At 60.8% G+C, this 56,643-nt stretch carries 58 protein-coding genes, 1 tRNA gene and 1 pseudogene (1 of these 60 only partly in view); 27 read left to right on the forward strand and 33 right to left on the reverse strand.

The annotated features are described in order from the left end of the window. Positions 1–2,099, forward strand: a 2,099-nt coding sequence (locus VOI22_RS16360; protein WP_323797525.1) for a calcium-binding protein, incomplete at its 5' end; no start/stop codon positions are given. A 17-nt stretch (positions 2,100–2,116) separates the two neighbouring features. Here the strand turns inward: VOI22_RS16360 and VOI22_RS16365 are convergent. The 8 genes from VOI22_RS16365 to VOI22_RS16400 all read right to left on the reverse strand — a co-directional run bounded on the left by VOI22_RS16365 (position 2,117) and on the right by VOI22_RS16400 (position 7,754). Further along, positions 2,117–3,040 carry a glycosyltransferase family 2 protein gene (locus tag VOI22_RS16365; protein WP_323797526.1) on the reverse strand — a complete coding sequence of 308 codons (924 nt, stop codon included), beginning with the start codon at positions 3,038–3,040 and terminating at the stop codon, positions 2,117–2,119. Next, positions 3,027–4,076 (reverse strand): glycosyltransferase family 2 protein, encoded by a 1,050-nt coding sequence (locus VOI22_RS16370; RefSeq protein ID WP_323797527.1) that lies wholly within the window; start codon positions 4,074–4,076, stop codon positions 3,027–3,029. The genes VOI22_RS16365 and VOI22_RS16370 overlap by 14 nt, the downstream gene beginning before the upstream one ends. Before the next feature lie 276 nt (positions 4,077–4,352). After that, positions 4,353–5,201 carry a polyamine aminopropyltransferase gene (gene speE, locus VOI22_RS16375; RefSeq protein ID WP_323797528.1) on the reverse strand — a complete coding sequence of 283 codons (849 nt, stop codon included), beginning with the start codon at positions 5,199–5,201 and terminating at the stop codon, positions 4,353–4,355. Further along, complete coding sequence (gene speD, locus VOI22_RS16380) at positions 5,198–5,707, reverse strand: adenosylmethionine decarboxylase (RefSeq protein ID WP_051284782.1); 510 nt, start codon at positions 5,705–5,707, stop codon at positions 5,198–5,200. Before speD ends, speE begins: the two co-directional genes overlap by 4 nt. 285 nt (positions 5,708–5,992) lie before the next feature. Then, a complete protein-coding gene (locus VOI22_RS16385; RefSeq protein WP_323797529.1) occupies positions 5,993–6,391 on the reverse strand; it encodes a RidA family protein in 399 nt (132 codons plus the stop codon). 15 nt (positions 6,392–6,406) lie between these two features. Next, positions 6,407–6,634 (reverse strand): DUF1289 domain-containing protein, encoded by a 228-nt coding sequence (locus VOI22_RS16390; protein WP_323797530.1) that lies wholly within the window; start codon positions 6,632–6,634, stop codon positions 6,407–6,409. 110 nt (positions 6,635–6,744) lie between these two features. After that, entirely contained in the window at positions 6,745–7,314 is a 570-nt protein-coding gene (locus VOI22_RS16395) for a DJ-1/PfpI family protein (RefSeq protein ID WP_323797531.1), read from the reverse strand. A 366-nt stretch (positions 7,315–7,680) separates the two neighbouring features. Beyond that, positions 7,681–7,754, reverse strand: a tRNA-Gly gene (locus tag VOI22_RS16400). Between the two features lie 353 nt (positions 7,755–8,107). Here VOI22_RS16400 and apaG point away from each other — a divergent pair. The 6 genes from apaG to VOI22_RS16430 all read left to right on the forward strand — a co-directional run bounded on the left by apaG (position 8,108) and on the right by VOI22_RS16430 (position 14,815). Next, positions 8,108–8,500, forward strand: a complete 393-nt coding sequence (apaG, locus tag VOI22_RS16405; RefSeq protein WP_323797532.1) for a Co2+/Mg2+ efflux protein ApaG — start codon at positions 8,108–8,110, stop codon at positions 8,498–8,500. Positions 8,501–8,589: 89 nt separating this feature from the next. Continuing rightward, complete coding sequence (gene folE / locus VOI22_RS16410) at positions 8,590–9,234, forward strand: GTP cyclohydrolase I FolE (RefSeq protein WP_323797533.1); 645 nt, start codon at positions 8,590–8,592, stop codon at positions 9,232–9,234. A gap of 134 nt (positions 9,235–9,368) precedes the next feature. Then, on the forward strand, positions 9,369–10,820 hold the full coding sequence (locus VOI22_RS16415) for a TrkH family potassium uptake protein (RefSeq protein WP_028465930.1): 1,452 nt from the start codon (positions 9,369–9,371) through the stop codon (positions 10,818–10,820). Between the two features lie 25 nt (positions 10,821–10,845). Continuing rightward, entirely contained in the window at positions 10,846–12,015 is a 1,170-nt protein-coding gene (gene argE / locus VOI22_RS16420; protein WP_323797534.1) for an acetylornithine deacetylase, read from the forward strand. A gap of 123 nt (positions 12,016–12,138) precedes the next feature. Then, positions 12,139–13,887 (forward strand): IlvD/Edd family dehydratase, encoded by a 1,749-nt coding sequence (locus tag VOI22_RS16425; RefSeq protein ID WP_323797535.1) that lies wholly within the window; start codon positions 12,139–12,141, stop codon positions 13,885–13,887. A 178-nt stretch (positions 13,888–14,065) separates the two neighbouring features. After that, positions 14,066–14,815 (forward strand): HAMP domain-containing sensor histidine kinase, encoded by a 750-nt coding sequence (locus VOI22_RS16430; RefSeq protein ID WP_323797536.1) that lies wholly within the window; start codon positions 14,066–14,068, stop codon positions 14,813–14,815. Between the two features lie 9 nt (positions 14,816–14,824). On the opposite strand, the gene otnK is transcribed toward VOI22_RS16430, so the two are convergent. Further along, complete coding sequence (otnK, locus tag VOI22_RS16435) at positions 14,825–16,093, reverse strand: 3-oxo-tetronate kinase (protein WP_323797537.1); 1,269 nt, start codon at positions 16,091–16,093, stop codon at positions 14,825–14,827. Positions 16,094–16,224: 131 nt separating this feature from the next. Here otnK and otnI point away from each other — a divergent pair, with 131 nt between their 5' ends. Both otnI and denD read left to right on the forward strand, forming a co-directional pair. Further along, positions 16,225–17,004, forward strand: a complete 780-nt coding sequence (gene otnI, locus VOI22_RS16440) for a 2-oxo-tetronate isomerase (RefSeq protein WP_323797538.1) — start codon at positions 16,225–16,227, stop codon at positions 17,002–17,004. Further along, a complete protein-coding gene (denD, locus tag VOI22_RS16445) occupies positions 17,001–17,993 on the forward strand; it encodes a D-erythronate dehydrogenase (protein ID WP_323797539.1) in 993 nt (330 codons plus the stop codon). The genes otnI and denD overlap by 4 nt, the downstream gene beginning before the upstream one ends. Before the next feature lie 5 nt (positions 17,994–17,998). On the opposite strand, the gene VOI22_RS16450 is transcribed toward denD, so the two are convergent. The 3 genes from VOI22_RS16450 to VOI22_RS16460 are packed head-to-tail and all read right to left on the reverse strand — an operon-like array spanning position 17,999 to position 20,009. Then, a complete protein-coding gene (locus VOI22_RS16450) occupies positions 17,999–18,688 on the reverse strand; it encodes a fused DSP-PTPase phosphatase/NAD kinase-like protein (protein WP_323797540.1) in 690 nt (229 codons plus the stop codon). Positions 18,689–18,726: 38 nt separating this feature from the next. Further along, complete coding sequence (locus VOI22_RS16455) at positions 18,727–19,020, reverse strand: hypothetical protein (protein WP_323797541.1); 294 nt, start codon at positions 19,018–19,020, stop codon at positions 18,727–18,729. A 59-nt stretch (positions 19,021–19,079) separates the two neighbouring features. After that, the gene (locus VOI22_RS16460; protein WP_323797542.1) at positions 19,080–20,009 is read right to left on the reverse strand and encodes a VOC family protein; all 930 of its coding nucleotides are present in this window, start codon (positions 20,007–20,009) and stop codon (positions 19,080–19,082) included. Positions 20,010–20,089: 80 nt separating this feature from the next. Between VOI22_RS16460 and VOI22_RS16465 the strand changes: the two genes are divergently transcribed. Both VOI22_RS16465 and VOI22_RS16470 read left to right on the forward strand, forming a co-directional pair. Then, complete coding sequence (locus tag VOI22_RS16465; protein ID WP_323797543.1) at positions 20,090–21,322, forward strand: glycosyltransferase; 1,233 nt, start codon at positions 20,090–20,092, stop codon at positions 21,320–21,322. Between the two features lie 84 nt (positions 21,323–21,406). Beyond that, positions 21,407–21,883: a hypothetical protein gene (locus VOI22_RS16470; RefSeq protein ID WP_323797544.1), complete on the forward strand. Its 477-nt coding sequence runs from the start codon at positions 21,407–21,409 to the stop codon at positions 21,881–21,883. A 96-nt stretch (positions 21,884–21,979) separates the two neighbouring features. Here VOI22_RS16470 and bfr read toward each other — a convergent pair whose 3' ends face one another. Next, positions 21,980–22,462 (reverse strand): bacterioferritin, encoded by a 483-nt coding sequence (gene bfr, locus VOI22_RS16475; RefSeq protein WP_323797545.1) that lies wholly within the window; start codon positions 22,460–22,462, stop codon positions 21,980–21,982. Between the two features lie 128 nt (positions 22,463–22,590). Next, positions 22,591–22,818, reverse strand: coding sequence for a bacterioferritin-associated ferredoxin (locus tag VOI22_RS21125; protein ID WP_416366259.1), 228 nt, complete (start codon positions 22,816–22,818; stop codon positions 22,591–22,593). Between the two features lie 322 nt (positions 22,819–23,140). Here VOI22_RS21125 and VOI22_RS16480 point away from each other — a divergent pair, with 322 nt between their 5' ends. From VOI22_RS16480 to VOI22_RS16490, 3 genes are all read left to right on the forward strand, one after another. Further along, positions 23,141–24,610 (forward strand): cobyric acid synthase, encoded by a 1,470-nt coding sequence (locus VOI22_RS16480; RefSeq protein WP_323797546.1) that lies wholly within the window; start codon positions 23,141–23,143, stop codon positions 24,608–24,610. A gap of 49 nt (positions 24,611–24,659) precedes the next feature. Continuing rightward, on the forward strand, positions 24,660–25,190 hold the full coding sequence (locus VOI22_RS16485; protein ID WP_323797547.1) for a peptidylprolyl isomerase: 531 nt from the start codon (positions 24,660–24,662) through the stop codon (positions 25,188–25,190). Positions 25,191–25,252: 62 nt separating this feature from the next. Continuing rightward, positions 25,253–25,717, forward strand: a complete 465-nt coding sequence (locus VOI22_RS16490) for a peptidylprolyl isomerase (protein ID WP_245577482.1) — start codon at positions 25,253–25,255, stop codon at positions 25,715–25,717. Positions 25,718–25,804: 87 nt separating this feature from the next. On the opposite strand, the gene VOI22_RS16495 is transcribed toward VOI22_RS16490, so the two are convergent. Next, complete coding sequence (locus VOI22_RS16495; protein ID WP_323797548.1) at positions 25,805–26,146, reverse strand: DUF1491 family protein; 342 nt, start codon at positions 26,144–26,146, stop codon at positions 25,805–25,807. 159 nt (positions 26,147–26,305) lie between these two features. On the opposite strand from VOI22_RS16495, the gene VOI22_RS16500 reads away from it, so the two are divergent. The 10 genes from VOI22_RS16500 to VOI22_RS16545 are packed head-to-tail and all read left to right on the forward strand — an operon-like array spanning position 26,306 to position 36,231. Beyond that, positions 26,306–27,298: a BMP family ABC transporter substrate-binding protein gene (locus VOI22_RS16500; protein WP_323797549.1), complete on the forward strand. Its 993-nt coding sequence runs from the start codon at positions 26,306–26,308 to the stop codon at positions 27,296–27,298. Positions 27,299–27,317: 19 nt separating this feature from the next. After that, complete coding sequence (locus tag VOI22_RS16505) at positions 27,318–28,934, forward strand: ABC transporter ATP-binding protein (protein ID WP_323797550.1); 1,617 nt, start codon at positions 27,318–27,320, stop codon at positions 28,932–28,934. Beyond that, positions 28,931–30,037 (forward strand): ABC transporter permease, encoded by a 1,107-nt coding sequence (locus tag VOI22_RS16510; RefSeq protein ID WP_323797551.1) that lies wholly within the window; start codon positions 28,931–28,933, stop codon positions 30,035–30,037. Before VOI22_RS16505 ends, VOI22_RS16510 begins: the two co-directional genes overlap by 4 nt. A 9-nt stretch (positions 30,038–30,046) precedes the next feature. After that, positions 30,047–31,024, forward strand: a complete 978-nt coding sequence (locus VOI22_RS16515) for an ABC transporter permease (protein ID WP_323797552.1) — start codon at positions 30,047–30,049, stop codon at positions 31,022–31,024. Then, on the forward strand, positions 31,021–31,845 hold the full coding sequence (locus VOI22_RS16520) for a purine-nucleoside phosphorylase (protein ID WP_323797553.1): 825 nt from the start codon (positions 31,021–31,023) through the stop codon (positions 31,843–31,845). The genes VOI22_RS16515 and VOI22_RS16520 overlap by 4 nt, the downstream gene beginning before the upstream one ends. After that, on the forward strand, positions 31,838–32,566 hold the full coding sequence (gene deoC, locus VOI22_RS16525) for a deoxyribose-phosphate aldolase (RefSeq protein ID WP_323797554.1): 729 nt from the start codon (positions 31,838–31,840) through the stop codon (positions 32,564–32,566). Before VOI22_RS16520 ends, deoC begins: the two co-directional genes overlap by 8 nt. Positions 32,567–32,578: 12 nt before the next feature. After that, positions 32,579–33,892 (forward strand): thymidine phosphorylase, encoded by a 1,314-nt coding sequence (deoA, locus tag VOI22_RS16530; protein WP_323797555.1) that lies wholly within the window; start codon positions 32,579–32,581, stop codon positions 33,890–33,892. After that, a complete protein-coding gene (locus tag VOI22_RS16535; RefSeq protein ID WP_323797556.1) occupies positions 33,892–35,130 on the forward strand; it encodes a phosphopentomutase in 1,239 nt (412 codons plus the stop codon). The genes deoA and VOI22_RS16535 overlap by 1 nt, the downstream gene beginning before the upstream one ends. Next, positions 35,127–35,651, forward strand: a complete 525-nt coding sequence (locus VOI22_RS16540; RefSeq protein WP_323797557.1) for a DUF2937 family protein — start codon at positions 35,127–35,129, stop codon at positions 35,649–35,651. The genes VOI22_RS16535 and VOI22_RS16540 overlap by 4 nt, the downstream gene beginning before the upstream one ends. Beyond that, on the forward strand, positions 35,644–36,231 hold the full coding sequence (locus tag VOI22_RS16545; protein WP_323797558.1) for a uracil-DNA glycosylase family protein: 588 nt from the start codon (positions 35,644–35,646) through the stop codon (positions 36,229–36,231). The genes VOI22_RS16540 and VOI22_RS16545 overlap by 8 nt, the downstream gene beginning before the upstream one ends. Positions 36,232–36,240: 9 nt before the next feature. On the opposite strand, the gene VOI22_RS16550 is transcribed toward VOI22_RS16545, so the two are convergent. From VOI22_RS16550 to VOI22_RS16575, 6 genes are all read right to left on the reverse strand, one after another. After that, a complete protein-coding gene (locus VOI22_RS16550; protein WP_323797559.1) occupies positions 36,241–37,158 on the reverse strand; it encodes a DMT family transporter in 918 nt (305 codons plus the stop codon). Positions 37,159–37,323: 165 nt separating this feature from the next. Continuing rightward, positions 37,324–38,499, reverse strand: coding sequence for a YeeE/YedE family protein (locus VOI22_RS16555; protein ID WP_323797560.1), 1,176 nt, complete (start codon positions 38,497–38,499; stop codon positions 37,324–37,326). Positions 38,500–38,511: 12 nt separating this feature from the next. Next, on the reverse strand, positions 38,512–39,006 hold the full coding sequence (locus VOI22_RS16560) for a DUF302 domain-containing protein (RefSeq protein WP_323797561.1): 495 nt from the start codon (positions 39,004–39,006) through the stop codon (positions 38,512–38,514). 94 nt (positions 39,007–39,100) lie between these two features. Next, a complete protein-coding gene (locus VOI22_RS16565) occupies positions 39,101–39,517 on the reverse strand; it encodes a nuclear transport factor 2 family protein (RefSeq protein ID WP_323797562.1) in 417 nt (138 codons plus the stop codon). Between the two features lie 39 nt (positions 39,518–39,556). Continuing rightward, positions 39,557–40,303: an SDR family NAD(P)-dependent oxidoreductase gene (locus VOI22_RS16570; protein WP_323797563.1), complete on the reverse strand. Its 747-nt coding sequence runs from the start codon at positions 40,301–40,303 to the stop codon at positions 39,557–39,559. 24 nt (positions 40,304–40,327) lie between these two features. Continuing rightward, complete coding sequence (locus VOI22_RS16575) at positions 40,328–41,176, reverse strand: fumarylacetoacetate hydrolase family protein (RefSeq protein WP_323797564.1); 849 nt, start codon at positions 41,174–41,176, stop codon at positions 40,328–40,330. Positions 41,177–41,292: 116 nt separating this feature from the next. Here VOI22_RS16575 and VOI22_RS16580 point away from each other — a divergent pair, with 116 nt between their 5' ends. Both VOI22_RS16580 and VOI22_RS16585 read left to right on the forward strand, forming a co-directional pair. Next, positions 41,293–42,210, forward strand: coding sequence for a 2-dehydro-3-deoxygalactonokinase (locus VOI22_RS16580; protein WP_323797565.1), 918 nt, complete (start codon positions 41,293–41,295; stop codon positions 42,208–42,210). Between the two features lie 25 nt (positions 42,211–42,235). After that, entirely contained in the window at positions 42,236–43,147 is a 912-nt protein-coding gene (locus VOI22_RS16585) for an NAD(P)-dependent oxidoreductase (protein WP_323797566.1), read from the forward strand. Between the two features lie 150 nt (positions 43,148–43,297). Here VOI22_RS16585 and VOI22_RS16590 read toward each other — a convergent pair whose 3' ends face one another. The 11 genes and pseudogenes from VOI22_RS16590 to VOI22_RS16640 all read right to left on the reverse strand — a co-directional run bounded on the left by VOI22_RS16590 (position 43,298) and on the right by VOI22_RS16640 (position 54,610). Beyond that, positions 43,298–44,350 (reverse strand): SDR family oxidoreductase, encoded by a 1,053-nt coding sequence (locus VOI22_RS16590; RefSeq protein ID WP_323797567.1) that lies wholly within the window; start codon positions 44,348–44,350, stop codon positions 43,298–43,300. A gap of 119 nt (positions 44,351–44,469) precedes the next feature. After that, positions 44,470–47,142, reverse strand: a complete 2,673-nt coding sequence (gene ppdK / locus VOI22_RS16595) for a pyruvate, phosphate dikinase (RefSeq protein ID WP_323797568.1) — start codon at positions 47,140–47,142, stop codon at positions 44,470–44,472. Between the two features lie 10 nt (positions 47,143–47,152). Further along, entirely contained in the window at positions 47,153–49,219 is a 2,067-nt protein-coding gene (glyS, locus tag VOI22_RS16600) for a glycine--tRNA ligase subunit beta (RefSeq protein ID WP_323797569.1), read from the reverse strand. Then, positions 49,212–50,138: a glycine--tRNA ligase subunit alpha gene (locus VOI22_RS16605; protein WP_323797571.1), complete on the reverse strand. Its 927-nt coding sequence runs from the start codon at positions 50,136–50,138 to the stop codon at positions 49,212–49,214. Before VOI22_RS16605 ends, glyS begins: the two co-directional genes overlap by 8 nt. A 114-nt stretch (positions 50,139–50,252) precedes the next feature. After that, positions 50,253–50,657 (reverse strand): hypothetical protein, encoded by a 405-nt coding sequence (locus VOI22_RS16610; RefSeq protein WP_323797572.1) that lies wholly within the window; start codon positions 50,655–50,657, stop codon positions 50,253–50,255. 134 nt (positions 50,658–50,791) lie between these two features. Continuing rightward, positions 50,792–50,950, reverse strand: a pseudogene (locus VOI22_RS16615) (glycine--tRNA ligase subunit alpha); the annotation flags it as partial. A gap of 229 nt (positions 50,951–51,179) precedes the next feature. Beyond that, entirely contained in the window at positions 51,180–51,935 is a 756-nt protein-coding gene (locus VOI22_RS16620; protein ID WP_323797573.1) for a class I SAM-dependent methyltransferase, read from the reverse strand. Positions 51,936–51,986: 51 nt separating this feature from the next. Beyond that, complete coding sequence (locus VOI22_RS16625) at positions 51,987–53,057, reverse strand: hypothetical protein (RefSeq protein WP_323797574.1); 1,071 nt, start codon at positions 53,055–53,057, stop codon at positions 51,987–51,989. A gap of 232 nt (positions 53,058–53,289) precedes the next feature. After that, positions 53,290–53,727, reverse strand: a complete 438-nt coding sequence (locus VOI22_RS16630) for a hypothetical protein (RefSeq protein ID WP_323797575.1) — start codon at positions 53,725–53,727, stop codon at positions 53,290–53,292. A 77-nt stretch (positions 53,728–53,804) separates the two neighbouring features. Next, positions 53,805–54,230, reverse strand: coding sequence for a hypothetical protein (locus VOI22_RS16635; RefSeq protein WP_323797576.1), 426 nt, complete (start codon positions 54,228–54,230; stop codon positions 53,805–53,807). A gap of 5 nt (positions 54,231–54,235) precedes the next feature. Continuing rightward, positions 54,236–54,610, reverse strand: a complete 375-nt coding sequence (locus VOI22_RS16640) for a DUF4170 domain-containing protein (protein ID WP_036553867.1) — start codon at positions 54,608–54,610, stop codon at positions 54,236–54,238. Between the two features lie 188 nt (positions 54,611–54,798). Between VOI22_RS16640 and VOI22_RS16645 the strand changes: the two genes are divergently transcribed. Next, complete coding sequence (locus tag VOI22_RS16645) at positions 54,799–56,310, forward strand: UbiD family decarboxylase (protein ID WP_323797577.1); 1,512 nt, start codon at positions 54,799–54,801, stop codon at positions 56,308–56,310. Between the two features lie 77 nt (positions 56,311–56,387). Here the strand turns inward: VOI22_RS16645 and VOI22_RS16650 are convergent, their stop codons facing one another. Beyond that, positions 56,388–56,643, reverse strand: partial view of a GSCFA domain-containing protein gene (locus tag VOI22_RS16650; protein ID WP_323797578.1) — the final stretch only. The gene runs 1,103 nt beyond the window's last position; 256 of the gene's 1,359 nt are visible here — the last part of the coding sequence; its start codon lies beyond the right edge, outside the window; its stop codon occupies positions 56,388–56,390.

The raw sequence follows: 56,643 nt of genomic DNA on the forward strand, positions 1-56,643 counted from the left end.
GCTCTGCCTCTGTGGATTCTATCACCGGCACAAGTGGCGCCGATACCATTGCCGGTGGCGGCGGTGCGGACGTTATCAATGCGGGCGACGGCGCCAACCTGATCTCCGGCGGTGCAGGCGCCGACAACCTGATCGGCGGCACAGGCGCAGACACTTTTGCCGCGACTTCCGCGGACATCACAGGCCTGGCAGAGACCGTCAGTGGCGGCGGCGGCACGGACGTCCTCGCCCTCAATGGCGGCGGTGCCTTTGACCTCTCCAGCGCCACACTAAACAGCGTTGAGCTGATCTCCGGCTCCACCTCCGCAGATTCCATTACAGGCACAAGCGCTGCCGACACGATTAACGCGGGCGATGGTGCAAACCTGGTCTCTGGCGGTGCTGGTGCGGACGTGATCTCGGGCGGGGCGGGCGCGGACAGCCTGTTCGGACAGAACGATAACGACACCCTGTTCGGGCTTTCCGGTAATGACTTTCTCGATGGCGGCGCCGGCGCGGATGTCATTTACGGCAACGCCGGAGCAGACACACTCTCCGGCGGGGCCGACGCGGATACGCTCTATGGCGGGGCCGACGCGGATATCATCTCGGGCGGGGCCGGGGCCGATCTGCTGATTGGCGGCACTGGCAATGATACCTTCACGGGCAGCGTCAGCGATCTCAACGCCGACACAATCTCCGGCCTTGAAGCCGGCGACACGATCGTCATCACCGGCACCGACCTTTCGAGTCTGAACGGCACCACCGCCGGCAGCACAATCGATCTCGGCGGCGGCAGTACGCTGAACCTCGCCGGCACGTCAGGCAGCGTGACATTCACGGCCTCCTTCTCCGGCGGCAATACGACCCTCACCACCGCAACGGCGACTCCCTCGGCTTCTTCCGACAGCGGAAGCAGTTCAGGCGGCGGCCTGACCGTGACCAACCAGACTGCGGCCGACACAGAGGGCACCGCCACCGGGCGTACACTGGCAAACACCAGCGGCAGTACCGCGACCGGCGCGCTCGTGCAGAATACCGGCAACGGCAACGTAGTGACGGCGACGCTGCCGTCCGGCGTATCACTGACAACCTCCGGCACCTCCAACGCACAGCCGACCAGCACGGCCAGCACCACCCTGACCGGCGAGATCCAGGCAACAGAGCCGGACACGGGTGCGCAGAGCTTCCTCGACGGACACGGCCAGACCTTCATCACCGGCTCCGGCGGCGTCAGTCTCGATATCCGCTCGATCACCTTCTCCGGCGGGGGCTCGGGGGCCCAGACCGTTCAGATCACCGGCGATACCGGGACATCTACCGGTTCGGAGGCTTTCGTCATCGATACCTCCGGCTTGCCAACGGGCTCTATCTTGCAACTCGACAATATCGAGTTCGCCGCCATCGTCGGCAACGCGACCGTCAATGGTGGCGCGGGCCAGAACTATGTGGTCGGCGACGATGCAACCCAGTTCATCTCCCTCGGTGCCGAGGACGATACCCTTGCCGGCGGCGGCGGAAACGACACAGTCGGCTCCGGCTTCGGCGAGGATATCGTCTACGGCAACCAAGGTACCGACTCCGTCTTCGGCGGCGGCGGCATGGACACCGTCTATGGCGGTCAAGGCGATGACACTGTTCTCGGTGGCAACGATAATGACGTCGTCTACGGTAACAAAGGCAACGACACCCTCTACGGTGGAGAGAACGAAGATCTCCTCTATGGCGGCCAGAACGAGGACATTGTCTATGGCAATGCCGGGAACGACACACTTGCCGGCAATCTAGGCAACGACACGCTCTATGGCGGACAGGGCTCGGATTACGTGGCGGGTGACGGCGGCGCAGACCTGCTCTTTGGCAATGCCGGAAACGACACACTTGTCGGCGGTGGCGGAGCGGACACTTTTGTCTTTGCGTCAGGTGGCGGAAACGATCAGGTCAACGACTTCCAGGCGGGGATTGACAGCCTGCAATTCCAGGATGGGTTGACCTACACAGCAACGGAAAGTGACGGGAATACGCTGCTCACACTCTCCGATGGTGGAACAGTCACCCTCATAGGCGTCAACCAAAGCGCCCTCGGATCTGCGGCGACGGCAGGCTGGGACCTGATTTAACGCACGTGGTTCGCGGTTTATCCGGAACGATGTGATGCACGTCCCGACATAGCGTGCATCACACCTCGGCCTATTCCGGCAAGTTTCTCCAGCTTGTTGTCCTCAAGCAGGATGAGCTTGGCGAGGTCGATTGCGATCGACGCGGCCTCGAAGGCGAAGAAGGCGGGCAGGCGCAAGCCGTGTGCCCGCCAGACGCGCATGCGGTTGCGGTAGATATAGTACCGGCGGAACCCTGAATGGCTGTTGAAGCGGAAGTCACGACCAAGTAGCCGCTTGTGTTCGAACTCGCCAAGCCGGTGTTCCAGCCCGGCATCGCCGACTGCGACCAGCCCCCAGCCGAACCGCCGCATGCGAAAGGCGAATTCAAAGTCGATGTAATCGACGAAGAAATCCTCGCGCATCAGGCCGATCTCTCGGAACACTTCCGCTTTCACCAGGCTTCCCGAGGCCATGACAAAGGCAACATTGTCGAGCACATCGCCTGGCCCGAACCGGACCCGCCGGAAATCGAAAGCATGTTTCGAGACATAGGCGCGAGCTTTCAGGGTGCATTCCGCATCGTGCAGACGCGGCGCGACAAGGCCGATCCGCTCCGGTGCCGGATGACTGGCATAAGCGGCCAGCAGGGCCTCAACCATGCCCGCGTCAGGAACGCTGTCATCGTCGAGCAGCAAAACCCAGTCCGCGCCTTCTTCCAGTGCCTGCCGGATACCCTGGTTCTGCGCGGCCGCGAGCCCCACATTCTCGTCATTCAGCACCAGCCGGACTTTGTCCCCGTCGGCTTCAGCCACTTCCTTCAGCTTTTCCGTCACCTGATCGCCAGAATCATTGTCGACGACAATGATGCGCCCAACCTGCGGGGCCAGCGCTTCCAGCCCCCGGAACAGCCGTTCATCGGATTGATAGGAGACGATAATGGCGGCAACGCTAGTCTGCTGCATGTTCCACCCCGGTTGGCGGGATCAGTCCCGCTCTGTTTTCACGCCGGATCGGCCGACGGTCGCCTTCCTTGGCGAAGAGTTTTGCAGGATTCCAGCTCAACGCGGAAAGAAACGTGCAAATCCCCACCTTTCGGCTGGATTGAATTGCGGCCCGCTGTTTCATGATTTCGGGGAAAGCTGCAAGCGCATCCCTGATCGCCCTTACCCGCACGGCACTGTCGCCGCGCACCGGGCCAAGCAGGACAATGAGCGCGAGCTGTGCCAGCAGCAACGGCAGAATCAGATGGAACACCGGCGCGGGCATCGTGCGCAGGAACGTCCAGATCCGGTTCCGTGTGATGTGGTAGCGGGAGAATTCCGAGTTCTCACCGGCAATGGCCGAGGCGACATGCCGGACCCGGGCACCAGCAAGCTGAATACAGCGCTCGCCGGCAAGCCGCAAACGCAGCCCGAGTTCGACATCCTCGTAGTAACAGAAATAGGTCTCGGCAAAACCGCCGACCTGCTCGAAGACATCTTTGCGATAAAACGCAGCAGCGGCACAGGGCCCCATCACCTCGGCATCTTCCGATATCAGAGATGCGGGCTTCAGCCGGTCACCCCGCCAGGCAAGACCGAGCGGGCTGTAATGATCCCCCGCACCGTCCAGCAAGTCCGGGTCGCTGTCGAGAAGCTGGGTCGAGCCGAAGACGGAGATGCCGTCATAGCGAGCGACAGCATCCGCGAAGGCCTGGAGCCAATCCGGCTCGGCAAAGGCATCCGGGTTCAGCAAGGCGAGCCAGGTCCCTCGCGCCTGCCGGGCAAGCAGATTGTTACCGGCGGCAAAGCCTATATTTTCCGGGCTGCGCACCAACTCAGCCGGGACGCCGAGATCTCCCAGGTCAATATCATCTCCGTCCGGAGACCCGTTATCGAGCACCAGGATTTCGAAATCGCGGCATGTCTGCGCTTCCAGCGCCGCCAGACAGCGGGGCAGGTACGCGCCCGAATTATAGGCGACGACAAGGACGGAGATTTGTGGCGCTCTGGCTACCATGCGGGTCTGCAATTGGCTGATTTTTCATGACCATAGCATGGCCTTATCTCCGCTTTCGAGCACGGAGACACAATCCGCGCAAACAAAAGGGGCTCGTCAGCGACGAGCCCCGTAGGGAGAGTCTCGGAAGGATCACTTCGCCAGGTTAGGGGGATGCGCGAAAACGCTCCTGGACGTGATTGCTGCCGCTGGGGGAAACGGCGCTTCCTTGCAACTCAATCTAGTGCGCAGCGGTAAAGAAAGCCTTAAGCGAGCAGCAGAAAAATAGCGGTCGGGCTAAACCAGCAGCTTGCGGATGAATTGCGGCAAGCCGAACGCGCCTGCATGGGCTTCCGGTGTGTAATAGCGGCAGGAGATGTCAGCGGCTTCGAACCGCTCCGCAATCTTCGGAACGGGAAGCTGGCGCAAAGACTTATCGTCACTGGCCCAGCCAAAAGCCATCAGCCCGCCCTGATAGGTCGGCACCGCTGCCGTGTAGAACCAGACATCGGTGAAATGCGGGCTGAGACGGTTGAAGCTGTTCGTCACCTCGCCGCCTTGCACAAACGGCACGCCGTTCTGTGTAAGCAGAATACCGCCGTCGGTGAGGCACCGCTTGCAGGCCTGGTAGAAGCTCTCCCGGAACAGCACCTCGCCCGGCCCGATGGGATCGGTCGAATCGACGATGATCACATCCCAGCGCCCGTCCGTCTCCTCGACGAACTTCGCCCCGTCGGCGAATTGCAGATCGAGTCGGGGATTATCGAACGCACCGTTGCTGAGAGACGGCAGATGCTCGATGCACATGTCGACGACGCTGCGATCAAGCTCGACCATTGTCACCTGTTCGACCGATGTGTGACGCAGCGCTTCACGCGCCATGCCGCCATCGCCGCCGCCGATGATCAGCACGCGCTTCGCCCGGCCATGGGCCAGGATCGGCACATGCGTGAGCATCTCGTGATAGACGAACTCGTCGCCCTCAGTGGTCTGGACGATGCCGTCGAGCGCCATCACCCGGCCGAAAGCACGGTTTTCGAAGATGATCAGATCCTGATGCTCCGTCCGTTCCCGGAAGAGCACCTTGTCGATCACCAGACGTTGTCCGTAGCCGCTGTGGAGGGTTTCGCAGAACCACTCGCTCATACGGTCAGGCCCCGTTTCAGGTCGTTGAGCTGAATTGAGTCAGGACGGAAAGCCCGACGAAGCACCGCGATCGCCTTGTGCGGTTCGGCATCTCCACACATGAATACATCGAGCGCAGCATAGCCCCGCTCCGGCCAGGTGTGGATGCTGATATGCGACTCAGCAAGCACAGCAACACCCGACACACCGCCGTTCGGCGTGAAGTGATGCAGGTGAATGTGCAGCAAGGTCGCCCCGGAAACCTCGACGGCTTCGCGCAGGGTTTCCTCGACATGTGCGAGGTCATCCAGTCGCGAGGCGCCAACCAGATCGATGATCAGGTGCGTGCCGGCAAAAACCAGCCCGTCCTTCTTCACGAAATGATCGAGAGATGCATCCGAATGCGTCGGTGCCCATTGAACGACCGTGCCATCATTATTGGCCGTGCCGGTGGTGTCGGAATTGGTTCTGCTCGGTTGAGTATCCGAGTCCATCCCCAAATCAGCGAAGGCGACGTTTTTATCCATCAACCCCTCCTATCCAGTAGATGTCCCAGTTACCCCGTCGCATCCCGCTTGCCGCAACACCGTTGGGCGGAATGGTCTGGCGTTCCTTTCGCTCCGCATGAAGCGGATATAAGCGCGGCGTTCTGAGGCTTTTAGCCCCCCGTAGCAAGTTAATTCTGACCCGCCGCTCGAAAAAGTTCGACCGGAAGCGCCCCACTTCGTCGCGGTGCCCTGCCGGTCGCGTCTTTCCAAGACACAAATGCGCAATATGTGCGCCTATGTCAAGTCCGTACCTGGATGATTTTTTCAACGCGGCCGCAAGGCGATGCAATCAATCTCGACAAGCGCTTTCCTGGCCAGCCCGGTGACCCCGATGCAGGTCCGGGCCGGTCGGGTTTCGGCACCGAAATACTCCGCATAGACGGTGTTCATCGCATCGTAGTCACGCTCGAATTCCGTCAGGAACACGCGGGCAGAAACGACATGGCTGAAATCGAGTCCGAGCCCCTCGAGCACCAGTCGCAGATTCTCCATGGTCCGGCGGGTTTGCGCCTCGACGCCATCCGGCAGCGGCCGCGCGTCATCCTCTGGATCGGTCGCCAGCTGACCCGTGATCAGACACCAGTCGTCAATCTCGACAGCGTGGCTGTATGGAGCGACCGGAGCTGGCGCCTGATTGAATAAATGAAACACCGGTCCCGTCATGGCACGTCTCCCCAATCACTCCACACGCGTCGCTGTACCGGCACTGCGCCGGTTCTTACGCCTTTGCCGAGGAACGGCCGCGCCGCGTCGATCATGCAGTTCGGCAATGATCTGAAGTCTGCGATCACTGTCATACCGTGACCAGCCCGAAATCTCCTCGATCGTCCGCCAGCAGCCGAGACAATGACCGCTCTCGCGGTCGATCTGGCAAACGGCAACGCAGGGAGATGGAATATCGGGCATGACGAAAATCTACCGACCACAGTTTCAGAACATCGAAGCATTGCAGAAAAGAAAACGGCGTGGATCAAAAATCCACGCCGTCTGCGTCGGTTTATAGTCCGGAAGCGGCGTTAAGCTGCTTCGGTCACATTGCTTTCGAAAGCATTGATCAGGGCTGCAAAGCTCTGGATCATCTCAGCGATACCTTCGGTGCCGCTGGCGGTGACCAGGTTGCCTTCGGTCACGGAAGCGACCTCTTCCCAGCTGGCACCGGCGGCTTCGAGAGCCTCACGGGTGTCGGCGGAGGAGGTAACGGTCCGGCCCTTGGCATCCTCGACGGTGATCAACAGGGACGTGGCATCGCCGATCAGGGCAACCGGCATACCGGCGCGCATGAAAGCTTTCAGAACGCGCTGGGCATGGGGGTCTTCAGCAAGCTTCTCAACGCCACGGACACCGCCCGGGACAACGAGGCCAGCATAATCAACGGCCAGCGTGTCAGCCAAGTCCGCGTCAACCGGGAAGAAATGGCCCCAGGAACCGTCGTACCAGCCATTGACGAGGCCGGTGGCGCGGGAAACGGCTTTGACCGTCGCGCCGGCGGCAAGCAACTGCTTTTGGGGCTCGACGAATTCGACTTCATCGAAACCGTTGGCGACCATGATTGCGATATTTTTTCCGGTGAGCGGCTTGTCCTGCATTTAGTTCTCCTTTTTCTAGCGTCTCGTCGGGTGCGGCGGGGCCGGAACGGTCCTGGATCAAGACACTCCCGGAATGCACCGAAAAATCGGACTCCGGAAAGCAAGTCTCATCAAAACGCCGAATGTGGGCTGGATCCCTCAACACCCGGTCAAGGCCGGGAGCGGGATCAAAACAATTGAAACCGACGAGCATTAGCTCGCGGCGTCGGAGATAGCGAAAATCGAGACGAAATTCAAGTCAAGAGATGTGCATGGCTGCGTTGCGCGGATAAATCCGGGCCGGGATGCTGGCAAATTCCCAATCCGCCGAACATCCGATCATCTCCACACCAGCCTCAACATGAGTTGAGATGCGATTGGCATCACTGGAGCGGGTGAAGGGAATCGAACCCTCGTATTCAGCTTGGGAAGCTGATGTTCTACCATTGAACTACACCCGCGACACCGCCAAAGATGCGCAAGCAGCGCCCTGCTTACAAGTGAAATCGTCTCTCTTGAATGACGGCGGCACGATCACGCACGCCGGCGTCTCAACCGGTTCTGTCTCGGACGGACTTTTCCTCTTCGGTTAATCCCCTGCGACGCGGGCAATTCCCGCCCTTCCGACGCTTTACAGTCCCATATAGTCACGACATGGTGAGAGATTGTGCGGCCGCTGGCGCTTGCCCGACTGTTGGCGGTGGCGCACGCTGCGCTCTATGTAGACTCTTCGGAGTTCCGCTCCACATATAGCGTTGGCACCGGGGACACCGGTAGCAAAGGACAGCGACGGCGCGGGTGAAGGGTGAAAAGAGTGTACAGCGAGACCACGGGCGCGATCAGGGTATTTGTTCAACCCCACTATCTTCCGGATCATTCGGACCCGGAGGAACATCGTTTTGTCTGGGCCTACAAGGTCACGATCGAGAATCTCGGAGATGCGGAAGTACAGCTGCGTGCACGTCATTGGGAGATTACGGATGCCCTCGGACGCCAACAGAAGGTCGACGGGCCAGGCGTCGTCGGTGAACAGCCAGTGATCCGACCGGGCGAAAGTTTCGAATATACTAGTGGTACGCCGCTCGGAACGCCTTCCGGCTTTATGAGCGGTCACTATGACATGACCGGCCCGGACGGGCACATTTTCACTGTTTCGGTACCCAGTTTCTCGCTGGACCTACCGGAAGCGGCCGGACGGCCAAACTGAGCGGATGCGCAAGTCGGGCATCCATTGGGAACACTGAGGGCGTAACCCCATCACAATTCATGCGCCCTTGACCGAGAAGGAATTCAAGAATGTCGCCTTATGACAACGCACTGCGCGCAGAGGCCGCGGCGGACCACGATGTCGACGTTAAGGTCGGCGGACCACGCCCCTCGCGCGAAGACGCGGAAGCGGCGGTTCGTACTCTGATCGAATGGGCCGGGGACGACCCGGACCGGGAAGGGTTGCTGGAGACGCCGGCACGCGTCGTGCGCTCTTACGAAGAACTGTTCAAGGGGTATGACAGCGATCCACGGGTCTATCTCGAGCGCATTTTCGAGGAGACCGAGGATTATCACGAGATGGTCCTGTTGAAGAATATCCGCATGGAATCCCATTGCGAGCATCACATGCTGCCGGTCATCGGCCGGGTTTCAATCGCCTATATGCCGAACAACCGCGTGGTCGGCGTCAGCAAGCTGGCCAGGGTCGTCGAGACTTTTGCAAAGCGGCTGCAGATCCAGGAAAAAATGACCGCGCAGGTCGCCAATACGATCCAGGATGTGCTTCAGCCCAAGGGCGTTGCCGTCATGGTCGAGGCGGAACATCAGTGCATGACCACCCGTGGTGTGTGCAAGCCAGGCGCCAGTATGGTCACCAAGACGTTGACCGGCTGCTTCAAGGAGGATGCCGAGCTTCGCAAGGAATTCTTCGACCTGGTTACGAAAGGCAACTGACCACTTCATAACCGGGACCGGAACATCGGGGGCGCGGCCACTGGGCAGCGCCCCTTTTCCGTTTCGGTACTGGACATCGGGCTCCAGCCAGTCCAATGATCCCCGCTCTGTGCAAATGGATTTGGAGCGCGGACTTGGTCGCCATTGGTCCGGTCCTTCACATCGTCGGTCTTCTCATGTCGATCATGGCCGTGGCCATGTTGCTGCCGGCCGGTGTGGATCTCATCGTCGGCAACTCCGACTGGGAAGTTTTCACCGGCGCGTCCGCGTTGTCCCTCTTCATCGGCGTTTCGATGATGTTGAGCACGTCGAGTCCATCGGTAACCAATCTGAGCCTCCGCCAGGCGTTCCTTCTGACCACGCTCAGCTGGCTGACGATCGCAACAGTCGCCGCACTGCCGTTTGCCTTCTCCCAGCTCGACATGACTGTCGCCGATGCTTTCTTCGAGAGCATGTCGGGTGTGACCACCACCGGTGCGACCGTTATCGTCGGGCTCGATCACGCACCACCGGGAATCCTGCTCTGGCGCGCCCTGCTGCAGTGGCTCGGCGGCATCGGTATTATCGTCATGGCCCTGGCCGTGCTGCCGATGTTGAGCGTCGGCGGCATGCAGCTGTTTCAGACCGAAGCGTTCGATGCGCCGGACAAGGTGGTGCCTCGCGCGGCGCAGCTGGCAGGCGGGATCAGCGGCATCTATCTGGCCTTCACCGCAATATGTGCGACCGCACTCTGGATCGCCGGCCTCCCGGGCTTCGACGCAATCACCCACGCCATGGCAACGATCGCGACAGGCGGCTATTCGACCCGCGACGATTCCATCGGGCACTATGATAGCGCCCTTGTGGACTGGATCGTCTTTGTTGGCATGATCGCGGGCAGCCTGCCATTCGTCTACTACCTGCGAATGATGCGCGGATCGCTCCGCCCGCTGTTCCAGGACAGCCAGGTGAAGTGGTTTCTCGCCATCGTGGCAATCGTGGTCTCCGCCGTCTCGCTGTGGAACTGGCATGTGCTTGATTTCGCGCCGATGCAGGCGCTGCGGTATGCCGCCTTCAACATGGTCTCGGTGATGACCGGGACCGGGTTTACCACGACCGATTACGGAAACTGGGGAGGCTTCCCGGTCACCGTCGTCATGTGCCTGATGTTTGTCGGCGGATGCGCCGGATCGACGACCTGCGGCATCAAGATCTTCCGGATCCAGGTCCTCTATGCCACCGCACAGGTCCAGATCGAGCGGTTGCTGCGCCCGCACGGCGTTTTCATCCCCTACTACAACCGCAAACCGATCCCGGAAACGGTCTCGGAATCGGTGATGGGTTTTTTCTTCCTCTACATGCTGTGTTTCGCGGCGTTGGCGGCCCTGCTTTCCTTCATCGGCCTCGACTTCATCACCGCGGTCTCGGGGGCCGCAACCGCGATCAGCAATGTTGGCCCCGGCCTCGGCCCGATCATTGGGCCGGCGGGGAATTTCGACTCTCTGCCCGACAGTGCAAAATGGCTCTTGTCATTCGGCATGCTGCTCGGCAGGTTGGAGCTGTTCACCGTCCTGGTGATGCTCTCTCCCTCCTTCTGGCGCCGCTAGGCGCTGCCCGGAAAGGTATCGCGACATGAGCGAGATGCTCGCCCAATCCATTTCCATGCTCGACCGCCTGGTCGCTTTCGACACCACGTCCCGTCTGTCCAATCTCGCGCTGATCGACTTCGCGCGGGACTATCTGGAAGGCCACGGCATTCCGACGCGGACGACCTTCAACGAGGACAAGACCAAAGCCAACCTCTGGGCCACCATCGGCCCGGAAGACAAGGGCGGCGTCGTGCTCTCCGGTCACGTCGACGTGGTTCCGGTCGACGGCCAGGACTGGAGTGCCGAGCCATTCACCATGTGGGAAGCCGACAAGAAGCTGTTCGGACGCGGCACCGCCGACATGAAGGGTTTTTGCGCCATCGCGCTGGCCATGGCGCCGGAAATGAAAAAGCGCGGCCTGAAGACACCGATCCATCTCGCGTTTTCCTACGATGAAGAGGTCGGCTGCATTGGCGTGCGCGGCCTGATCAAGGACATGACGGAGAATCTGCCACTGCCGATCGCCGTCGTGGTCGGCGAGCCGACCGGCATGAAGATCATCGGCGGCAACAAGGGTAGCCGTAGCCTGATGGTCACCGTGCGTGGTGTCCCGGGCCATTCCAGTGAGCCACACCGCGGCGCCAACTCCATCATGTTCGCTGCCCGAATCATCAACCTGCTGGAACAGATCCAGGCAGAGCTCCAAAAAAACTCCCATGAGGACAGCCAGTTCGACCCGCCCTACACCACAATCGACCTCGGCATCATCGAAGGCGGCACCGCGCATAACATCATCCCGGAATTCACCAAGTTCCGCTGGGGCATGCGGCTGCATCCAGGTGATGACGGCGAAGCCATTGAGCAGCGCGTCCGCGATTATATCGAGAGCGAGCTGAACCCGGCCCTCAAGGCTGTATCGCCTGAAGCAGGCGTCACCATGGAGCTGGTCAACGACGTGCCGCCGCTCGTACCGGACACGGAATCCGCTGCCGAAGACCTGATCCGCCACCTGACCGGCCTCAACCAGTCTGGCGCGGTGTCCTTCGGCACTGAGGCTGGCTTCTTCCAGCAAGCCGGCGTCCCGGGCGTGATCTTCGGCCCCGGCTATATCCAGCAAGCGCACCAGCCGGACGAGTTTATCGAGATCTCACAGGTCCAGGAATGCGTCGAGTTCATGGCCAAACTGACGGACTGGGCCGCTCAAAACGGCTAAGCCGGAACGGCTCTCACGCCAGTCACCACCTTGACCGCGTCGCCAACCGGTGAGACGGTTCGCGACAGTTAAAAAAACGTCCGGCACCGAAACCGGACGATGGTCAAGGGGGAGACCGGCATAATGGCCGAGGACAATTCGAACAAGGACGATCCGAACAAAGGCAAGCGACGCTCGTCCGACTGGTATGGCAAAGCCGACAAGGATGGCTGGGCGCACCGTTCCTGGATGAAGAACCGGGGCATTCCCGCCGATATGTTCGACGGACGCCCGGTGATCGGCATCTGCAACACCTGGTCCGAGTTCAATCCTTGCAACGCCCATTTCCGCGATATCGCGGAGCGGGTGAAGCGCGGGGTCTATGAGGCGGGCGGCATGCCCGTCGAATTCCCGGTCTTTTCCACCTCCGAAAGCCAGCTCCGCCCGACGGCAATGCTTTACCGCAACCTGGCCTCTATGGATGTCGAAGAAGCGATCCGCGGCCTGCCGATGGACGGCGTCGTACTGCTGGTTGGCTGCGACAAGACCACGCCCTCGCTGATGATGGGCGCGGCAAGCTGCGATCTCCCCACCATCACGGTTTCCGGCGGCCCGATGCTGAACGGCCACTATCGCGGCGAGCTGGTCGGCAGCGGTACCCATGTCTGGAAATTCTCCGAGATGGTCCGCGCCGGCGAGATGACGCTGCAGGATTTCATGGATGCCGAGCAGGACGGCGCCCGTTCCGCCGGCCACTGCATGACCATGGGCACCGCCTCCACCATGGCCTCCATGGTGGAATCCCTAGGCGCCGGCTTGCCGCACAATGCGGCCATCCCCGCTGTTGATTCCAGACGCAATGTACTGTCCCAGATGGCCGGGCGCCGAATTGTCGAGATGGTACGCCAAGACATCAGAATGTCGGACGTGCTGAAGCGCGAGAATTTCGAAAACGCCATCATGGTGAATGGCGCGATCGGCGGCTCCACGAATGCCGTGGTCCATCTGCTCGCCCTCGCCGGACGAATGGGCATCGACATCACACTGGACGATTGGGACCGGCTCGGCCGGGACGTGCCCTGCCTGCTCAACCTGATGCCGTCCGGCGAATTCCTGATGGAGGATTTCTTCTATGCCGGCGGTCTGCCCGCGATCATCCGCGAGCTGGAAGGTTTCATCCACAAGGACGCGCTGACGGTCAACGGCCGGACGATTTGGGAAAACAACAAGGACGCGGAATGCTGGAACCGGGAGGTTATCTTCCCGCTCGACAAGCCGTTCAAGCCGAATGGCGGCATTGCCGTCCTGCGCGGCAACCTTGCTCCCGACGGCGCCATCATCAAGCCATCCGCCGCCTCGCCGGAACTTATGAAGCATCGCGGCCGGGCCGTGGTGTTCGAGACCATCGAGGATTACAAGGAGAAGATCGACGATCCGAGCCTCGATATCGACGAGACCTGCATCATGGTGCTGAAAAACTGCGGCCCGAAGGGATATCCGGGCATGGCGGAAGTCGGCAACATGGGTTTGCCGCCGAAAGTCCTGAAGAAAGGCATCACGGACATGATCCGGATTTCCGATGCCCGGATGAGCGGGACCGCCTATGGCACGGTGATCCTGCATTCGGCACCGGAAGCCGCTGCAGGCGGGCCACTCGCCTTCGTTCAGAACGGTGACATGATCGAGGTCGATGTCGATGCACGGCGCATGCATCTCGATGTTTCAGACGAAGAGATGGAGCGTCGGCGGGCCGCCTGGCCCGGGTTCGAATCGCCCTATGACAGGGGCTACTCCAAACTCTACGTTGAACATGTGGAGCAGGCCGACAAAGGGGCGGATCTGGATTTCCTCGTCGGTCGCAGCGGAACGCCGGTCATGCGCGAGTCGCATTAATAAAAATTTCTGACTTCAGTGCGTGCATGATGGCTGCGTTATAATACGAAAGTATGCAATGATTGATGAATAATCATTCTGTAGCGCGTCGGCATGCATCGCACCGAAATCGAAGACAAGAACACTCTAATGCGGCGGCGTCGTTACCATAAATTGATGGCAAACGGCGCGTATAGGCATGAAAAAGACGCATATACCGGATGAATCCCGCATTTCGGATGCTCCGGAAACAGAGGTAACGCCTCACGACGACAAGGAATTCCTGACCGACATTGCGCATGAAATGCGCAATGCGCTGAGTGCGCTTCGGGCTTACACGCATCTCCTGAAGGTCGAGAAGCACGGACCGCACAGCCACCCGCAATATCAACGCTATTCCACCGTGGCCCATGATGCTGCCGAAGCCCTCGTACGCATCTGCGACCGGTTGCTAGACAGAGATGAGACGGGAGCACCGGGTCCTGTTTCACCGACGGATGCGACAGCAGTCTCCAAAAACACCGCCGAACGCTATATGGCACTGGCGGGAGAGAAAAACATCTCTCTTTATGTCCAGTTCGAGCCGGGTTTTCCGTCTCTGCCAATCCCCCAGGCAATCCTTGAAGATGTACTCGGTAATCTGATCACGAATGCAATCAAGTTCACTCCATCGGGCGGAACCGTTGCGGTGATCGGCAAGTGCGATCCAAAATCCGGTGCCGCTATCATGGTGATCCGCGATACCGGCACGGGGATGTCACCCGAGAAGCTCTCGGAAGTTCTCCAGTTTCTGCCGGTCAAACCGGCGGAAGGTTCGGATGGAGAGCTTGGGACCGGCCGCGGGCTGTCGATCATGAAGAGCCAGCTCGCCCCCTATGGCGTGGATATCGAAATCAGGAGCAATCCTAATTTCGGCACCTCCGTCGCGCTTGTCTTCCAGAACGATTAGCGGCCCTTATCAGGGCATTGCCGCCAGCGCCTTGGCAAAAAAGTCCGGGCCGCCAAAGTTACCGGACTTGAGCGCCAGCGCGATGGGCTCGTCGCCCAGTGAAACTGTCGCCGGGACTCCGGGGTCGATCTGCGCGCCGATGCGGAGTCCAGCGACGCCCAGCGCGGAAACAACAGCACCGGAAGTCTCACCGCCCGCCACCACAAGGCGCCGAACCCCCGACGCAACCAGTCCTGTCGCAATCGCGGCCATCGCCTCTTCGATCAGCGCGCCAGCCTCCGCACGGCCCAGACGATCCTGTATGGCACGTACCGTCTCCGCCGGCTGGCTGGCATAAACCAGCACCGGGCCCGCCGGAATCTTCTCTCGCGCCCAGTCGAGTACTTCCTGAACCACATTCTCGCCATCCGCCAGGCGCAGCGGGTCAATGCCAACGGATGGATGATCCGCCTTGAACCGGTCGATCTGCCCGAGCGTCGCAACGGAACAGCTCCCGGCGAGCACCGCAGCATGACCAGAAACCGCTGGAACAGCATCCGCGCCGCCGGTTTCGCCCAACAGCCCCTGCCGCCGGTAGTTCTCCGGAAGTCCCAGGGCGATTCCTGAGCCACCGGTAATCAACGCAAGGTCAGACAGAGAACAACCAATTGAAAATAAATGACTATCCAGAACCGCATCGACGATAGAGATGCCACCGCCAGTCGATTTCAACGCTTCTATTTCAGCCGAGATGGCGTCCGTACCAGCTTCCACGGTAGCGAATTGGATCAATTTAACTGGTTTTTTAGTTTGTCGTTGCAGGACCGACACGAGATTGCTGTCGGTCATCGGCGTCAGAGGATGATTTCGCATTGGACTGTCGGAAAGAAGCTGGTCGCCGACGAACAGATGACCCTTGAAAATCGTCCGCCCCGTCTCAGGGAAGGCCGGACAGGCAATCGTGAAGTCCGTCCCAAGATCGGCCATCAGCGCATCCGTCACCGGACCGATATTGCCCTCGTCGGTCGAATCGAAGGTGGAGCAATACTTGAAGAAATACTGCCGGCAGCCCGCATCTTGCAGCCATTTCAGCGCGGCGCGTGACTGAGCGACGGCCTCCTCTGCCGGGTTGGTCCGCGACTTCAGGGCGACGACGATGGCATCGGCCTCGGGAACAACCGTGTTCTCATCGGGGACACCGATCAGCTGCACGGTCCGCATGCCTCCGCGTACAAGCATGTTCGCGAGGTCCGTGGCTCCGGTAAAATCATCTGCGATGCAGCCAAGAATAGGCGCCATAATCGCATGTCTCCCTTGGAAAATCAGTTTCTGGATCGGGCAGAGCAGTCTGCTGTAGGCTGCCTCTCCAATCAAGCGCGGGTCCGCGCAACAACCGGCAATTTCAAGGACCGGCAACCAAGGGGGTGTTCATGCCAAAGCTGGCAGCCAATTTATCCATGATGTTCCAGGAGCATGCGTTTCTCGACCGGTTCCAGGCCGCGGCCGATGCCGGCTTCAAGGGCGTCGAGTTCCTGTTCCCATATGATTTTCCGGCTGAAACAATCCGGGCACGCCTCAAGGAGGCTGGCCTCGAACAGGCGCTTTTCAACTTGCCGCCGGGCGACTGGGAGGCTGGCGATCGCGGTTTCGCGGCGATTCCCGGACGGGAAGACAGTTTCGGCGAGGCGCTGGAACTGGCGCTCGATTATGCCGAGGCCCTCGACTGCCCGCGTCTGCATGTGATGAGCGGCATGGTGCCCGACGGCGTCTCCCGCGAGGCATGCACGGAAACCCTGACAGCCAATCTGCGAAAGGCTGCGCCGATCGCGGCCGCACGCGGCAAGACCCTGATCATCGAGCCAATCAACAACATCGATATGCCTGGCTATTTCCTGAACTATCAGGCTCAGGCCAAGTCGATCCTGCAAGCCGTCGGTGCCGATAATGTCCGGCTGCAGTTCGATCTCTATCACTGCCAGATCATGGAAGGGAATCTCGCGGTCCACATGCAGGATTATCTCGACCTGATCGAGCATATCCAGATCGCGGGCGTCCCGGGTCGGCACGAGCCCGATATTGGCGAGATCAACTATCGTTACCTGTTCGATCTGATGGACGAGCTTGGCTATGACGGCTGGGTCGGCTGCGAATACCGGCCAGAAGCCGGGACCATCGACGGTCTCGGATGGAAGAAGGAGTGGTCCCTATGAAAATCACCATCACCGGGGCCACAGGCTTCATCGGTCAGAAACTGGCCCGGCGCCTGCTCGACTCCAACGCACTGGTCTCCGCCGACGGCAGTCGGCAGAGCGTCACCGAGCTGACCCTTCTCGACACCGTACCTGCGCCTGCCGCGCTGACGGACGATAGCCGGGTGCGCAGCCTCTCCGGCGACATCACCGACAGCGCCCTCTTGGCCGAGGCCATTCCGGGCGACACGGACAGCGTCTTCCATCTTGCCGCCATTGTAAGCGCCGGGGCGGAGGAAGATTTCGAACTCGGCATGGCCGTCAATCTGGATGCCACGCGCAACATTCTGGAAATCCTCCGGCAGGCCGAAGGCACGCCGAAGATGGTCTTCGCCAGTTCCTGCGCCGCTTTTGGCGGAGACCTGCCCAATATCGTCGAGGACATGACGGCGACCACACCGCAAACCTCCTACGGCACCCAGAAAGCCATCGGAGAGCTGCTGGTTTCGGACTACAGCCGGCGCGGTTTCGTGGATGGCCGTTCCCTGCGCTTCCCGACCGTCGTGGTACGCCCAGGAAAACCGAACAAGGCCGCCTCCACCTTCGCCAGCTCGATCTTTCGCGAGCCGCTGCAGGGCCAGCGCGCCGTCTGTCCGGTCGCCGGAGACGCCAAGATGTGGCTCGCCTCCCCGCGCAGCATCGTCGAGAATACGGTCCATGCCCACAACCTGACGGGCGAAGCCTGGGGCGCATCGCGCACCGTGTCGCTCCCGGGTTTCTCGCTCACCGTTGCGGAAATGGCGAAGGCACTGGAACATGTCGCCGGCCCGGTCGTCGCCTCCCGCATCGACTGGGAGCCCGATCCCTTCATCGAGAAGATCGTGCGTGGCTGGCCGCCCGCTTTCAACACCAAGAAAGCAGCCGCACTCGGCTTTACGCAGGATGAGGGCATGGAAGCCGTGATCCGGGCCTTCATCGAGGATGAGCTGAACGGAAAGATCGCCGCTTAACCGGATTACTCCCGGCGCAGCACCTTGTCGACGATCAGGGAAAAGAACCACTGATCGGGGAAGGAAGCCTGCAATGCATCGGGATCATATTCCGTCTCGACCCAGTCACGGAATGTGATCCCGGTTTCGTCGTGTCGGTCGGCAAAGGTTTCGAAGACGAAATCGACAACACCGGTCCTGCCCTGCCGCAGGTGACCAAAGCGAAGCGACAGCTGGTCCATCGCCTCACGCATCGGCACGTCATGCTTCAGATGCAGATAAAGCGTGCTCATCAGCCCGGTACGGTCCGCACCGGACTTGCAGTGCATCAATGTCGGACCCTCAAGCTGGTCCCAGACATTGATCGCGTCGATCATGGTCTCCCGCTTCAGCGGATTGCGGGAACGGATCGGCAGGCTGATCAGCTTCAGTCCGAGCCGCTCGCAGGCTTCCCGTTCCAACCGATAACGATAATTGTCCTGCTCCGAGCCGCGCAGATTAAGGATGGTTTTGAACCCGGCCGCGGCGAAGCGCTCCAGATGCCACGGAGAAGGCTGGGCCGAGCGCCACAGGTCATCCCGCACCCGATGCTTGTTCAGATAGATCGAGCGGACGATTCCATGATCCTGCGCCATCAGGTGCCACCAGGCGCGCAGACGCTCAAAGCCTTCAAGGCGCGGAAGAGAGGGGCTCTCGGGCACGGAAGCGTCGGTCATCAAATCTCACTCACGGCTGTCGCGGTCGGGATCATGGATTAGTCCCGCGCCCCGCGCTCACCGATCATCAGGGTAAAGGGAATCCGGCCACGCTCGAACACCATCTGCCCCATTGCGGTTACGCATTTATGCTCTTCGTTCTTGAAGGAGGCGTTAATTTCGAAATCCACCATTTCGTCGGGGAACACCTTCTCATCCACATATTCCGCGAAAGCCTGGATGATCTTGATCGGTGTCTTCGACCAGATCGCGTCGTCATCAACGGTGAATGTATAGTCTTCCTGCGTGTGACGCGTCGCGCTCATCATTGTCGCGACCAAAGTTTTAGACATGACCGAACTCCCCTAAACCTGAGGCTCTTCTACACGCATTTTCTGGCGATTTTATGATTCTATCCCTGTATCCAGGGTAATTTCGCCTCATCCTCCGCAATAAACAGCGTACCGCCTATGGTCTCGGGCAGCGAGAGCCGGAGATAGCCACCCAGCGCCTCCGGCTCAAAACCTCGCTCGCGCAGAAATGCCTCCGTCTTGGCGAGATCTTTGGACAACAGCCCATACCCAACAATCAGAGGGCCGTCCCCCGGCAACTCGGCGTCCGGCACGAGCTCGTCAAGCCCGGCCTCATCCACAACCACCACACCACCGCGATCAAGCGGAATGCGCCAGACATGTTCGCTCATCGGCTTCGGGCCGCCACGGTTGAGGAACCAGCAATAGCGCGCGGCCACCTTGTCGAGAGTCTCGACGCCGACCACCACATCGCGCAGCGCGACGATGCCATTGCCGTGATGTAGCCAGCGGTCCTGCCAGACGATCTCCTCGGTATGATGCGCTACATATTGCACCCGGCCTTCAGGCATATCCTGCGACCGTACCCGGCAAACGGTGAAGGAGGCTTCGTCCTCGCCTCCGCTGGCCAGGCTGACCGGGCGCCTCAGGTTTACCAGGGGCTCCGGGTGAAAGCCCGTCAGGGTCAACCGGCCTTGAACGCTTTCCGGATCGGCACAGGAAAAGGCAATCAGATGCAGGCCGACATAACGCTCCATCTGGGCTGCCGAGCGCTCACCAAGCGGTGTTGTGGCATCGGAGACCGTGATCACCTCAATATAGCCCTCCGGCAGCATGATGCACCGGTTGGCCGTTCCGGACGGCACCGGCTCCACCTCCTCGCCAACGATATGGCGGTGCTCGGTATAGGGCGTCTGCACGAAACCGAGCCGATTAAACTCGCGATGTGCCTCCGCCATGTCCGGCACGAAGTGCGCGATATGATCGAGGAAGATCTCCTCTCCGACTGGCAATTGCCGCGGCTGTTCCATGTTCCGTTCTTTCCCGGCTTGCTTTCCGAATCTGCGGCGTCACTATGCGGAGAAATCAAAGCACTGAAAAGTAACGGTTGATGCGTATTTTATTCGGATGGGAATTCGGGGCCGGACTAGGCCACATCAACAGGATCAAGCCGATCGCCCGTGCGCTCCGGGAACGGGGCGCGGAGATCTTCCTCGCCCTGCAGGAAACGGAACGCGCGGACGCCTTCTGGGACCCGGGGACGGGAAAACTCCCGGACGGCTATCACCTGCTGCCGATCCCGCGCTGGAACATGCCGTCCGATCCAAAAGCACGGACTGTGCCGACCCATTCCTTCGCCGATGTGCTGAACCTTATCGGCTACGGCAACGAAGGAGGCTTCGCAGCCCGGCTCGAAGCCTGGAGCGGGCTATTCGACGCTGTGCGCCCGGATCTGGTGATCGGCGATTTCAGTCCGACCATGAACATCGCGGCGCGCGGCCGGATCCCGTCCCTGACCATCGGGAACGGCTACACCATGCCGCCCGGCGGCCGACCAATGCCGCCGATCCGGCCGTGGCAGGACGCGCTGGAAGATTTCTCAAAAAAGCATGAGGCGAAACTGCTCGCCATCATCAACAAGGTTCTCCGGTTGCGCGGCGAAGGACAGCTCCCCTATCTGAGCGATGCCTTTCACGGTGATCGGTCCTTTCCGCTCACCCTTTCCATCGTCGACCCCTACGCAGCCCACCGCGAGGAAAAGACCGTACCGCCCTTCAACATGCCGACGGATATCACGCCGCTGCCGAAAGAACAGCGACCGGCCGACGGCGTGTTTTTCTACATGCCGCATTCCCATCCGCAGCTGAAACTGGCGATCGATTCCCTGAAACAAAGCGGCCTCCAGGTTCTGGCCTATATCAGCGGCATCAACGCCGAGGCAGCACGCTCGAACTCCACGGCCCGGTTCCGGATCAGCCCGACGCCCCTGCCCTTCAACGAGGTCATGCCTAAGGCGCGGCTTCTGGTGCACCATGGCGGCCTCTCGACAGCGGTTGCCGGCACCATGGCCGGGACCCCGCAAGCGATCATGCCCTGGAACCTGGAACACCTCGTGACCGCCAAGCGGATTGAAACGCTCGGTGCGACACGTGTGCTGAACAATCCGGCAAAAGAACTTCCTGGCAAGGCGCTGACACAATTTTTTGTCCAAGCGGCCCGCGACGATGCCCTTCTCGAAAAAGCTATCGGTGCAGCCAGATCGGTCGAACTGGGGAGCCCGGATGCCGGGCTCCAGACCATCGTCTCCGCCTGTTTCGAACTGGCGGGGAAAAACGGTAAATAATCACTCTTGAGGTGAGTTGTTTTAATTGCAACTCATTCTCATAATCACTACCCTGTCCTGACCATGCGATGGGAGGGATAAATCGTGCAGCATTTGCTCACAGCACAAACAGGTATTCAGGCGCGAACCGGAAGCGGGCCACTCCCTTCGCCATTGACCACTCCGGCATTGGACGAGTTCGAAACCCTGATCCTCTGGGGCATGCGGCAATGGATGCGCGCCCATGAGGAGCGTCGCTGCGCAACAGGCTCGGTTCTCGACGCGTTTGAGTTCTCGGGGCTTGTTCCGGCTCTCGCGCCGCTTAACCGGATGATGACACTCCTGGTTCTCGGCAGCCGCCGGCGCCTCGCCATTGCGACAATAGAGACCGCACCGCTGAGCATCGATGAGCAGCTGCTCCTGCGTATCCTGAACGCAGCCCGGCAGCGCCAGGCCGATCTGGTGGAATCCCGCCTCGGAATGTGGATGGAGCAGATCAGCATCCAGGCAACGGCGCTGGCAGCGATGCGCCTGGCGAAGGCCGCATTCTCATCCCGCAAAGCAGTTGCTGCGGCGGTTTAGGGAAAGTCGGCACGCTTGCCTTAAAAAGAAAAAGGACACCCCGCCCGCGCAGCAGGGTGTCCTAACACTCAATGCAAATCCGTAGATGGATCTACGTCAGTCCATCTCGTTCGCTTCGGACTGCAGCAGCAGATAGTTGGGCATGCCCAACTTCTCGATCATGCCGAGCTGCGTCTCGATGTAATCGACGTGACCTTCTTCGTCCTCGAGGATCTCGGCAAAGAGATCGCGGGTCACATAATCACCGACCGACTCGCAATGCTTGATGCCCGCCTTGTAATTGGCAATGCCGTCCAGCTCGAGCTTCATGTCGCCTTCGAAGATCTCCTTGACGTCCTCGCCGATCAGCAGCTTGTCGAGATACTGCAGGTTCGGAACACCTTCGAGGAAAAGGATGCGGGCCATCAGCTTTTCTGCATGCTTCATCTCGTCGATGGACTCGTCGTACTCGTGCTTACCGAGCTTCGAAAAACCCCAGTCCTGCAACATCTTGGCGTGTAGAAAATACTGGCTGATGGCGGTCAATTCGCCCTTCAGTCCATTGTTCAAAAACTCGAGAACCTTGCTATCGCCCTTCATAGGCCTTGCTCCAGTATGAATGTCCGGAACCGAAGATAGCACTGATTAGAATAATTCCAAGTATGTTCGCAAAATCAATACTGCGAATTATATTCAATATAACAAAGACTTAGGGTTTGCCTCAAAACCTACGCGACGTCTGTGGAAGACATTTCAATCTCACTGGTCCGCGCCGCGAGCTGCTCGCGAATGGTGTTCATGCAAGTGCCGCACTGCGGACGGCAGCCGACATTCTGGTACACCTGACCAACCGTTCTCGCACCAGCCTCGATAGCCTTGTCGACGCAGCGATTGGTAAATCCATTGCACAGACACACATACATCGCGCGATACCCGCAATTGAGAGTCATTCGCATATGATCGTTCTTGCGACTGATTGTCAATACGAAATAAGGCACCAAAATTGGTCTGTATTAGTTTTTCCCGGAAACACCAGGAAACCGGCCGTTTTTTTCTGGGGTAAAATGAGTCGGGCGGCCCCGAAGGACCGCCCTAGCTCGAGCCGAGAGGGAGGGAGCGAAGTCGAAAGGCTCGAGTGTTCCGTTGCTGGCGTCCTTCCGAAGAACAACGCTGGCTTGGTACTTTTTTACCCGTTAAACCTGAACATTTCGTAAACAGGACAAATAAATCCACCTGCGGTATTAGCCTGTACCGGTGAGCATGGGACGCGTGGCGAAAATGACGGCAAAAGCGCTGATGTTTCAGGGAACTGGCTCGGATGTCGGGAAATCCGTTCTGGTTGCCGGCCTGTGCCGTCTGGCAGCCCGGAACGGCCTCAGGGTCCGTCCGTTCAAACCCCAGAACATGTCCAACAATGCCGCCGTCACCGTCGATGGCGGCGAGATCGGCCGGGCGCAGGCATTGCAGGCCCGCGCCTGCGGTCTTGAGCCACACACGGACATGAACCCGGTGCTGCTGAAACCCGAAACCGACCTCGGATCCCAGGTGGTCGTGCAGGGCAAGGCGCGCGGCCATGCTAAAGCCCGCGCCTATCAAGCCATGAAACCGGATCTTCTGGGAGCGGTCTGCGAAAGCTTCGCGCGCCTGAAGGAAGAGGCTGACCTCATCCTCGTCGAAGGCGCCGGCAGTCCGGCGGAAGTCAACCTGCGGGCCGGTGATATCGCCAATATGGGCTTTGCCGAAGTCGCGGGATGCCCCGTGGTTCTGATCGGCGATATCGACCGTGGCGGCGTCATCGCCTCCCTCGTCGGAACCCACGCCGTAATCCCCGAGGCAGACCGCCGGCGTATCGCCGCCTACCTGATCAACAAGTTTCGCGGCGACGCCTCGCTGTTCGACGAAGGGTTGCGCATCGTCACGGAGCGAACCGGCTGGTCGTCGCTCGGCGTGGTGCCGTATTTTCCCGAGGCCCGGAAACTCCCTGCGGAAGACGCCGTCGCCCTTGAAACCGCGATCAGGGAGACTGCGGGGCCAGTCAAGATCGCCGTTCCCCGGCTTTCCCGCATCGCCAATTTCGACGATCTGGACCCGCTGCGGCTGGAGCCGGACATCACGGTTGATATCGTGGAGCCCGGACGCGCTTTGCCTGGCGATGCCGCGCTGATCCTGATCCCCGGCTCGAAATCGACCATCGGCGACCTTGCCGACCTGCGCGCCCAAGGTTGGGACGTGGATATCGCCGCCCATGTCCGGCGCGGCGGCCGGGTGCTCGGGATCTGCGGCGGATATCAGATGCTCGGCCACAAGGTGCATGACCCGGACGGACTGGAAGGCCCTGCCGGATCGGCTGACGGCCTCGGACTGCTGGACGTGGAGACCGTGCTCTCCCCTGAAAAAGCCCTGAAACGCGTCACCGGCACCTCCGCCACGGGCGAGCCAATTTCCGGATACGAGATCCATATCGGCCGGACTGACGGCCCAGACAGATCCCGGCCCTTCGCCACCATCGACGATGGAGATGGCGCGCATCAGGACGGTGCCGTCTCCGCGTCGGGACAAATCGCCGGCAGCTATCTGCATGGCATGTTCTCGGACGACGGCTTCCGCCGAAGCTTTCTTGCCAATCTCGGCGCCACCCGCTTTTCAGACATGAGTTTCACCGCCGAGATCGACGGCGTTCTGGACCGGCTGGCCGATCATCTGGAAACCTATCTGGACACTGAAACTCTGTTCGGTCTTGCCCGCTGAGCGCGGTCGTTTATGGTGCCGCCGGAAACGCTCAATCTCGGAGGCATACATGGCCCATCGCCTTTGCGCCCTGTTGGTGCTGCTGACGGCAGTCCTGTTGACTGGCCCGGCGCGCGCCGCGGATCTTGAAAACACGCTCTATCTCGACCTCGATTACGGACGGGTCGAAATCGAGTTGCTCCCCGACATTGCGCCGAAGCATGTGGCGCGGGTCAAGGAACTGGCTCGCGAGGGCTTTTATGACGGCATCATCTTTCATCGGGTGATCGATGGCTTCATGGCACAGACCGGCGACCCGACCGGCACCGGCATGGGCGGGTCCGGACAGAAGCTGAAGGCAGAATTCAGCAATGCGCCTTTCGTGCGCGGCACCGTCGGCGCGGCACGGTCGAGTAATCCGAACAGCGCGGACAGCCAGTGGTTCATCTGCTTTACCGACTGCCAGTTCCTGAACGGCAAATACACCGTTTGGGGCGTGGTCTCGAAAGGCATGGAATTCGTCGACATGATCAAGCGCGGCGAGCCGCCACGCACACCGGATCATATTGTGAAACTGCAGGTGGCCGCGGACGCTCAGTAAGTCCAACGCTCACCTCTTCCCAGAAACTCATCTTCCCAGAAACTCAGAGAAGGATCGAAACCTTGAGCGATCAGGAAAACACCCTCTTCATCGATCTCGACCACGGCCGCGTGGTCATCGAACTCAAGCCCGACCTCGCCCCGAAGCATGTGGCACGGGTCAAGGAACTGGCCCGCGAGGGCTTTTATGACGGCATCGTCTTTCACCGGGTGATCGACGGCTTCATGGCCCAGACCGGCGACCCGACCGGCACCGGCATGAGCGGATCCGGCCAGAAGCTGGACGCCGAATTCTCCGACGCGCCGTTCCAGCGCGGTACCGTCGGCGCCGCACGCTCCCAGAGCCCGAACAGCGCCGACAGCCAGTTCTTCATCTGCTTCAAGGACGCCCGTTTCCTCGACGGTCAGTACACCGTCTGGGGCGAAGTCACCGAAGGCATGGAATTCGTCGACATGATCAAGAAGGGCGAGCCGCCGGTCGACCCTGACAAGATGATCAAGGTCCAGGTCGCGGCCGACGCCGAATAACCTGAACGAACATCACTCCAATCCAGGACCGGCCTGTCGGGCGGTCCTGGATCCGGCCTGGAAGAGCCTGGCTTCGAAGAACCCGCCTTAAAAAAACATCGCGTCTTCAAGCGGATTGCGGCCTTCGCGATCCTCGATTTCCAGAACCCAGATGTCCGGATCGATCCGGCGCTCCTTCTCCAGAATCGCATCCGCATCGGCTTCGGGCACGGGCTCCTCACCTGTCCGCGACCGCCATTTCAGGCTGCCGTCCAGCTCGCGGGCCAGCGCCAGAATGGTGAAGCCGGGGCCAAGCCGGTTGATCTTGAGATACACCGTACCCGCATCGTCATCCCCCGAGCGCACCACGGTCGCCATCAGGCCAAGCACCATGCACTGGCGCAATCCGGCCTGAACCAGCATTTTCGACTTGAGACGCGGTCCACTCATCGGCTATCCCCGGCGGTCGCTGAAATCTGCGGGCTTTCCGCAATTTTACTGATCGGTAAAAGCAGCAGGACTCCGACCGGTTTCTTTTTTAGACTACAGCCACGGATTGAAATCCGCGAACAGGCCCTGAGCGGCCTTAATAAACAGGGGTGGCACATAATGAAACAGTGGGTATTCGCGGCGATCGCCGCAATCGGTATCGGCGCCGCTGCCGATGCTGCCGAATTCAAGCCGGCCGTCGTGTTCGACATGGGCGGTAAATTCGACAAGAGCTTCAATGAAGGCGTCTACGAAGGTGCCGAGCGTTTCGCCAAGGAATCCGGGGTCAAGTATCTCGAGTTCGAGGTGACCAACGAGACCCAGCGCGAGCAGGCGATCCGCCGCATGGCACGCAAGGGCGCCAATCCGATCCTCGGTGTCGGCTTCGCCCAGGGCCCGGCCATCGAGAAGATCGCCAAGGAATACCCGGACACCAGCTTCGCCATCATCGACAGCGTCGTCGACGTGCCGAACGTGCAGTCCATCGTGTTCAACGAGCATGAAGGCTCGTTCCTGGTCGGCGTGCTGGCGGCGAAAGCCTCCAAGACCGGCAAGCTCGGCTTCGTTGGCGGCATGGATATTCCGCTGATCCGCCGCTTCGCCTGCGGCTATGTCGGGGGCGCCCAGTGGGCGAACAAGGATATCGAGGTTCTGCAGAACATGACCGGCAGCACCCCCGCCGCATGGAACGACCCGACCAAGGGCGCTGAGCTTGCCCGCAGCCAGTTCGACCGCGGCGCGGACGTTGTTTTCGCGGCAGCCGGCTCCACCGGCCTCGGCGTGCTGCAGGCCGCAGAAGATGCGGGCAAAAAAGCCATCGGCGTCGACAGCAATCAGAACTATCTGCATCCGGGCACCATGCTGACCTCCATGCTGAAGCGCGTGGACATCGCCGCCTACAATGTCTTCAAGAGCGCCAAGGCGGGCGAGTTGAAGCCGGGCATCAATGTTCTCGGCCTCGGCGAGAACGGTGTCGGTTGGGCGCTGGATGAGCACAACAAAGCCATGATCACCGACGAGATGAAGGCTGCGGTCGCGAAGGCCGAAGCGGGCATCAAGTCCGGCGAGATCAAGGTGCATGACTACATGGCCGACAATACCTGTCCGTACTAAAGGCCGCGTACCAGAAAACATGACCTCCGATCATCAACAGTCCATAACGGGTGTCGAGGGGGCGGGCGGCGGCAAGCCGCCCGCCATCGAGTTGAAGGACATCAGCAAGAGTTTTGGGCCGGTTCAGGCGAACCGGAACGTCACCCTGCGCGTGATGCCCGGCACCATTCACGGCATCGTCGGCGAAAACGGCGCGGGGAAATCGACCCTGATGTCGATCCTCTACGGCTTCTATCAGGCCGATGCAGGTGAGATTCTGGTCGACGACGCGCCGGTCACCATCCAGTCCAGCCGAGCCGCCATCGATCTCGGTATCGGCATGGTGCATCAGCATTTCATGCTGGTCGACACCATGAGCGTGCTCGACAATGTCATGCTCGGCTCCGAAGGCGGGGCACTGCTCGACAAGGGTGAGCGAGCGGCACGGGCCGAACTGGCGCGACTGTCAGAGGATTACGGGCTCACAGTCGATCCGGACGCGCTTGTCGGCGATCTTTCCGTCGGCCAGCAGCAGCGGGTCGAAATCCTGAAAGCGCTGGTGCGCGGCGCCCGTATCCTGGTGCTGGACGAGCCGACTGGCGTGCTGACACCACAGGAAGCGGACCGGCTGTTCGAAATCCTGGACGCCCTCCGGGAACGCGGCGTCACCATTATCCTGATCACCCACAAGCTGCGCGAGATCCTGGCCGCCACCGACAGTGTTTCGGTGATGCGTCTCGGCGAAATGGTCGCGCACCGGACGACATCGAAAACCAGCGCCGAGGAACTCGCCGAGCTGATGGTCGGTCGCAAGGTCCTGCTGCGTGTGGACAAGGCGGCGCCGAAGGTCGGCGAGACAATCCTGGAGGTCGATGGCCTCAGCGTCGTGGATGCACAGGGCGTGGACCGCGTCAAAGCTGCCAGCTTCGCCGTGCGCGCGGGCGAGATCGTCGGCATTGCCGGGGTCGCCGGCAACGGTCAGAGCGAGCTGCTCCAGGCACTTGCCGGCATCCGTCCGCTCTCCGGCGGCTCCTTCTCGGTCAACGGCACCCGCACCGTCTCCACCGCGACACCATACAATCCGCATGAAGCGCGCGATCTCGGCATCGCCCATGTTCCGGAAGACCGGCACCATATGGGACTGGTCACAGCCTTCCCCGCGCACGAAAACCACATCCTCGGGCACCATGACTGGGAGCAGTTCAACAACGGATTGCTGCTGGACAGGGAAGCCGCCATCGCCGATTGCACGGCGGAGATGGACCGCTACGACGTACGCCCACCGAACCCGCATCTGGCCGCCGCCATGTTCTCCGGCGGCAACCAGCAAAAGCTCGTGCTTGCCAGGGAACTGGAAACCGAGCCGAAGCTGCTGCTGGTTGGCCAGCCGACTCGCGGCGTCGATATCGGTGCCATCGAGTTCATCCACAACACCCTTGTCGCCATGCGCGACCGGGGCGCGGCAGTGCTGCTGGTCTCCGTTGAGCTGGACGAAATCATGTCCCTGTCCGACCGCATTCTGGTCATGTCAGACGGCCGCATCGTCGGCGAGATGAATGCGGCACAGGCGGACCCGCAACGCATCGGCCTGATGATGGCGAATATTTCAGAAGACGACGCCCCTCAGGGCAGTCCCGAGGGTGACAAAGCCGCATGAGTCAGCCGATCAAGCTCCCGAAATGGGTCGATGTCGGGGTCATCCCGGCACTGAACATCCTGGCCGCGCTCGCAGTCTCTGCCCTTGTCATCCTGGCACTCGGCGAAAACCCGATCGAGGCCCTGGACGTGATGCTGTACGGCGCTTTCGGGTACGACGAGGCGATTGGCTATACGCTCTATTACACGACCAATTTCATCTTCACCGGCCTCGCCGTCGCAGTCGCCTTCCATGCCGGCCTGTTCAATATCGGCGGCGAGGGGCAGGCGTATATCGGCGGGCTGGGGGTCGGGCTTGTCATCCTGGCGCTCGACGGCCTGCTGCCCTGGTACGCGATCCTGCCGCTGGCCATGATCGGGGCGGCGCTTTTCGGCGGGATCTGGGCGGCGGTGCCCGGCTGGCTGCAAGCCTACCGCGGCAGCCACATCGTCATCACCACCATCATGTTCAACTTCATCGCCTCGGCGCTGATGGTCTATCTGCTGGTCAATGTGATGATCAAGCCGGGGCAGATGTCGCCTGAAAGCCGGGAATTTGCCGAGAGCGCCTGGCTGCCGATGGCGCACGAGGTGTTCGCCGTCATCGGGATTGACGTCTCCCGCTCGCCACTGAACCTGTCCTTCCTCCTCGCCCTGATCGCCTCGGTTCTTGTCGCCATCTTCATCTGGCGCACCCGTTGGGGCTATGCCATCCGCACGGTCGGCCGGAACGAGACAGCGGCGATATATGCCGGGATCGACCCGAAGAAGACGATCTTCTGGACCATGGCACTGTCCGGAACGCTGGCCGGCATGGTCGGTATCAACGAGATCATGGGCGTGCAACACAAACTGCTGCTGAACTTCACCGCCGGATACGGCTTCACCGGCATCGCCGTCGCCCTGATGGGCCGCAATCACCCGATCGGCATCGTGCTGGCCAGCCTGTTGTTCGGCACCCTCTATCAGGGCGGTGCGGAGCTCGATTTCGAGTTCGAGCAGATCACCCGCGACATGGTGATTGTCATTCAGGGCTTCATCATCCTGTTCTCCGGCGCCCTTGCCTACATGTTCAATCCACTGGTGGCACGGCTGATCGGCCGGCTGATGCCGGTGCGGGGCTAGGAGGCGGACATGGCAGACACCTATCTCCTGATCCTGCTCACCCTTGACGCCACGCTGCGCGTTGCCACGCCGCTGATCCTGGCGGCCATGGCCGGGCTGTTCGCCGAACGCTCCGGCGTGATCGATATCGGGCTTGAGGGCAAGATGCTGGCAGCCGCCTTTGCCGCCGCGGCGACCGCCGCCGCCACCGGCTCGGCCTGGGCCGGGCTCGGCGCCGGGATTTCGGTCTCCGTCGGGCTGGCGCTGTTGCACGGCTTCGCCTGCATCACCCACAGGGGCGATCAGGTGATCAGCGGCGTCGCCATCAATGTTGTCGCCGCCGGGCTGACGATCGTGCTCGGCATTGCCTGGTTCCATCAGGGTGGCCGCACGCCGACCCTCGATGCCTCCGCTCGATTCACCGAGCATGCCCTGCCCTTCGCGGATGCGATGCGCGCCGTTCCGGCAATCGGACCGCTCTATGCGGAAGTGATCAGCGGGCATAATTTCCTCGTCTATCTCGCCCTCGCCATCGTTCCACTGACCTGGTGGGTGGTTTACCGGACCCGGTTCGGCTTGCGGCTGCGGGCGGTCGGCGAGAATCCGGCAGCGGTCGATACCGCCGGGATCAGTGTCACCGGTCTGCGCTACAGCGCGATGGCGATCGCCGGTATTCTCTGCGGCATCGCCGGGACCTATCTCTCCACCGCCCATTCTGCCGCCTTCGTACGCGACATGACGGCCGGCAAGGGCTACATGGCGCTGGCGGCAATGATCTTTGGCAAATGGAAGCCTGTGCCGACCCTGTTCGCCTGCCTGCTATTCGGCTTTCTCGACGCCATGGCCGTCCGGCTGCAAGGTGTCGAGTTGCCGGTGATCGGCATCTTCCCGGTTCAGCTTCTACAGGCGCTGCCTTACATCCTGACCGTGGTCCTGCTGGCCGGCTTCATCGGCAAGGCCATCGCCCCGAAAGCCAGCGGCACCCCTTATGTGAAGGAGCGGACGTGACCCCTTACGGAACAGCGGCAAAAGCCATCCGCACGGCCTTGCCTAGACGAAGCGCGCGAATCGCACTGATCTTGGGCAGCGGGCTCGGACCCGTTGCAGATGCGGTGGAGAATCCAGCCTCGATCTCTTTCGACGACATACCGGGCTTTCCAAGACCTGCCGTCGAAGGCCATCACGGGCGTCTGATTCATGGCACGCTCTCGGGCCGCGATATCTTCGTTCTGCAGGGTCGAGCCCATGCCTATGAAGGCCATGCGCTGTCCGACGTTGTTCTGCCTGTATGCGCACTGGCACTGCTCGGCGTTGAGACGCTGGTGCTGACGAACGCCGCCGGTAGTCTTCGGGAAGACATGGCACCCGGCAGCCTGATGATGCTGACGGATCATATCAACTGGTCCGGCGCCAATCCGCTGATCGGTCCGAACGATGCGGCTCTCGGCCCACGTTTCTTCGACATGACCCAGGCCTACGATATCGGCCTGCGGGACTCTCTCCGGCGCAGCGCGGAGGCGGAGGGTGTGGCCCTGCATGAAGGCACCTATCTCTGGGCGCTCGGACCGAATTTCGAAACCCCGGCGGAAATCCGGGCTTTCCGTATCCTCGGCGCCGACGCTGTCGGTATGTCGACGGTGCCGGAAGTGCTGGCCGCCCGGCATGCCGGCCTCAGGGTCGCCGCAATTTCTGGTATAACCAATTTCGGCGCGGGCATGGTGGCGAACGAAATTCTCGACCACGAACACACGCTGACGCAGGGCGCGACGATCGCGGAATCGATGACCCGCCTGCTGCTGGAATTTCTGAAGGACCCAATTCATGACTGAAGCCGCCCGCGCGCTGTCCATGCTCGATCTGACGAGTCTTGGAGACAATGACACTCCGGCCTCGGTCGGCGCCATGCTGAACCGCGCCGTGACGCCCGCCGGGCCGGTCGCCGCAGTCTGCGTCTGGCCTGCATTCGTTGCACAGGCGAATAGCGCACTTGCCGGAACGACTGTCCGCGTCGCCACGGTCTCGAACTTCCCGCACGGCCGTCCGGATATTGCCGGCGCCGTCGCGGTCACGAAACAGGCTGTCTCCGATGGCGCGGACGAAGTGGACGTGGTCTGGCCCTATGGCAGTTGGTTGAACGGCAACAAAGCCATCGCCGGGGATCTGGTTGCGGCTTGCAAGAGTGCCTGTGGCAGCACCGCGCACCTCAAGGTCATTCTGGAAACTGGCCGCCTGCAAACCTCGCAAGCCATTGCCGACTCCAGCCGGGATGCCATCGCGGCCGGTGCCGATTTCATCAAGACCTCCACCGGCAAGACAGCCGTCTCCGCCACACTGGAATCCGCCCATATCATGCTGGAAGCGATCCGGGAGAGCGGCAAGCCGGTCGGCCTGAAACCCTCCGGCGGCATCCGCACGACGGAGCAGGCCATCGCCTATCTGCGGCTCGCCGACAAGATCATGGGACCGGGTTGGGCCACACCGGAGACGTTCCGTTTCGGTGCCAGCAGTCTGCTTGACGCTCTGTTGAAGACACTCGGGCACAAAGAGTGAGAGACTACCGCCATGCTGACCCAGGAAATCATCCGCAAGAAGCGTGACTGCGCCGCCCTCTCGGAAGGCGAGATCGCGACCTTTGTCGAACGGATTACCAGCGACGAAGCGAGCCCGGAACAGATCGCTGCTTTCGGCATGGCGGTCTTCCTGAATGGCATGAATACCGAAGAGACCGTCGCCCTGACGCTGGCAATGCGGGACAGCGGCAACGTGATCGACTGGGACGCGGATGCGCTCGGCGGGCCCGTCCTGGACAAACATTCGACCGGTGGTGTCGGCGACAAGGTCAGCCTGATGCTGGCCCCGATGGTCGCTGCCACCGGCGGCTTCGTGCCGATGATATCCGGACGCGGGCTCGGCCATACCGGCGGCACGCTGGACAAACTGGACTCAATCCGTGGCTACGAGACAGCGCCGTCAGTCTCCCGCTTCCGCAGAGCGGTCGAGCAGGCAGGCTGCGCCATCATCGGCCAAACTGAAGATCTGGCCCCGGCAGACAGGCGCTTCTATGCCGTGCGGGACGTGACGGCGACGGTCGAATCCATTCCGCTGATCACCGCCTCCATCCTCTCCAAGAAACTCGCCGCCGGGCTGCAGGGCCTCGCCATGGATGTGAAGACCGGCTCCGGTGCCTTCATGGAAACGCTCGACGGCTCCCGCGCCCTTGCCCGCTCCATCGTCGATGTGGCGAACGGCGCCGGACTGCCGACCACCGCTATTATCACGGACATGAACCAGGTGCTCGGCCATAGTGCCGGCAATGCCGTGGAAGTGCGCGAGACCATCGATTACCTCACCGGTGAACGGCGCGACGAAAGACTGCATGAGGTTGTGATCGCGCTCGGCGCGGAAATGCTGGTCACCGGCGGACTCGCACCGGATCGGGAGAGCGCTAAAGAAAAACTGCTGCGCACCCTCGCCTCCGGCGCGGCCGCCGAACGGTTCGAGCGCATGGTCTCCTGCCTTGGCGGGCCGACCCATCTGTTACGCGACACCAAAGCTCTTACCAAGGCTGCGCATGTTGTCGCTGTCCATGCCGACCGCACCGGAACAATCACGGCAATAGACACGCGTCACATCGGCCTCGCCGTGGTCGAGCTTGGCGGCGGACGACAACGGGCAGAGGATCGCATCGACCACTCTGTCGGACTGACCGAGATCGCCGGGCTCGGCGATACAGTCGACGGCGAGCAGCCGCTAGCAGTGATTCATGCGAAGGACGAGGCGGATGCTGCCCGTGCGGCCGACGCACTGAAACAGGCTTTCAGCATTGGCAATGGTACGCCGGATGAGGCCTCCCCCATTGTCGAGATCATCACCTGATGGCCCGGGCCTTTCTTATCGTTCTCGATTCCGTCGGCATCGGCGGCGCGCCCGATGCTGAGGCGTTCGGCGATGCGGGCTCGAATACAGTCGGCCATATTGCAGAAGCCTGCGCCACCGGGCATGGAGATAACGATCGACGTTCGGGTCCACTCTCCCTGCCAAATCTATGTCGGCTCGGTCTTGGAAGTGCGCTCGAAACCAGTACGGGAAAGCCCGCGCCCGGCCTGACAGCGGCGGCGCCGAATGCAAGCTGGGGCTATGCATCCGAAATCAGCAACGGCAAGGACACACCAAGCGGACACTGGGAGCTGACCGGTGTGCCAGTCACCTTTGACTGGGGATATTTCCCGGAAACCGAGCCCTGCTTCCCCCGCGACCTGATGGAACGGCTGATGCAGGCCGCCGATCTGCCCGGCTGGCTCGGTGACAAGCATGCCAGCGGGACGGTCATTATCGAAGAACTGGGCGCGGAACATATCCGCACCGGAAAGCCGATCATCTACACGTCCGCCGACAGCGTCATGCAGATCGCCGCCCATGAAGAACATTTCGGGCTCGACCGGCTGCTCTCCCTCTGCGAGACAGCGCGCACACTTGTCGACCCGCTTAATATCGGCCGGGTGATCGCCCGGCCCTTTATAGGAAAAGACCCGGCCAGTTTCCGGCGTACGGCCAACCGGCGAGACTATTCCGTGCTGCCCCCCGCACCGACGTTGCTGAAGCGCCAAACGGATCGCGGCGGCTCTGTGATCTCCATCGGCAAGATCGGCGATATCTTCGCCCATGACGGCACCGGCCGGGAGGTGAAAGCGCCGGACAATGACGCGATGTTCGACCTGCTCCTAACGGAGACACGCGCTGCCGGGCCCGATAGCCTTATCGTCGTCAATTTCGTCGATTTCGACGTGCATTTCGGCCACCGCCGTGATCCGGCGGGATATGCTGCCGCACTCGAAGCCTTCGACCGGCGCCTGCCGGAATTCGAGGCTCTGCTCGGCCCGGACGACCTTGCCGTCATCACCGCCGACCATGGTTGTGATCCGACCTGGCGCGGTACAGACCATACGCGCGAGAATGTTCCGGCCCTCGCCCTCGGAGGCGCCCGGCCCGATACTCCCTTCGGGCACCTGACCAGCTTTGCCGATATCGGCCAGACACTGGCCCGTCATCTCGGGATCACCGACATGCCGCACGGCCAGCCTTTCGGCCCGACGGTAAAGGAGCGCGCGCGATGAAACTCTTCCGGGACCTGTTCCTCATCGCCATGATCGCCGCGGGTGGGATCGGCGGCTCGCAGATCCCGCAGCTCGTCCAGGAATATGAGCAACGCCTCGGCGGCGCCCGGGACGAGGCCATGGCAGCGCATAAAAAGGACATTGAGGACGCGGGCGCTTTCGGGCTCTCTCTCGAGGATTTCGCGGATCGTTATCGGGCCTCCGTGGATGCCGCCGTCCGGTCCGGTGCCGACAACATGCTGCGTCGGCGTGACCGGGCAAATGCGCTGGACGAAGCACTGGCCGCACTCGGAGAGGCCCCCTACATGCTACGTCCCTGGGTCGCCTTCCAGCATCTTGATCCCGTGGTCGGCCCCGCCACATGGAATGCCTTCCAGCCAACGCTCACCATTGATCCAAGATTTGCCGTCGGCGGCGTTCTGCTCGGCTGGATCCTGCATGCGCTGCTGGCCCTGATCTGGCGCCTGATCGTCGCACGTCCGCATCGGGAACGGCGCCGCTTCGACCGCCGCCGTGCCTGATCCTCTCGAAAGCCTTGTCGCGCGGATTTCCGCCTGCCGCACCTGCGCCGCTCATCTCCCCCTCGGCCCGCGCCCCGTCGTGGTGCCACGTCCCGGCGCTCGCATCCTGATCATCGGTCAGGCGCCCGGAACGAAAGTGCATGAGAGTGGCATTCCCTGGAACGACCGCTCCGGCGACCGGCTACGGGAATGGATGGGGCTGGACCGGGAGACGTTCTACACCTCCGAGCGGATCGCCATCATGCCGATGGGCTTCTGCTATCCCGGTGTGCTGCCGAACGGCGGCGACGCACCGCCGCGTCCCGAATGCGCGCCGCAATGGCATGAGGCACTGCTCGGCCACATGCCAGAGATCGAGCTCGTGATCCTTGCCGGCATGTATGCCCAGAAAGAATATCTCGGGAAAGACCGGAAGAAGACCCTGACGGAAACGGTCCGGAGCTGGCAGGAATATCTCCCGCGCTATCTGCCGATGCCGCACCCGAGTTGGCGCAGCGGCAATATCCTTAAGAAGAATCCCTGGATCGAGAGCGAGATCCTGCCATACCTCCAGGCGGAAGTGGCGCGGCTCATCCGGTAGGCGGCATGCCTAGAGGCTGGAGCGTTTCAGCTTCGGTTTTTTCAGGCCGAGCTTGGTCTCACGATAAAGGATGAACAGACCTGCGCAGCAAATGATGCCGGCGCCCGCGATCACCTGGTTCGACGGAATGTTGCCGAACACCAGATAGCCGAGGGTCGCGGCCCAGAGCATGGCCGTGTAGTCGAACGGAGCGATCACGGAAGTCGGCGCCTGACGGAAGGCTTCCGTCATGAACATCTGCGCGACACCGCCAATAATGCCGACACCGATCAGCAGGGCCAGATCGACAAGGGTCGGCGTAACCCATTCGAACGGCATCATCACGCCGCCAACAACCACGCCCGCGAGGGTGAAATAGAACACCGTCGCCGCGCTTCGGTCGATGCTGCCGAGCTTGCGCATGACCACCATGATGCAGCCATAGGCGAATGCCGCGGAAAGGGCGAGCAGAGCATAAAGGCTGACCCCGCTGCCATCCGGCGCGGCGGCCAGCGCCACACCGGCAAAACCGGTCAGCACGGCGGAAAGACGCTTGATGCCGACTTTCTCACCCAGAAACGGTATGGCCAGCAGGGTGCCGAACAGCGGCGCGGAGAAGCTGATCGTAACGTAGGTCGCGAAGTCCATCTGGGAGAGTGCGTAGAAGCCTGCGAACATGGAGGCGACACCAACGGTCGCCCGGATGAACTGCAGATCGGGCCGCCTGGTCAGCAGCGCGCGCCAGCCGCCCTGTGCCGGCAGATAGAGGAACAACGGCAGCAGTGCCGGCAAGCTCCGGAAAAAGATGATCTGCGATGTCGGGTAGGAGTCGCCAAGGCCCTTGACCAGAATACCCATTATCGCGAACAGGAAGACAGCGGTGAGCTGGCAGGCGATGCCGCGTCCATATCCTGCAGAAGCGGCGACAACGGGAAGAGCAGCAGGCATCAGATAGACTTCCGGACGCGGGAACAATTTGTTCACGCTACGCCCGCAACCACCGATTGAGGCATGCAAAAAACGACTATCTGACGGCTAAGGAATCGATAACGCCTTAATAACTCTATAATTTTTGTCGCGTGCGAAACACCGGGTCGGATTCAGAGCATTTCTTCAGGCCAGGCGAAACAGCGGCCGCAACCTGACGCCGATCACGTTCCCCGCCATCGCCACCAAGATCCAGACCCAGCCATGCAGGCTGGTCGAGGATATACCGGCGAAGAACGCCCCGATATTGCAGCCATAGGCCAGCCGGGCGCCGTAGCCGAGCATTAGCCCCCCGATAACGGCCGCAACGAACGGGCGCCATCCCATGCGCAGGTTCGGCGCTATCTTGCCCGCAAGGGATGCTGCCATCCCCGCGCCAAGAATGATCGCGATATTCATCAGCGACGTTGCTTCCATCAACAGATCCGCACGCAGCGCGCCCTGCCGCCAGGCCGGTGTCCAGAAACTGCTGCTTGCCGGGTCCCAGCCAAGTGCCATTGCGGCCTTGGCTCCCCACAGCGTGAAGCCCCAGGTCACTCCCCAGGGGAATCCCTTTGCCAGCAAGGTGGCAAAGCCGAGCAGCGCCAGCATGATCGCGCCGAGCAGCAACGGCCAGGGTCCATGGACGAGCGTCCGCCAGTTCAGCGCCGTCGCTCCGCCCCAGAGCGGCTGCCTGATCCGCGCACCCCAGAGCCAGAGAGCGCCGAGGATGGTGCCAAGCATGGCAAGCTGCAACGCGACGCCGCCCGTATAGCCGAACTCCCGGCCGAGAGAGACCGCGCCCAGACTTGGCAACGTGCGCCAGAAGGGCAGGTCGAGCGAGCCCCAGAACGATCCGGCACAGAAAAACACCAGCACCACGATCATCCGGACATTGCCGCCACCGGCGGTAAAGAGTGTGCCCGACGCACAGCCCCCCGCGAGCTGCATGCCGAGACCAAAAATGAAAGCGCCGGTGACCAGGGAGACATTGAGTGGTGCGATCGCAGGGCCCGCCTTCAGGCCGAAGGCACCGCCCGCGCTCAGCACCGGCGCGAACAGGATCATGGCGATGGCCAGCATGACTGCCTGGGCGACGATACCGCTCAGATCACGCTCCACCAGCAATTTGCGATACGCGCCGGTAAAACCGAACGCGGCGTGATACAGCGCGACGCCGAGCCCGCAGCCGATCGCCAGCATGGAAAAGCGGCGCCAGTCCGCATACTGCAAATGCAGGACGGCAATGGCCACAGCCGCACAAGCGAAGATCAGGAAGAGCGGGCGTTGCGTGGCCGGGAGGGACGGAACGGCAATGGTCATGATTGCATCAGCTCAGCTGTTGGTTTTCGCAGCGTAAATAATGGCCTCCACATCCGCGTCCAGTTCCGCTCCAAGCACGTCAAGGGCCGGTACTTCATAGGCGCCGAAAACATGGGACGGCAGGCGGTACGTCACCTCTGCCGTGCCGTCGCCGGCCTCCGTTATATAGACGCGGATCGGCGCCTCAATCCCCGCCGCTTCCGAGGCGGCGAGCATACGCACTGCGTAGGCCGGTTTAAAGAAGAAGAACACCCGGTTGCCAGGGACCGTCACTCCTTGGGACTTGGCAGCACATGTCGCGCAGGCAATCCCGACGATGTTAAATCCTTTGGCCTTGATCGCACCGGACAATGCCTTGACGAACGGGATGAAGGGTTTTCCCGTGGCCACGGTGCTCGTGCCAGAGTAAGGCGCCCGCACCTCCGCATGAACCGAGCCTGCGGCCAGCCCCCCAGTCAACCCGATGACGACGCAAAGCGCGCGCAGAACGAGACGCAACTGAACCATGGCGTTTTCTCCCTGACCATTATCTCTGGCCGGGGTGACACAGATTGATGCTCTCGGGAAATGAACACCCCGTGACGGCCGGGCCACCGTCGCTCTATTGCAGCAACCGCGGTGCCGGAATATCCGCCAGCGTACTGACCTCCGATGCAACCGGTCCCGACTGATGGTGGATCAGCACCCAGTCGGCGCTCTCGAAGGCGAAAATATTCGTCGCGGTCAGGGTCTCGCTGCCGCGCCGCTCGAAGCACACGACAAGGGCCAGATCTTCACTCAGGAAGTGGACCTTCGGCTCCAGGCATTGCAGCGAGGAGCGGACCGGGCTGGACAGAATTTGCACCCAGCTTTCGACAACGGCCTCACGGCCGAAAAGGGGAGTGCCGCCGGGGTGAATGCAACTGACACGCATCTCCGATGCCCAGAGGCTTTCCATAGCCGCCAGATCACGCGTGGTGAAGGCCGTGTAAAAAGCCTCGTTCCGCATCAGTATGTCTGTTTGCCGGGCCCGACTCATTGTCTGTCGCCTTGAAGCTAAGCCTCCCGAGAGCGGGCCTCAGTAGGTTGCGCGCCCTCCCGAGCAATCGAATACGCCACCGGTGCTGAAGGTGCAATCCTCGGAACTCAACCAGGCCACGATATTGGCGATTTCCTCGACTTGACCGAACCGCTTCATCGGGATTTTCGAGAGCATGAAATTGATATGCTCCTCGGTCATCTGATCGAATATATCGGTCTTCACCGCTGCGGGGGTGACGCAGTTCACTGTGACGCCGGTTTCCGCCAACTCCTTGCCGAGCGACTTGGTCAGGCCGATCACGCCTGCCTTGGCCGCGCTATAGGCAGCAGCGTTGGGATTGCCTTCCTTGCCGGCCACCGAGGCAATATTCACGATGCGCCCGTAATCATTGCGCAGCATGTAAGGCACCGCCGCCCGGCAGCACAGAAAAGTGCCGTTCAGATCGATATCGATCACCTGGCGCCAGTCGGCGACGCCATATTGCCAGGTCGGCACGTTCGGGCCGGTGATGCCGGCACTGTTGACCATGATATCGAGGCGCCCGAACTCACGCTCGACCTCCGCCGCCGATCGGTCGACAGCGGAATCGTTTGTGATATCGACCACGGAGGTATGGACGTTACCGCCCAGTTCCGCGGCGGTTTCAGCCAATTTGTCGCCGTCCGTATCCCACAGGCTGACGGACGCGCCGGAGGCAGCAAGACGGGCTGCAACCGCCTTGCCGATACCACGTGCGCCGCCGGTAACCACGGCGGCACGTTTTGCAAAATCGTAACTCACCATGACCGTCTTCCCCGTTCGGCTCTCTTAGCTGTCTGCAACGCAGGTCTGGCGCTGAACGCCGAGACCGTCGATACCGAGTTCAACCACATCGCCGGCCTTCAGGTATTTCGGCTCCGGCTTGAAGCCCATGCCAACGCCCGGCGGTGTGCCGGTCGGGATCACGTCGCCCGGCTCGAGGGTGAAGAACTGGCTGAGATAATGCACCAGGAAGGCCGGGCCATAGACCATGGTGTTGGTGTTGCCGTCCTGCCGTGTTTCGCCATTGACCTTGGCCCATATGCCAAGCGCCTGCGCGTTCGGTATCTCGTCCTTTGTCACCATCCACGGGCCGGTCGGGCCGAACGTGTCGCAGCTCTTGCCCTTGGTCCACTGGCCGGAACGCTCCGCCTGGAACTCACGCTCGGAGACATCGTTCACCACACAGAAACCGGCGACATAATCCAGCGCATCGGCTTCAGAAACATACTTCGCCTTCTTGCCGATGACGATGCCGAGCTCGACTTCGTAATCCAGCTTCTTGGAGCCGCGCGGCACGACAGTGTCGTCGTTCGGACCGCAGATCGCGGAGGTGGCCTTCATGAAAATGATCGGCTCCGGCGGCACGTCCATGCCGGACTCGGCGGCGTGATCGCTGTAATTCAGACCGACGCAGATCATCTTGCCGACCTTGCCGACGCAGGCGCCGAGACGCGGGTCACCTGCAACGACGGGAAGAGACGCGATGTCCGCCGCCTTGATTTTCGCCAGACCCTCGGGGCTGAGCGCCGCGCCGTCAATATCGCCGACAATGCCGGAGAGATCACGGATCTTCCCGTCGGCATCCAGAATCCCCGGCTTTTCGGCACCCGGTGCGCCATACCGCAACAGCTTCATGAGGGTTGTTCCTTCCCTTAGCGTTTTTCTGATTTGCAACCTATTAAGGACGGCAGCGAGGTTTGCAACCGGATACCGGCAAGTCAAGCTGTTGCCGAATTTAGGGGAGTATGGACATGAGCGATACGGCAGTGCTGGCACTGGATTGGGGAACCACCCGGCTGCGGGCTTTCCGCATGTCGGAAGACGGCACAATCCTGGAGCGGCGCGATGCTCCCGCAGGAATCCGGGCGATCGAGGATGGCGATTTCGAGGACGCCTTTCATACGGTGGTCGGCGACTGGCTGACGGCTGCAGCGGAACCGGCACCACTGATTGTCCTCGGCGGCATGATCGGCAGCCGGCAGGGCTGGTTCGAGGCTCCTTATGTGCCTTGCCCGGCCAATCCGGAAAACCTCGCCGATCACGCTATTGCCGCAAAAACGGAGTCGGGTCACGCCCTCTGGATCGCGCCCGGCCTTTCCCTCTCAGAAGAGAGTCGCGCCGATGTCATGCGAGGCGAAGAGTTGCAGATTTTTGGTGCGCTGGATCAGCTTGGACCGGGAAAGCACCTGCTTTGTCTGCCCGGAACTCACAGCAAGTGGGCTTTGCTCGACGACGGTATCATCCGCGATTTCCGAACCTACATGACCGGCGAGCTGTTCGATGTTCTGCGGCGGCACTCGATCCTCGGCACCACCATTGAGCACGCGGTATGGTCGGATGCGGGTTTCGCGAAAGGCCTTGCCGCCGGGCGCTCGGAAGCAGGCTTGCTCGCACACCTCTTCACCGTGCGCGCTGGCACTCTGCTGGAGACCCTCCCGGTCGAGGAGAGCGGCGCTTTTCTATCCGGGCTTCTCATCGGCAGCGAGGTCGCATCCGCAACCCGCGATCTGGCCAAGGGATCGGAGGTTTGCATTATCGGCAACCCAGACCTCACCGATCTCTACACCCCGGCGCTATCGCAGCATGGTATACGCTGTCGCCAACTGGGAGAGTATACGGGCGCACACGGCCTGTTCCGGCTGGCCACTGGCCTTCGGAAAAGGCGCTAGAGGCGCAGAGGACGAAGGGACGGGTATGACGCCGAATGTCACCTTTCTCGGCATCGGGCGGATGGGTCTTAGCATGGCCACCAACATCGCCCGCGCCGGATTTCCACTGACGGTCTGGAACCGGACCTCAGGCAAGACAGATCCGCTTGTCACCCACCATGCCACCATCGCTGAAAGCGCCGCGGAAGCGGTCGCCGAGGCGGATATCGTCTGCACCAGCGTCACCAATGCGGATGCCGTTCGGGAAATCCTGTTCGAGCATGGCGTTGCCGATGCCATGAAGCCGGGCACGATTTTCTGCGACATGAGCTCCATCGCGCCACAGGCCGAACAGGAATTCGATACCGCCCTGACGAAGCTTGGCATCCGTCATCTCGATGCGCCGGTTTCCGGCGGCACCCAGGGCGCCGAACTCGGCAGCCTTGCCATTATGGTCGGCGGCGAGAAAGACACCTTTGTCGAGGCGACCCCCGTGCTGGCCGCCATGGGCCGCCCGTTCCGGGTCGGTCCCTGTGGCGCCGGACAGCTTACCAAGCTCTGCAATCAGGTGATCGTCGCCATCTCCATCGCCGGACTCTCCGAAGCGATGCTGCTGGCCGAAGCTGGCGGCGCCAATCCCGAGTCAGTACGCGATGCCCTGCGCGGCGGGTTCGCCGAGAGCCGCGTCCTGCAAGAGCACGGTAACCGTATCATCGAGCGCAATTGGGGTCCCGGCGCCCAGGTCAGCAATACGCTGAAAGACCTGGACACGGTGCTTCGCACCGCCAAGGAATGCGGTCTCGACCTGCCGTTTCTCTCTCTTGCTCGCGATCTCTACAACTCGCTCAGCGAACGCGGGCTTGCCGAGTACGACCAGACCGCACTGCTGCTCGAACTGGAGCACCGCAATTCCCCGCACCGGGTCGGCGACAAGCCGGACAGCGGGCCGGATAGCTGAGCGCCCCTCGTCCCATCCTTTTATTAGGTTGTCATCCCCACGCACGTGGGGACCCAGGGAACATCGGGTGCCGCCCTACGATCACTGGGTCCCCGCATTCGCGAGGATGACGAATTTAAGGTGGATTTGGTTGAGGGCAGAAGTATTCCCCTACGGGATCGCCTTGCGAGCCCGGAATTCCTCGAACAGCTCGATGAACATTTCCTGCGACCGAACATAATCGTTGAAGCCGGCCATGCGGATTTTCAGCGTGTCCGTCATCACGTCCCAATCCGTGCCGAAAACATAGTCCGCGAAAGGCCAGGCGGCGATGTCGGCATACGGCGTGTGCATCAGGCCCTCGCGCTCCACGATCCGCTCCCAGAGCGGCGCCTTGTCCGCCATGAACTCGGTCAGCGGAATGGTCTGCACGTCCCCCACATCCATCTCGAAAAACTCGGCGAAACGCGGCCAGACGTTCTTCCAGCGGAAATAATCGCCGTTGGTAATGTTGAACACCTCGTTCTGCGCACTGCCGGCCGTTCCAGCCCAGACCATCGACCGCGCCAGCAAGGCTGAGTCGGTGACCTGATAGACCGCCTCATAGGCTCCCGGCTTGCCGGGGAAGCGCAACGGCAGGCCAAGCTCTTTCGAGATCGTCGCGTAGACCGCGATGCAGGTGGTGATATTCATCGGATTGCCGACAGCAAAGCCGCAGACCGTGTGCGGGCGCAGGGCCGACCAGGTCCAGCGCTGCCCTTCCTGGGCGGTGCGCAGCCAGCTTTCCTGGGTGTAGTAGAAATTCGGCAGCATGTGCGGCGGGTCTTCTTCACGGGCCGGGGTCCTGAAAGGCCCAAGATGGCTGCCATAGATCTTGTTGCCTTCCATGAGCTGAACATGTTCCAGCACCGGAGAGACAGCCGCGACAGGTTCCACTGCATTCACCAGCATGGCGAGATTGGGAGCGTCATGCTCCGCCCAGGTCGGCCGAGCCTGGAAAGCCGTATAGAAAACATGCGTGACGTCCGTCAGGTGGGCGAGCTTGGCTTCCGCGTCCGCCCGGTCGAGCAAATCGACGGAAATATAGCTGGCCTTGCTTGGAAAATCCGGGGCCCGGCGGCTCAGACCGACAATGTCCCAACCGCCGGTCTCTTCAAGATGCTGGATCAGCCGACGCCCGATAACCCCGAGCGCGCCGACCACCAATGCTTTCTTCCTGGCCATGCCTTCCTCCCCAATATTTTTGCGGGCAGTGTGAGAGGCATACACTCCGGCGTCAACGCAACAGGGCTGCGCGTCAGCGCTACCGGCCTGCTAACAGTCCCGGAGACATAAGCATTTCGTCAGGAAACTGTTGCCTGCTCGATCGTCGCCTGCGCCGCCGCAATGCGGGCCACCGGCAGGCGGTTCGGGGCGCAAGAGACATAGTCGAGCCCAATGGAATGGCAAAAGCGGACGGTCTTGGCATCCCCGCCATGCTCGCCGCAGATACCGATCAGCAATTGCGGATTCTCCGCCCGGCCGCGCTCGGTCGCGATCCGGACCAGCTCACCAACGCCCTCGATATCGAGGGTGACGAAGGGGTCGAGATCGACCACGGAATTATTCATGTAGGTAGTCAGGAACGCGTCGGCATCGTCGCGCGACATGCCGAAGACGGTGCGTGTCAGATCGTCCGTGCCGAAGCTGAAGAAGTCCGCGCTCTTGGCGATCTCACCGGCACGCAGAGCGGCGCGTGGCAACTCGATCAGGGTGCCTACCCGGTAGCTGATGGTGCAACCGGTCTCCTGCTCGACTTCCGCCGCCACCCGGTCGACGATGATCCGGACAAAATCGAACTCCCGCTTGCCGACGACCAGCGGCACAGTGATTTCCAGCGTTACCGTATCGCCGAATTCCTTCAGCACATCGCTCGCTGCCACGAACATGGCGCGGACCTGCATGTCGGTGATTTCCGGATAGGAGATCGCCAGCCGGCAACCGCGATGTCCCAGCACCGGCACAATCTGACGCACCGCCGCGACCCGCTTGCGCACGGCCGCGATCGGAAGGCCGAGAGCCTCCGCCGTCTCCTGATAATCCGCGTCGCTCTCCGGCAACACTTCGTCAAGTGGCGGATCAAGCAGGCGCACCGCTACCGGGAAGCCGCGCAACTCGCGGAACAGCTTGGTGAAATCGGCTCGCTGCAACGGGAACAGCCGATCAAGCGACGGGCGTCTCTCCTTCTCGTTCCGGGCCAGGGTCAGCTCCCGCACGGTCATGATCCGTTCCGGTGCGAAGAAGGTATGCTCCGTGCTGACCAAACCGATGCCATCCGCCCCGAAAGCATGGGCGGCCCTGGCATCCTCCATGGTCTCGACATTGGCGCGCACGTCGAGCTTGCGGATCTCGTCGGCCCAGGACACCAGCGTCTTCAGGTCTTCCGGAAGCTGCGGCTCGACGGTCGGAATGCGACCGAGATAGATACCGCCGCCAGTACCGTCGAGAGTGATCTCGTCGCCATCCCGCACGGTCACGTCACCAACTGTAAAGCAGGTGCCCTCGGCATCGATCCGGACCGAACTGGCCCCGCAGATACAAGGCCGGCCCATACCGCGCGCCACCACCGCCGCATGGCTGGTCAGTCCGCCGCGCGCGGTGACGATGCCAACTGCGGCGTGCATGCCGTGAATGTCGTTCGGGCTGGTTTCCTTACGGACCAGAATCACGTCCTCGCCGTCGCGGGACCGGCTGACAGCGTCGTCCGGATCGAACACTGCGATACCGCTTGCCGCCCCGGGCGAGGCAGGCAAGCCGCGGGCAATCGGCTCCGCCCCCGAGGAGGGATCGACGGACGGGTAGAGCAGGCTGTCAAGATTGTCCGGATTGACCCGCATGACAGCATCCTGGCGCGAGATCAGACCTTCCCGTTCCATATCGACGGCGATCTTCAGACCGGCCTCGACGGTGCGCTTGGCGGACCGGGTCTGCAGCAGGAACAGCTCACCGCCCTCGGCTGTGAATTCGATGTCCTGCACGTCGCCATAATGACGTTCCAGCCGATCGCAGAGTGTCTGCAATTTGTCGAACAGGCCCGGCGCATGAGCGGAAAGCGCCTCCGCATCCTCCGCCGCACCATGCATAGCGCTTTCCACGAGCGGCAACGGCGTGCGCAACCCTGCGACCACATCCTCGCCCTGGGCGTTGGGCAGATATTCGCCGTACGGCTCTTTCACCCCGGTAGAGGGATTGCGGGTGAAGGCGACACCGGTGACGCTCTCCTGACCGAGATTGCCAAACACCATGGCCTGCACGGTGACGGCGGTGCCGGTATCTTCCGGAATATTGTGCAGGGAGCGGTAAATCACCGCGCGCTGGTTGTTCCAGGACCGGATGACCCCACCGATGGCGCCCCAGAGCTGCTCCAGGGGATCCGCCGGAAAATGCTCCCCGGACTCACTCTCGACGATCTCCTTGAAGCGCGCGACCATCTCGGTAAAAGCGTCCGTGGTCAGGTCGCGGTCGAAATCAGCGCCGTGATCTTCCTTGATTTCGTCGGCGGCTTCCTCGAACAGGAAGCCGTCCACATCGAGCACCACCTCGCCATACATGTTGATGAAGCGGCGGTAGCAATCGTAAGCGAAGCGGCGGTCGCCGGATTTCAGTGCCAGGCCCTCGACCACGGCATCGTTGAGTCCGAGATTGAGCACCGTGTCCATCATCCCCGGCATCGAGGCGGCACTGCCGGAGCGTACGGAAACAAGCAGCGGATTTTCCGGATCGCCAAACCGGGCGCCACGGGCTTTTTCAAGCTGCGCCAAACCCGCGCGAACTGCGGCATCAAGCGTCTCGGGATAAGCTCCGTCATGGCTGTGATAATAACCGCAGACATCGGTGGTGATGGTGAAACCGGGCGGCACGGGCAGCCCGATCGCACTCATCTCCGCGAGATTGGCACCCTTGGAGCCAAGCAGACCTTCCATACCGGCGGAGCCTTCTGCCGCTCCCCCGCCGAATGTGTAGATCCACTTCTCCATCGCGCCGCCGTCAAGCCTCTATCTTCGAGAAATCCGCAATCCTGTGCGCCGCCGATCCAACCCGTGCCAGTAGCGCCAGCCGGTTCCGGCGCACCGCTGGATCGTCCACATTGACCGTCACCTTGTCGAAGAAGTCATCGACCGGCCCGCGCAGACCCGCAAGAGCCGCCATGGCCGCTTCGAAATCCTCACCGGCAAGAGCCTTGTCAGCCCCATCTTCTGCCACAATCAGAGCCTGTGAAAGCGCCTTCTCCTCATCCTGCGCAAGCAGGCTGTCGTCGGTCCCGCCGTCATGGGCCGCCCCGTCCTTCTTTTCCTCGGCGCGGACGATGTTCCCCGCCCGGCGGACGCCCGCCAGAAGGTTGGCGCCATCGTCGGTGGAAAGCACCGACTGCAATGCGGTTACGCGAGCGAGCAGACGGACCAGATCGTCCTCGCCACCAAGGGCAAAGACGGCGGAAACCAGATCGTGGCGTACACCGCCTTCGCGCAAATGGACTTTCAGGCGATCGGCGAAGAAATCGAGAATCCCGTCCGGTTCACCGAGCCCCGGATAGAGCCCGGCAGCCTTCGTAAAAGCATCGCCCAGCGGCAGCCGCAGCTTGTTCTCGACGATCAGACGGATGACGCCGAGCGCTGCACGGCGCAGCGCGAACGGGTCCTTGGAGCCGGTTGGTTTCTCGTCGATGGCAAAGAACCCGGCAAGCGTATCGAGCTTGTCCGCGAGCGCGACGGAGATGCTTTCAGGCGCGGTCGGGCACCGGTCGTTCGGGCCCTGCGGCGCGTAATGATCGGCGATGGCATCGGCCACTTCCGGCGCCTCGCCGTCATGCAATGCGTAATAGCGGCCCATGATGCCCTGCAGCTCCGGAAACTCGCCGACCATCTCGGTGACGAGGTCCGCCTTGCAGAGCGTCGCCGCGCGCTTCGCCTTGCCGGCATCGGCACCCGGCACATACGCCGCGAGCCATTCCGCCAGCGCTTCCAGCCGCCCGGCCTTGTCCGCGACGGTACCGAGCTTTTGGTAGAACAGGATGTCGGACAGTTTGCCTGTCCGGCTTACCAGCTTCACCGCCCGGTCCTGATCCCAGAAGAATTTTGCGTCCGACAGGCGGGCCCGCAGAACCTTCTCGTTCCCGGCCCGGATGGTCGCATCCCGTTCCGGGTCCGCCGCCATGTTGGAAACGGTAATGAAGCGGCTGGCCAGCGTGCCGTCGGCATGCTCGGCGGAGAAATATTTCTGGTGGCTGCGCATGGAGGTGACCAGCGCTTCCGCCGGTACGTCCATGAAAGCATCATCGATCCGGCCCATGATCGGAACTGGCCATTCGACCAGCCCGCAGACCTCTTCCAGCAAGCCCTGATCCGGCTTCACCGTCAGGCCTTCGGCCTTGGCGAGCGCGGCGGCGCCTTCCTCGATGATACGCTTGCGCTCCTCGCGATCGATAATGACGAAGGCCGCGCGCAGCTTTGCCTGATAATCCGAAAAGTCACTGACCGTGACGGCATCGGGCGCCAGGAAACGATGACCGCGTGTCTGGTTCGTGAAGGTCAACTCACCGCCGCCAAGATCAACAGCGCCATCCAGCGTCTCACCGCCGAATACCGCCAGCACGCCATGCATTGGACGCACCCAGCGGAAGGCGTGACGGCCCCAGCGCATGCTTTTCGGCCAAGCCAGCTCCTTCACCGCCTCGGCAAGAATGCCCGGCAGGACGGTGCGGGTCTCCGCCCCCTTGGTTTCGACCACGGCATAGAGGAACGTGCCTTTCGGCGTTTCCCGCTTCTCACACTGATCCAGCGTCAGTCCGACGGACCCGAGGAAGCCCGCCAGGGCTTTCTCCGGCGCATCGGCTTTCGGGCCACGGCGTTCCTCGCTGGTATCCGGCTGCTTCTCCGGCAGGCCGTCGATCACGGCGATCAGGCGGCGCGGGGTCACATGTGCTGTGGCCGAGCTGTAGTCCAGACCAGCCTTCTTCAGCTTCTGGGTCAGCAGGGACAGCAGGTCGTCCGCCGCCTTCTTCTGCATGCGGGCCGGAATTTCCTCACTGAAGAGTTCGACGAGCAACTCAGACATTGGTCGCCTCCGTGCTCTCGGCCTTACCGGCCTCGACCCACCGCTCGCAACAGCGCTTTGCCAGCGCCCGCACCCGGCCGATATAGGCCTGCCGTTCGGTCACGCTGATCACCCCGCGCGCATCCAGGAGATTAAAGGTATGGCTGGCTTTCATGCACTGGTCATAGGCCGGCAATGGTAGGGGCCGTTCATCGGCCAGAATGCGTTCGCACTCGGCTTCCGCATCCTTGAAGTGCTGGAACAGGGCGTCCGTCCCGGCGATCTCGAAATTCCAGGTGGAGAATTCCCGCTCGGCCTGCTGGAAGATATCGGCGTAGGTCTTGCCGCCCTCTTCTTTCGGCACGCCGTCCCAGTCGAGATCAAAGATCGAGTCCACGCCCTGAATATAGGTGGCGATGCGCTCCAGCCCGTAGGTCAGCTCCAGCGGAACCGGATCGCAATCGATGCCGCCGACCTGCTGGAAATAAGTGTACTGGGAGATTTCCATGCCATCGCACCAGATCTCCCAGCCAAGCCCCCAGGCGCCCAGTGTCGGGCTTTCCCAGTCATCCTCGACAAAGCGGATATCGTGCTTCATCGGATCAAGGCCGATTGCCTTCAGGGAGCCGAGATAAAGCTCCTGACTGTCCGCCGGCGACGGCTTGATCAGGGCCTGGAACTGGTAATAGTGCTGCAGCCGGTTCGGATTTTCGCCGTAGCGGCCATCCGTCGGACGGCGCGAGGGCTGCACATAGGCCGCCTTCCAGATATCGTCCGGACCGAGCGAGCGCAGGGTCGTCGCCGGGTGAAACGTACCCGCGCCGACTTCCATGTCATAAGGCTGCAGGATCACGCATCCCTTGCTCGCCCAATAGCTCTGCAAGGTGAGAATGAGAGACTGAAAATCCGTCCGCGGCGCGGATTCGGCCGAACTCGACATCAGGTATGGCTCGCTTGCTCGAAAGTTTTGCAGTGCGGCAACGTAATGGAACCGTCATGGCCCGGGCAAGCGGGAGTTTTGCAGATTTAGTAGATGGGACCGGAAGCGATAGGATTAGATGTCGGCAATCTGTTCCTCGAGCCATCTCCTTGCGTCTGCTGCATCATCGAAACGCTCCCAGCGCAAACCGACCGAATCGTAGAATTTGCGGATCTGTTCGATGATGAATTCCCGGAACTCCGTGGAGTGCACAACGAACGCCGCAGCGCAAAGCCCGCGTTCCATATGTCCTATTATCAGCTCATTGCATCGCGCCGTTGCGTCATTCGTCATGATGGCGTGATCCCCGAGCTCAACCAGAATGCCGCAAAGACGCTCACCGTTCCCGTCCAGGAATCGGTCGACTTCGGCACCGATCTGATCGATCTGCTCGATATTAGTCGCACCCGCGACCCGCATATGCATGATTCCTGCGCCGCACCTGATGGAAAAGTCACCATGTGGCTCGAATTTTGTCACTGTTGCGCTCCTCTTGCTGGAACGAACCGGGCCCCTTCGGAACATTCAATCGAATTGGTTTATCGAAGATGAATCACATGCATTTTCTGGATCTTGCCGATCAAATAGCCGCCGAGTGCGACCTACCAGACGACGAGCGAGCACAGGGTCGTCGCCGGGCGGAACGTACCCGCGCCGACTTCCATATCGTAAGGCTGCAGGATCACGCATCCCTTGCTCGCCCAATGGCTCTGCAAGGTGAGAATGAGGGACTGGAAATCGATTCGCGGAACCGCTTCACCGAATGTCGACATATCAGTTCACTCGCATCTTTAGGATTTCGCGGTGCAGCAAAGTAATGGAAGCTCCGCCACCACGGCAAGCGGTGAGTGCGCAGATCCCTGCAAAGACAAAAAAATGACCGGAACAAGCGGTGTCCGGAAACCGACCAAGAGCGCCCGCATTGCGCTGCCTCATGTCGTAAAATTGAGTTCACGGGCTCCGAAACCCCTGAAAACCAATATGTTTCCCCCAGCGGATTCGTCAGGGCTTCCTAATAACAAGGTTCTTGGGCATCCCCAATAATCGGGCGGTACGCCGAGACTCGTCCCACATAGTGTCTTTTTCGATCGAAGCTGAAATTTTCATTTTATCACAAATATCAATCAGAAATTTCCCAGGATAATAGAAATTATGAACTCCTTGAAACACAATATCGTCACCGGCATCCGTAAATGACGCAATAAAAACGCCACCTTTTCGCAACAATGAATGAACATATCGGATTATCTTAATCATGACTTCAGGTGGACAATGCGTGAATACGGAAAGCGCCACCGCAATATCAAATGAATTCTCCGGTAATTTTGGGAAAACACCATTTTTTATATGATACAAAGTTGGTTTTTTTTCAGCCAGTCGGGGTAGATTGACACGCTGGGCTCCTATCTCGATCGCTGCCTCGGAGATATCCATGCCGACGTAGCATGATTCGTTGAGATACTTAATGACATGCTGACCAGACGCGACTGTCGCGCACCCGTAATCGAGATATCTATGTTCCGGCTTCAGGCCAAAATCTTTCTTCAAAAAACCGAGTTCAGGAGAGCGATCCGCGCCATCGAACAACCTAGGTTGTCCCTTGAGAATGGCACTCTGACGCACATCATAAAACTGCTCCCACCCCGCGAAATCTGATGCCACCATGTTGTCAAAGAGCTGTTGCTCGCCCCCGACTAGACTGAGGCCCGGATATTTAAACGCCTGACGATCTTCAACATGCACAATTTTATAAGTCACAAGTTCTTCCCATTCAGGGTTAGCTGGGTAATTAGACCGAGATAAAGGCCACTATTTCAGATACTTATGAAACAGATGACGGAAACGCGCCTCGTCCAAGGGCGAGCCCGGCTTGAGTTCGTCAGGCAAATCTTCAAAAGCAATTCTGTCCGGCTGGTCCAGCGTGGACAGATCAAGGCACCACTGAATCGTCAACATCAACCGATGCCCCGTTCGCAGCTTTGTCGCCCGGTGAAGCCCCCGGGTATCTTCAAGGATGACTGTGCCGGCAGGTCCCCCGAAAAAAACGGCCCTGTCCGGAAAGACCTTTTCCACAGCCCAGTCATCCCACCGCTGGATGTTCACCAGTGCTTTCTTTTGTGCCTCAGTTAAACCTCCGCATTTGTTTGCGGCCTCAGAGATTCCCTCGGCTGTCTGGCTTCCGGGGACAAATCCGTGCGGACCGTTGTCGTTCCCGACATCCGAGAGGTAGACGAACATCTTCATGAACGCGATGGAATCCTTGTCCGAATGCCATTCCCCTGAAGCAACGTTTTCACCATTTCCCGCAATGTTCAATGTGAACTCGAAGCCGCCGACATATGGCAATGCACCGAGATATTGCTCCACAACCCCCAAAAACCCGGGATTGGTCGCGAGCTTGGCCACCGCAGGATAGGCCAGGATATTGGCTGCGCCTGCTTTGTTCGCATAAGTCGTCGAATAGGACGTCCAGCAGGGATTGGTCAGTACTTCGTTCAGGTCCATGATAGAGTCTGGATCCTTTGCAGCGCCAAATGGCGCACTCTCCGCGGAATGCCTCAGAGCGTCCGTCACCGGCATGGGAAGTGCTGCTTTCGCGAAGCCATTGCTTCTGAGAGATTGCAGAAGCGCTTCCCCTGATTGTGAAGAGGATATTTCGGCGCGTGACAGGTTCCGGGTATACCAGCGGGTGTGCTGAGCCAGTATCTTCGATAGCTCCTGTTTCAGGTAACGGTCGTTTGAGCGCTGAAGATGAGTCAAAAGCCCGGCATGCCATTCCGGGATCGTCTCATCCGGAAAGACCGCCCGCTCGCCAGCATATATTCGCTTCAATACGATATCATCGCTTGGATCTTGCTGATTTTTCTGCTTCTCATTCATCAAAATAAACCTTCTGCGCTCCGCTGCAGGCAAGTTCCAAGCGCGGAGCATCGATTAACTACTTCGGAATACTAGAAGGGTCCGCTGCGCGCATAAAGCAAAGAAGCACCTCCCTAGTCCGAGATAAACCCCAGCCCGTCACGAGCCGCCCAAGCCAGCTGGCGCCAGTCCCGGCCTGATCCCCACTGGCGGAGCCTCACCCAGCAACAGCGCTCTGAACCGGGACAGCTTGTTATTCTTGTCGAGCTAGTTTCCCACTCCTAAACCCAGCCTCTGCGATCCTAGCCTCAAGCCACGGTTTGGCCGCCTCGTAACTGTCGACCGTGCACCAGGGCACACCCGCTTTTTTGTACAAGCCGCCAATCTGCGCAGAGATAATGAGACGGTGATCTGAATTGACGAGATTGAGTGCGGATGCACACAGTCCGTTCTCAGCACGCTCCGCAATACTTCGCGCCAGCAGCGCTTCAGCCTCTGGAGTGAGGATTACATGCTGATCGTAGACCGAATACATGGCAAACGGGGCTCCTGCAAAGCTCTCGACCAGAGATCTGACCTCCCGCACATATTCTTCGATGGTTTCCTTGTTTACCGCGCCGGAAGCAACAAGTTTGATAATGCTTCCATCAATCTCGAGAGTATATTCACCATGAGGTTCGAAGGCAGGCACAGCAAAAGCTCCCCCCGTTTTCCATTACGATAAAATCTGAACAGAAAACGGTTAAGAAATATCTACCAATCAGAAGATCATGAACTAGATGTCTGTTCGAGAAATTCCAGAGCCTTAATCATTGCCTCGTCTTCATTTTCCACTTCCTGCCACGGCACCCCGATTGCATCGAGAACGCGCGTGACCTGGGCCAGCACCAGCGTCTTGAATTCGGCCTCACTATCGAAGAAAAACGAGACACCGACCAAGCCACGAGCGACACGGCCGACGGCACTGGTGATCCACGCATCCTCAGCTTCGGGCGTCATCACCATGCCGCCATTGAAGTTGCAGATCATGGCGTAAGGGCCGCCTTTGAAGCCTTCCACGATTTCGTTCGCGCGGTGATTGTGGAGACGCAACATCTCAAGATTGACGAAACCTGACGCGGCAATACGGATTACCCTGTCCTGCTCCGGATCCAGCCAGATTTCGTAATTCCCATGAGGGGCATAATCGGGCACGTGCGTTACCCGCTGACTTTTTCGATCCGATAGCGGGTATGGGCGTCATCGACGCTTTCCCAAGCCCGCTTCTGCCATTCGGCCTTGGCTTCCTCGTAGGATGTGAAAGGCCCGACCCGGTTCTCGGGAGAGCCATCCACCGTCTCGCTGAAATCCGTCGACTTGTAGGTTCCGCCGACAACCCAGAACTGCTCCGAGCCATCGTCCCAGATCCGGTAGCGGGTGTGGGCGTCGTCCACATGCTCCCAGGCCAGCTTTCCCCAAACGGATTTCGCCGTTTCATAGTCCGGGAAAGGACCGATCTTGGTCTCCGCGTCACCGCCCTTGATATGCGTGAAGGAGGTGTCCGTGTATTCGCCGCCAATTACCCAAAAGGCCATGACAAAACTCCGTGCCATATTTGTGAATACGGTATACCGCGACGGGCGGGCGCTATCAATCGCAGCGCACCATACCCTTCGACGCTCGCCCACTGGGCACCCCGGCGTTCGCCGCTGGTCCCGGCCCCGCCACCCGGTTATATCTGACCGCGCGTCTGCTGGACGCACAGAACCGACGGAGTGCATTCATGCCCTTTTCTTCCCTGCGCGACTTCATGGCCCAGCTTGAGAGCAAGGGACGACTGGTCCGGGTCAGCGAGCCGATCTCGCCCGTCCTGGAAATGACGGAGATCCAGACCCGCCTGCTGGCTGAGGGTGGTCCGGCGGTGCTGTTCGAGAATGTCATCGGACCGGACGGGAAAAAGTACGACATGCCCGCGCTGGCCAATCTGTTTGGCACGGTGGAGCGGGTCGCCTGGGGTATGGACCGGGAGCCGGAACAGTTGCGTGAGGTCGGCGAGACACTCGCCTTCCTGCGCCAGCCGGAACCGCCGGGTGGCTGGCGCGAGGCGTTGGACATGCTGCCGTTGCTGAAGACAGTGATGGCAATGAAGCCGCGCACGGTCGGTTACGGCCCCTGCCAGGACGTGATCATGCAGGGCGACGACATCGATCTGTCCCGCCTGCCGATCCAGAGCTGCTGGCCGGGCGAGCCGGCGCCACTCATCACCTGGCCTCTGGTGGTGACGAAAGGCCCAGGCAAGCGCAAGGAAGACGATTTTAATCTCGGCATCTACCGCATGCAGGTGCTGGGCAAGGACAAGACCCTGATGCGCTGGCTGAAGCATCGTGGCGGCGCGCAGCATTACCAGCGCTGGAAGAACGAAAAGCCGGAGCCGCTGCCCGCCGCTGTGGTCATCGGGGCCGATCCGGGTACCATCCTCGCCGCCGTGACGCCGGTGCCGGATACGCTCAGCGAATACCAATTCGCCGGCCTGCTGCGCGGCAAGAAAGTCGACTTGGTCGACTGCAAGACGGTGCCGCTGAAGGTTCCGGCCGAGGCCGAGATCGTCATCGAGGGTTACGTCTCGCTCGAGGAGTATGGCGACGAGGGTCCCTATGGCGATCACACCGGTTATTATAATTCGGTCGAGAAGTTCCCGGTCTTCAACGTCTCCGCCATCACCATGCGGCGGGACGCGATTTACCTGACCACCTTCACCGGCCGACCGCCGGATGAGCCGTCGGTGCTGGGAGAGGGTCTGAACGAGGTCTTCATTCCGCTGATCCAGCAGCAGTTCCCCGAGATCGTGGATTTCTGGCTGCCGCCGGAGGGCTGCTCCTACCGGATCGCGGTCATCTCGATGAAGAAAGCTTATCCGGGCCATGCCAAGCGGGTCATGATGGGTGCCTGGTCCTATCTCCGGCAGTTCATGTACACGAAATGGCTGATCATCGTGGATGACGACATCAATGCCCGTGACTGGAAGGATGTCATGTGGGCGATCTCGACCCGCATGGACCCGGTCCGGGACGTGACGATGATCGAGAACACGCCGATCGACTATCTCGACTTCGCCAGCCCGGAATCCGGTCTCGGCGGCAAGATCGGCCTCGACGCCACGAACAAATGGCCGCCCGAGACAAAGCGCGAATGGGGCCATGAAATCCGGATGGACCAGGAGGTCATCGATCTCGTCGACCGGAAATGGTCTTCCCTCGGACTCCCCGGCAGCGGCAAGGCGATCTGGAGAAAATGATCACCATCTCCCTAAAAACTGAAGACAATTACGAAATATTTACTATTAGAATCTGATTCTAACTATAAATATTTGTATCAACCGTAAACTACATCGATAAAATAATCAGTTACTTCCTTTATTAGATTAGGGTCGATATGACGGCTATCTCGAAAATTGATTGTGGGATAACTGACATGAGGACCCGATCCACGGAACATTTCATAAGATGGCCAATAAAATGCATCACTTGATTTTATAGACGATAAAGCCTTTTCAACAGAACATCTCAAAACTGCCTTTGACCGGGAGTCAGCAACCATACATTTTTCACTTGAGAAAGTTGCAGCCATA

The organism is Nisaea sp., from assembly GCF_034670185.1.
Taxonomy (GTDB): domain Bacteria; phylum Pseudomonadota; class Alphaproteobacteria; order Thalassobaculales; family Thalassobaculaceae; genus Nisaea.

What these genes read in the sequence shown, in the direction of transcription:
- VOI22_RS16365 (WP_323797526.1), bottom strand. Translation starts at nt 3,040, where the DNA reads ATGCAGCAGACTAGCGTTGCCGCCATTATCGTCTCCTATCAATCCGAT.
- VOI22_RS16370 (WP_323797527.1), bottom strand. Translation starts at nt 4,076, where the DNA reads ATGGTAGCCAGAGCGCCACAAATCTCCGTCCTTGTCGTCGCCTATAAT.
- speE (WP_323797528.1), bottom strand. Translation starts at nt 5,201, where the DNA reads ATGAGCGAGTGGTTCTGCGAAACCCTCCACAGCGGCTACGGACAACGT.
- speD (WP_051284782.1), bottom strand. Translation starts at nt 5,707, where the DNA reads ATGGATAAAAACGTCGCCTTCGCTGATTTGGGGATGGACTCGGATACT.
- VOI22_RS16385 (WP_323797529.1), bottom strand. Translation starts at nt 6,391, where the DNA reads ATGACGGGACCGGTGTTTCATTTATTCAATCAGGCGCCAGCTCCGGTC.
- VOI22_RS16390 (WP_323797530.1), bottom strand. Translation starts at nt 6,634, where the DNA reads ATGCCCGATATTCCATCTCCCTGCGTTGCCGTTTGCCAGATCGACCGC.
- VOI22_RS16395 (WP_323797531.1), bottom strand. Translation starts at nt 7,314, where the DNA reads ATGCAGGACAAGCCGCTCACCGGAAAAAATATCGCAATCATGGTCGCC.
- folE (WP_323797533.1), top strand. Translation starts at nt 8,590, where the DNA reads ATGTCGCCTTATGACAACGCACTGCGCGCAGAGGCCGCGGCGGACCAC.
- argE (WP_323797534.1), top strand. Translation starts at nt 10,846, where the DNA reads ATGAGCGAGATGCTCGCCCAATCCATTTCCATGCTCGACCGCCTGGTC.
- VOI22_RS16425 (WP_323797535.1), top strand. Translation starts at nt 12,139, where the DNA reads ATGGCCGAGGACAATTCGAACAAGGACGATCCGAACAAAGGCAAGCGA.
- VOI22_RS16430 (WP_323797536.1), top strand. Translation starts at nt 14,066, where the DNA reads ATGAAAAAGACGCATATACCGGATGAATCCCGCATTTCGGATGCTCCG.
- otnK (WP_323797537.1), bottom strand. Translation starts at nt 16,093, where the DNA reads ATGGCGCCTATTCTTGGCTGCATCGCAGATGATTTTACCGGAGCCACG.
- otnI (WP_323797538.1), top strand. Translation starts at nt 16,225, where the DNA reads ATGCCAAAGCTGGCAGCCAATTTATCCATGATGTTCCAGGAGCATGCG.
- denD (WP_323797539.1), top strand. Translation starts at nt 17,001, where the DNA reads ATGAAAATCACCATCACCGGGGCCACAGGCTTCATCGGTCAGAAACTG.
- VOI22_RS16450 (WP_323797540.1), bottom strand. Translation starts at nt 18,688, where the DNA reads ATGACCGACGCTTCCGTGCCCGAGAGCCCCTCTCTTCCGCGCCTTGAA.
- VOI22_RS16455 (WP_323797541.1), bottom strand. Translation starts at nt 19,020, where the DNA reads ATGTCTAAAACTTTGGTCGCGACAATGATGAGCGCGACGCGTCACACG.
- VOI22_RS16460 (WP_323797542.1), bottom strand. Translation starts at nt 20,009, where the DNA reads ATGGAACAGCCGCGGCAATTGCCAGTCGGAGAGGAGATCTTCCTCGAT.
- VOI22_RS16465 (WP_323797543.1), top strand. Translation starts at nt 20,090, where the DNA reads ATGCGTATTTTATTCGGATGGGAATTCGGGGCCGGACTAGGCCACATC.
- bfr (WP_323797545.1), bottom strand. Translation starts at nt 22,462, where the DNA reads ATGAAGGGCGATAGCAAGGTTCTCGAGTTTTTGAACAATGGACTGAAG.
- VOI22_RS21125 (WP_416366259.1), bottom strand. Translation starts at nt 22,818, where the DNA reads ATGCGAATGACTCTCAATTGCGGGTATCGCGCGATGTATGTGTGTCTG.
- VOI22_RS16480 (WP_323797546.1), top strand. Translation starts at nt 23,141, where the DNA reads ATGACGGCAAAAGCGCTGATGTTTCAGGGAACTGGCTCGGATGTCGGG.
- VOI22_RS16485 (WP_323797547.1), top strand. Translation starts at nt 24,660, where the DNA reads ATGGCCCATCGCCTTTGCGCCCTGTTGGTGCTGCTGACGGCAGTCCTG.
- VOI22_RS16495 (WP_323797548.1), bottom strand. Translation starts at nt 26,146, where the DNA reads ATGAGTGGACCGCGTCTCAAGTCGAAAATGCTGGTTCAGGCCGGATTG.
- VOI22_RS16500 (WP_323797549.1), top strand. Translation starts at nt 26,306, where the DNA reads ATGAAACAGTGGGTATTCGCGGCGATCGCCGCAATCGGTATCGGCGCC.
- VOI22_RS16505 (WP_323797550.1), top strand. Translation starts at nt 27,318, where the DNA reads ATGACCTCCGATCATCAACAGTCCATAACGGGTGTCGAGGGGGCGGGC.
- VOI22_RS16510 (WP_323797551.1), top strand. Translation starts at nt 28,931, where the DNA reads ATGAGTCAGCCGATCAAGCTCCCGAAATGGGTCGATGTCGGGGTCATC.
- VOI22_RS16515 (WP_323797552.1), top strand. Translation starts at nt 30,047, where the DNA reads ATGGCAGACACCTATCTCCTGATCCTGCTCACCCTTGACGCCACGCTG.
- deoC (WP_323797554.1), top strand. Translation starts at nt 31,838, where the DNA reads ATGACTGAAGCCGCCCGCGCGCTGTCCATGCTCGATCTGACGAGTCTT.
- deoA (WP_323797555.1), top strand. Translation starts at nt 32,579, where the DNA reads ATGCTGACCCAGGAAATCATCCGCAAGAAGCGTGACTGCGCCGCCCTC.
- VOI22_RS16535 (WP_323797556.1), top strand. Translation starts at nt 33,892, where the DNA reads ATGGCCCGGGCCTTTCTTATCGTTCTCGATTCCGTCGGCATCGGCGGC.
- VOI22_RS16540 (WP_323797557.1), top strand. Translation starts at nt 35,127, where the DNA reads ATGAAACTCTTCCGGGACCTGTTCCTCATCGCCATGATCGCCGCGGGT.
- VOI22_RS16550 (WP_323797559.1), bottom strand. Translation starts at nt 37,158, where the DNA reads ATGCCTGCTGCTCTTCCCGTTGTCGCCGCTTCTGCAGGATATGGACGC.
- VOI22_RS16555 (WP_323797560.1), bottom strand. Translation starts at nt 38,499, where the DNA reads ATGACCATTGCCGTTCCGTCCCTCCCGGCCACGCAACGCCCGCTCTTC.
- VOI22_RS16560 (WP_323797561.1), bottom strand. Translation starts at nt 39,006, where the DNA reads ATGGTTCAGTTGCGTCTCGTTCTGCGCGCGCTTTGCGTCGTCATCGGG.
- VOI22_RS16565 (WP_323797562.1), bottom strand. Translation starts at nt 39,517, where the DNA reads ATGAGTCGGGCCCGGCAAACAGACATACTGATGCGGAACGAGGCTTTT.
- VOI22_RS16570 (WP_323797563.1), bottom strand. Translation starts at nt 40,303, where the DNA reads ATGGTGAGTTACGATTTTGCAAAACGTGCCGCCGTGGTTACCGGCGGC.
- VOI22_RS16575 (WP_323797564.1), bottom strand. Translation starts at nt 41,176, where the DNA reads ATGAAGCTGTTGCGGTATGGCGCACCGGGTGCCGAAAAGCCGGGGATT.
- VOI22_RS16580 (WP_323797565.1), top strand. Translation starts at nt 41,293, where the DNA reads ATGAGCGATACGGCAGTGCTGGCACTGGATTGGGGAACCACCCGGCTG.
- VOI22_RS16585 (WP_323797566.1), top strand. Translation starts at nt 42,236, where the DNA reads ATGACGCCGAATGTCACCTTTCTCGGCATCGGGCGGATGGGTCTTAGC.
- VOI22_RS16590 (WP_323797567.1), bottom strand. Translation starts at nt 44,350, where the DNA reads ATGGCCAGGAAGAAAGCATTGGTGGTCGGCGCGCTCGGGGTTATCGGG.
- ppdK (WP_323797568.1), bottom strand. Translation starts at nt 47,142, where the DNA reads ATGGAGAAGTGGATCTACACATTCGGCGGGGGAGCGGCAGAAGGCTCC.
- glyS (WP_323797569.1), bottom strand. Translation starts at nt 49,219, where the DNA reads ATGTCTGAGTTGCTCGTCGAACTCTTCAGTGAGGAAATTCCGGCCCGC.
- VOI22_RS16605 (WP_323797571.1), bottom strand. Translation starts at nt 50,138, where the DNA reads ATGTCGAGTTCGGCCGAATCCGCGCCGCGGACGGATTTTCAGTCTCTC.
- VOI22_RS16625 (WP_323797574.1), bottom strand. Translation starts at nt 53,057, where the DNA reads ATGAATGAGAAGCAGAAAAATCAGCAAGATCCAAGCGATGATATCGTA.
- VOI22_RS16640 (WP_036553867.1), bottom strand. Translation starts at nt 54,610, where the DNA reads ATGGCCTTTTGGGTAATTGGCGGCGAATACACGGACACCTCCTTCACG.
- VOI22_RS16645 (WP_323797577.1), top strand. Translation starts at nt 54,799, where the DNA reads ATGCCCTTTTCTTCCCTGCGCGACTTCATGGCCCAGCTTGAGAGCAAG.